53 protein-coding genes (2 of these 53 only partly in view) are annotated in these 55,240 nt (G+C 64.8%); 17 read left to right on the top strand and 36 right to left on the bottom strand.

The annotated features are described in order from the left end of the window. The 3 genes from rbbA to AABA84_RS26320 form a co-directional block, all read right to left on the bottom strand. Window positions 1-2,649, bottom strand: partial view of a ribosome-associated ATPase/putative transporter RbbA gene (gene rbbA, locus AABA84_RS26330; RefSeq protein ID WP_338313624.1) — the 5' portion only. It extends 123 nt beyond the left edge of the window; 2,649 of the gene's 2,772 nt are visible here — the first part of the coding sequence; it begins with the start codon at window positions 2,647-2,649; the stop codon falls past the left edge of the window. Continuing rightward, window positions 2,646-3,713: an HlyD family secretion protein gene (locus tag AABA84_RS26325; RefSeq protein ID WP_338313623.1), complete on the bottom strand. Its 1,068-nt coding sequence runs from the start codon at window positions 3,711-3,713 to the stop codon at window positions 2,646-2,648. The genes rbbA and AABA84_RS26325 overlap by 4 nt, the downstream gene beginning before the upstream one ends. 232 nt (window positions 3,714-3,945) lie before the next feature. Further along, window positions 3,946-5,151, bottom strand: a complete 1,206-nt coding sequence (locus AABA84_RS26320) for an ABC transporter substrate-binding protein (protein ID WP_212245729.1) — start codon at window positions 5,149-5,151, stop codon at window positions 3,946-3,948. 165 nt (window positions 5,152-5,316) lie between these two features. On the opposite strand from AABA84_RS26320, the gene AABA84_RS26315 reads away from it, so the two are divergent. From AABA84_RS26315 to AABA84_RS26305, 3 genes are all read left to right on the top strand, one after another. After that, window positions 5,317-6,084 carry a FadR/GntR family transcriptional regulator gene (locus AABA84_RS26315; protein WP_212245727.1) on the top strand — a complete coding sequence of 256 codons (768 nt, stop codon included), beginning with the start codon at window positions 5,317-5,319 and terminating at the stop codon, window positions 6,082-6,084. A gap of 66 nt (window positions 6,085-6,150) precedes the next feature. Next, window positions 6,151-7,764, top strand: a complete 1,614-nt coding sequence (locus tag AABA84_RS26310) for an acyl-CoA synthetase (RefSeq protein ID WP_338313622.1) — start codon at window positions 6,151-6,153, stop codon at window positions 7,762-7,764. A 15-nt stretch (window positions 7,765-7,779) separates the two neighbouring features. Further along, window positions 7,780-8,787, top strand: a complete 1,008-nt coding sequence (locus tag AABA84_RS26305) for a zinc-dependent alcohol dehydrogenase family protein (protein WP_338313621.1) — start codon at window positions 7,780-7,782, stop codon at window positions 8,785-8,787. On the opposite strand, the gene AABA84_RS26300 is transcribed toward AABA84_RS26305, so the two are convergent. Together AABA84_RS26300 and AABA84_RS26295 are read right to left on the bottom strand one after the other, a co-directional pair. Beyond that, window positions 8,784-9,965 (bottom strand): AraC family transcriptional regulator, encoded by a 1,182-nt coding sequence (locus AABA84_RS26300; protein ID WP_338305704.1) that lies wholly within the window; start codon window positions 9,963-9,965, stop codon window positions 8,784-8,786. The two genes, AABA84_RS26305 and AABA84_RS26300, sit on opposite strands and share 4 nt — an antisense overlap. After that, entirely contained in the window at window positions 9,929-11,131 is a 1,203-nt protein-coding gene (locus AABA84_RS26295) for an MFS transporter (protein ID WP_338305703.1), read from the bottom strand. Before AABA84_RS26295 ends, AABA84_RS26300 begins: the two co-directional genes overlap by 37 nt. Window positions 11,132-11,300: 169 nt before the next feature. Between AABA84_RS26295 and AABA84_RS26290 the strand changes: the two genes are divergently transcribed. From AABA84_RS26290 to AABA84_RS26280, 3 genes are all read left to right on the top strand, one after another. Further along, window positions 11,301-12,104: an MBL fold metallo-hydrolase gene (locus tag AABA84_RS26290; RefSeq protein ID WP_338313620.1), complete on the top strand. Its 804-nt coding sequence runs from the start codon at window positions 11,301-11,303 to the stop codon at window positions 12,102-12,104. A 158-nt stretch (window positions 12,105-12,262) separates the two neighbouring features. Beyond that, window positions 12,263-13,273 (top strand): alpha/beta fold hydrolase, encoded by a 1,011-nt coding sequence (locus AABA84_RS26285; protein ID WP_338313619.1) that lies wholly within the window; start codon window positions 12,263-12,265, stop codon window positions 13,271-13,273. Window positions 13,274-13,288: 15 nt separating this feature from the next. Then, window positions 13,289-14,236 carry a fatty acid desaturase gene (locus AABA84_RS26280; RefSeq protein ID WP_338313618.1) on the top strand — a complete coding sequence of 316 codons (948 nt, stop codon included), beginning with the start codon at window positions 13,289-13,291 and terminating at the stop codon, window positions 14,234-14,236. A 56-nt stretch (window positions 14,237-14,292) separates the two neighbouring features. On the opposite strand, the gene AABA84_RS26275 is transcribed toward AABA84_RS26280, so the two are convergent. Both AABA84_RS26275 and AABA84_RS26270 read right to left on the bottom strand, forming a co-directional pair. Continuing rightward, window positions 14,293-14,535 (bottom strand): hypothetical protein, encoded by a 243-nt coding sequence (locus AABA84_RS26275; protein ID WP_338313617.1) that lies wholly within the window; start codon window positions 14,533-14,535, stop codon window positions 14,293-14,295. 138 nt (window positions 14,536-14,673) lie between these two features. Next, window positions 14,674-15,654 carry a helix-turn-helix transcriptional regulator gene (locus tag AABA84_RS26270; protein WP_338313616.1) on the bottom strand — a complete coding sequence of 327 codons (981 nt, stop codon included), beginning with the start codon at window positions 15,652-15,654 and terminating at the stop codon, window positions 14,674-14,676. An 87-nt stretch (window positions 15,655-15,741) separates the two neighbouring features. Here AABA84_RS26270 and AABA84_RS26265 point away from each other — a divergent pair, with 87 nt between their 5' ends. Further along, a complete protein-coding gene (locus AABA84_RS26265; protein WP_338313615.1) occupies window positions 15,742-16,386 on the top strand; it encodes a glutathione S-transferase family protein in 645 nt (214 codons plus the stop codon). Between the two features lie 17 nt (window positions 16,387-16,403). Beyond that, complete coding sequence (locus AABA84_RS26260; RefSeq protein WP_212245708.1) at window positions 16,404-16,838, top strand: DUF6157 family protein; 435 nt, start codon at window positions 16,404-16,406, stop codon at window positions 16,836-16,838. Here the strand turns inward: AABA84_RS26260 and AABA84_RS26255 are convergent, their stop codons facing one another. The 4 genes from AABA84_RS26255 to AABA84_RS26240 all read right to left on the bottom strand — a co-directional run bounded on the left by AABA84_RS26255 (window position 16,839) and on the right by AABA84_RS26240 (window position 20,903). Beyond that, window positions 16,839-17,624: an enoyl-CoA hydratase/isomerase family protein gene (locus AABA84_RS26255; protein ID WP_338305696.1), complete on the bottom strand. Its 786-nt coding sequence runs from the start codon at window positions 17,622-17,624 to the stop codon at window positions 16,839-16,841. A gap of 11 nt (window positions 17,625-17,635) precedes the next feature. Then, window positions 17,636-18,742: a cyclic nucleotide-gated ion channel gene (locus tag AABA84_RS26250; RefSeq protein WP_212245705.1), complete on the bottom strand. Its 1,107-nt coding sequence runs from the start codon at window positions 18,740-18,742 to the stop codon at window positions 17,636-17,638. A 148-nt stretch (window positions 18,743-18,890) separates the two neighbouring features. Further along, window positions 18,891-19,109 (bottom strand): hypothetical protein, encoded by a 219-nt coding sequence (locus AABA84_RS26245; protein WP_338305695.1) that lies wholly within the window; start codon window positions 19,107-19,109, stop codon window positions 18,891-18,893. 348 nt (window positions 19,110-19,457) lie between these two features. Beyond that, on the bottom strand, window positions 19,458-20,903 hold the full coding sequence (locus AABA84_RS26240) for a TAXI family TRAP transporter solute-binding subunit (RefSeq protein ID WP_338305693.1): 1,446 nt from the start codon (window positions 20,901-20,903) through the stop codon (window positions 19,458-19,460). A gap of 417 nt (window positions 20,904-21,320) precedes the next feature. Here AABA84_RS26240 and AABA84_RS26235 point away from each other — a divergent pair, with 417 nt between their 5' ends. After that, complete coding sequence (locus tag AABA84_RS26235) at window positions 21,321-21,668, top strand: DUF3307 domain-containing protein (protein WP_049801962.1); 348 nt, start codon at window positions 21,321-21,323, stop codon at window positions 21,666-21,668. A gap of 273 nt (window positions 21,669-21,941) precedes the next feature. Next, window positions 21,942-22,340: a hypothetical protein gene (locus AABA84_RS26230; RefSeq protein ID WP_212245699.1), complete on the top strand. Its 399-nt coding sequence runs from the start codon at window positions 21,942-21,944 to the stop codon at window positions 22,338-22,340. Here the strand turns inward: AABA84_RS26230 and AABA84_RS26225 are convergent. Together AABA84_RS26225 and AABA84_RS26220 are read right to left on the bottom strand one after the other, a co-directional pair. Further along, window positions 22,337-22,660, bottom strand: a complete 324-nt coding sequence (locus AABA84_RS26225; RefSeq protein ID WP_212245697.1) for a YkgJ family cysteine cluster protein — start codon at window positions 22,658-22,660, stop codon at window positions 22,337-22,339. The genes AABA84_RS26230 and AABA84_RS26225 overlap by 4 nt on opposite strands. A gap of 16 nt (window positions 22,661-22,676) precedes the next feature. Then, window positions 22,677-23,375 carry a helix-turn-helix transcriptional regulator gene (locus AABA84_RS26220; RefSeq protein ID WP_094892883.1) on the bottom strand — a complete coding sequence of 233 codons (699 nt, stop codon included), beginning with the start codon at window positions 23,373-23,375 and terminating at the stop codon, window positions 22,677-22,679. A 112-nt stretch (window positions 23,376-23,487) separates the two neighbouring features. On the opposite strand from AABA84_RS26220, the gene AABA84_RS26215 reads away from it, so the two are divergent. Continuing rightward, complete coding sequence (locus AABA84_RS26215; protein ID WP_018321420.1) at window positions 23,488-23,748, top strand: hypothetical protein; 261 nt, start codon at window positions 23,488-23,490, stop codon at window positions 23,746-23,748. A gap of 38 nt (window positions 23,749-23,786) precedes the next feature. Continuing rightward, complete coding sequence (locus AABA84_RS26210; RefSeq protein WP_212245695.1) at window positions 23,787-24,515, top strand: glutathione S-transferase family protein; 729 nt, start codon at window positions 23,787-23,789, stop codon at window positions 24,513-24,515. Window positions 24,516-24,827: 312 nt separating this feature from the next. On the opposite strand, the gene AABA84_RS26205 is transcribed toward AABA84_RS26210, so the two are convergent. The 9 genes from AABA84_RS26205 to AABA84_RS26165 form a co-directional block, all read right to left on the bottom strand. Further along, complete coding sequence (locus tag AABA84_RS26205; RefSeq protein ID WP_212245693.1) at window positions 24,828-25,979, bottom strand: ABC transporter substrate-binding protein; 1,152 nt, start codon at window positions 25,977-25,979, stop codon at window positions 24,828-24,830. Between the two features lie 90 nt (window positions 25,980-26,069). Beyond that, entirely contained in the window at window positions 26,070-26,489 is a 420-nt protein-coding gene (locus tag AABA84_RS26200) for an acyl-CoA thioesterase (RefSeq protein ID WP_212245691.1), read from the bottom strand. Between the two features lie 12 nt (window positions 26,490-26,501). Further along, window positions 26,502-27,263 carry an SDR family NAD(P)-dependent oxidoreductase gene (locus AABA84_RS26195; protein ID WP_212245672.1) on the bottom strand — a complete coding sequence of 254 codons (762 nt, stop codon included), beginning with the start codon at window positions 27,261-27,263 and terminating at the stop codon, window positions 26,502-26,504. A gap of 27 nt (window positions 27,264-27,290) precedes the next feature. Continuing rightward, window positions 27,291-29,174: a feruloyl-CoA synthase gene (locus tag AABA84_RS26190; RefSeq protein ID WP_338313614.1), complete on the bottom strand. Its 1,884-nt coding sequence runs from the start codon at window positions 29,172-29,174 to the stop codon at window positions 27,291-27,293. Further along, complete coding sequence (locus AABA84_RS26185; RefSeq protein WP_028142148.1) at window positions 29,171-29,980, bottom strand: crotonase/enoyl-CoA hydratase family protein; 810 nt, start codon at window positions 29,978-29,980, stop codon at window positions 29,171-29,173. The genes AABA84_RS26190 and AABA84_RS26185 overlap by 4 nt, the downstream gene beginning before the upstream one ends. Before the next feature lie 239 nt (window positions 29,981-30,219). Further along, window positions 30,220-30,681 carry a DUF3237 domain-containing protein gene (locus tag AABA84_RS26180; protein WP_338313613.1) on the bottom strand — a complete coding sequence of 154 codons (462 nt, stop codon included), beginning with the start codon at window positions 30,679-30,681 and terminating at the stop codon, window positions 30,220-30,222. A gap of 12 nt (window positions 30,682-30,693) precedes the next feature. Continuing rightward, complete coding sequence (locus AABA84_RS26175) at window positions 30,694-32,013, bottom strand: TRAP transporter large permease (RefSeq protein WP_212245655.1); 1,320 nt, start codon at window positions 32,011-32,013, stop codon at window positions 30,694-30,696. Window positions 32,014-32,015: 2 nt separating this feature from the next. Next, on the bottom strand, window positions 32,016-32,525 hold the full coding sequence (locus AABA84_RS26170; protein WP_212245647.1) for a TRAP transporter small permease: 510 nt from the start codon (window positions 32,523-32,525) through the stop codon (window positions 32,016-32,018). A gap of 221 nt (window positions 32,526-32,746) precedes the next feature. Then, a complete protein-coding gene (locus tag AABA84_RS26165) occupies window positions 32,747-33,763 on the bottom strand; it encodes a TRAP transporter substrate-binding protein (protein ID WP_338305684.1) in 1,017 nt (338 codons plus the stop codon). A gap of 263 nt (window positions 33,764-34,026) precedes the next feature. On the opposite strand from AABA84_RS26165, the gene pobA reads away from it, so the two are divergent. Next, window positions 34,027-35,196, top strand: coding sequence for a 4-hydroxybenzoate 3-monooxygenase (gene pobA / locus AABA84_RS26160; RefSeq protein WP_338313612.1), 1,170 nt, complete (start codon window positions 34,027-34,029; stop codon window positions 35,194-35,196). Window positions 35,197-35,459: 263 nt separating this feature from the next. Continuing rightward, the gene (locus tag AABA84_RS26155) at window positions 35,460-35,879 is read left to right on the top strand and encodes a PaaI family thioesterase (protein WP_212245641.1); all 420 of its coding nucleotides are present in this window, start codon (window positions 35,460-35,462) and stop codon (window positions 35,877-35,879) included. A gap of 141 nt (window positions 35,880-36,020) precedes the next feature. Here AABA84_RS26155 and AABA84_RS26150 read toward each other — a convergent pair whose 3' ends face one another. After that, on the bottom strand, window positions 36,021-36,905 hold the full coding sequence (locus AABA84_RS26150) for a LysR family transcriptional regulator (protein ID WP_212245640.1): 885 nt from the start codon (window positions 36,903-36,905) through the stop codon (window positions 36,021-36,023). 118 nt (window positions 36,906-37,023) lie between these two features. Between AABA84_RS26150 and AABA84_RS26145 the strand changes: the two genes are divergently transcribed. Continuing rightward, a complete protein-coding gene (locus AABA84_RS26145) occupies window positions 37,024-37,650 on the top strand; it encodes a pyridoxamine 5'-phosphate oxidase family protein (RefSeq protein WP_338313611.1) in 627 nt (208 codons plus the stop codon). 181 nt (window positions 37,651-37,831) lie between these two features. On the opposite strand, the gene AABA84_RS26140 is transcribed toward AABA84_RS26145, so the two are convergent. Genes AABA84_RS26140 through AABA84_RS26130 form a run of 3 tightly spaced genes read right to left on the bottom strand, consistent with a single transcriptional unit; the run spans window position 37,832 to window position 41,377 of the window. After that, window positions 37,832-38,563, bottom strand: a complete 732-nt coding sequence (locus AABA84_RS26140; protein ID WP_212245633.1) for an ABC transporter ATP-binding protein — start codon at window positions 38,561-38,563, stop codon at window positions 37,832-37,834. Beyond that, on the bottom strand, window positions 38,560-40,329 hold the full coding sequence (locus AABA84_RS26135) for a branched-chain amino acid ABC transporter ATP-binding protein/permease (protein ID WP_338313610.1): 1,770 nt from the start codon (window positions 40,327-40,329) through the stop codon (window positions 38,560-38,562). Before AABA84_RS26135 ends, AABA84_RS26140 begins: the two co-directional genes overlap by 4 nt. A gap of 7 nt (window positions 40,330-40,336) precedes the next feature. Then, the gene (locus AABA84_RS26130; RefSeq protein ID WP_212245631.1) at window positions 40,337-41,377 is read right to left on the bottom strand and encodes a branched-chain amino acid ABC transporter permease; all 1,041 of its coding nucleotides are present in this window, start codon (window positions 41,375-41,377) and stop codon (window positions 40,337-40,339) included. 176 nt (window positions 41,378-41,553) lie between these two features. Here AABA84_RS26130 and AABA84_RS26125 point away from each other — a divergent pair, with 176 nt between their 5' ends. Continuing rightward, entirely contained in the window at window positions 41,554-42,087 is a 534-nt protein-coding gene (locus AABA84_RS26125) for a MarR family winged helix-turn-helix transcriptional regulator (RefSeq protein WP_212245630.1), read from the top strand. Window positions 42,088-42,106: 19 nt separating this feature from the next. Here the strand turns inward: AABA84_RS26125 and AABA84_RS26120 are convergent, their stop codons facing one another. The 10 genes from AABA84_RS26120 to AABA84_RS26075 form a co-directional block, all read right to left on the bottom strand. Further along, window positions 42,107-44,203 carry a putative bifunctional diguanylate cyclase/phosphodiesterase gene (locus AABA84_RS26120; protein WP_338313609.1) on the bottom strand — a complete coding sequence of 699 codons (2,097 nt, stop codon included), beginning with the start codon at window positions 44,201-44,203 and terminating at the stop codon, window positions 42,107-42,109. Between the two features lie 212 nt (window positions 44,204-44,415). Further along, window positions 44,416-45,699 carry a glycerate kinase type-2 family protein gene (locus tag AABA84_RS26115; protein ID WP_212245626.1) on the bottom strand — a complete coding sequence of 428 codons (1,284 nt, stop codon included), beginning with the start codon at window positions 45,697-45,699 and terminating at the stop codon, window positions 44,416-44,418. A gap of 198 nt (window positions 45,700-45,897) precedes the next feature. Continuing rightward, window positions 45,898-47,127 (bottom strand): ABC transporter substrate-binding protein, encoded by a 1,230-nt coding sequence (locus AABA84_RS26110; protein WP_212245625.1) that lies wholly within the window; start codon window positions 47,125-47,127, stop codon window positions 45,898-45,900. Between the two features lie 237 nt (window positions 47,128-47,364). Continuing rightward, window positions 47,365-48,591, bottom strand: a complete 1,227-nt coding sequence (locus AABA84_RS26105; protein ID WP_338313608.1) for an ABC transporter substrate-binding protein — start codon at window positions 48,589-48,591, stop codon at window positions 47,365-47,367. Between the two features lie 120 nt (window positions 48,592-48,711). After that, on the bottom strand, window positions 48,712-49,947 hold the full coding sequence (locus AABA84_RS26100; protein ID WP_212245623.1) for an ABC transporter substrate-binding protein: 1,236 nt from the start codon (window positions 49,945-49,947) through the stop codon (window positions 48,712-48,714). A 30-nt stretch (window positions 49,948-49,977) separates the two neighbouring features. Then, window positions 49,978-50,997, bottom strand: coding sequence for a branched-chain amino acid ABC transporter permease (locus AABA84_RS26095; protein WP_212245621.1), 1,020 nt, complete (start codon window positions 50,995-50,997; stop codon window positions 49,978-49,980). 2 nt (window positions 50,998-50,999) lie between these two features. After that, complete coding sequence (locus AABA84_RS26090; RefSeq protein ID WP_212245619.1) at window positions 51,000-51,878, bottom strand: branched-chain amino acid ABC transporter permease; 879 nt, start codon at window positions 51,876-51,878, stop codon at window positions 51,000-51,002. A 13-nt stretch (window positions 51,879-51,891) separates the two neighbouring features. Continuing rightward, window positions 51,892-52,605: an ABC transporter ATP-binding protein gene (locus AABA84_RS26085; protein ID WP_018318824.1), complete on the bottom strand. Its 714-nt coding sequence runs from the start codon at window positions 52,603-52,605 to the stop codon at window positions 51,892-51,894. After that, window positions 52,602-53,399, bottom strand: a complete 798-nt coding sequence (locus AABA84_RS26080) for an ABC transporter ATP-binding protein (protein WP_212245616.1) — start codon at window positions 53,397-53,399, stop codon at window positions 52,602-52,604. The genes AABA84_RS26085 and AABA84_RS26080 overlap by 4 nt, the downstream gene beginning before the upstream one ends. Before the next feature lie 66 nt (window positions 53,400-53,465). Further along, window positions 53,466-54,332, bottom strand: a complete 867-nt coding sequence (locus AABA84_RS26075; RefSeq protein ID WP_212245614.1) for an IclR family transcriptional regulator — start codon at window positions 54,330-54,332, stop codon at window positions 53,466-53,468. 131 nt (window positions 54,333-54,463) lie between these two features. Here AABA84_RS26075 and AABA84_RS26070 point away from each other — a divergent pair, with 131 nt between their 5' ends. Beyond that, window positions 54,464-55,240 carry the 5' portion of a 3-hydroxyacyl-CoA dehydrogenase NAD-binding domain-containing protein gene (locus tag AABA84_RS26070; RefSeq protein WP_091955910.1) on the top strand. 1,320 nt of this gene lie beyond the right edge of the window, so only the first 777 of its 2,097 coding nucleotides appear in the window; the start codon lies at window positions 54,464-54,466; its stop codon lies off the right edge, out of view.

Below are 55,240 nucleotides of genomic sequence, written 5' to 3'. Positions count from 1 at the left end.
CGAGATCGTGACGAAATAGGTGGTGGGATAGAGCCGCCCGACCAGGGCACCAAGTCCCTGCAGCGAGGAGACCGGATCGATCAGCCCGGAATACTGGATGGCCGGAATCAGCGTGACCAGAACGGTGCCGAACAGGGCCGCGATCTGGCTGTTCATGAAGGCCGAGATCACCAGCCCCATGCCGGTCGTCGCCGTGACATAGAGCAGCGCGGCGAGCGCGTAGGTCGGAAAGCTCCCGGTGAAGGGGACACGGAAGACGACGAGGGCAAAGCCGACGAGAAGAAGGAAGTTTCCGAACGCCAGCACGACATAGGGCAGCTGCGTGCCGAGCAGGAATTCCAGCCGCGTCACCGGCGTCACGTAGAAATTGACGATCGAGCCGAGCTCCTTCTCGCGCACGACCGCGAGCGCGGCGAGCACGGCCGGAATCATGATCAGCAGCAGCGGAATGATGCCCGGCGCCATGGCGACGACGCTGATGACATCGGGATTGTAGCGGTAGCGCAGCTGGAGCTGATAGGAGCCGGCGATCGCCGCCTCGCCATAGAGCTCGCGGCCCTTTTGCGCGAGCCAGGTGGCGTGGATCGCCTGGGCGTAGGAGCGCAGCGTTTCGGCCCGCGTCGGATTGGCGCCGTCGACCCAGGCGCCGATCTCGACATGGCGGCCGCGGCTGACGTCGCGGCCGAAGCCCGGCGGCAGCTCGATGGCGAGCCCGATCTCGCCGGCGCGCATGCGACGGTCGAGATCGGCGTAATCGGTGATGGGGGATTTTTCGGTAAAGTAGCGCGAGCCCGCGATCTGGAGGCTGTAGTCGCGGCTGATCGCGCTGTCGTCGCGGTCGAGCACGGCGAAAGTCAGGTTCTCGACGTCCATGCTGATGCCGTAGCCGAGCACGAACAGCAGCAGCACGCTGCCGAGGATTGCGAGCGTGGCGCGGATCGGATCGCGCCGCAGCTCGAGCGCCTCGCGCCGGGAATAGGCGAGCATGCGGGTCGGATTGAACGTCGCGCCGCGCTTGCGTGGCGGCTGTGCTGTCGCGGCCGGGAGGGGCGATGCGATCGCAGGCTGGCCCGCCGGCTCTGGCGTATCCGCGATCGCCTCTTCCAGGCAGGCGATGAAGGCCTGCTCCAGCGTCGCGGTGCCGCGCGCGGCCACGATCGCCGCGGGTGTGTCCGACGTCAGCACCTTGCCCGCATGCATCAGCGAGATCCGGTCGCAGCGCTCGGCCTCGTTCATGAAATGGGTCGAGACGAAGATGGTGACGTCGTCCTTGCGGGAGAGCTCGGCGAGGATCTGCCAGAAGCGGTCGCGGGCGACCGGATCCACGCCGGAGGTCGGCTCGTCGAGGATGAGGATGTCGGGCGCATGGATCATGGCGACCGCCAGCGACAATCGCTGCCGCAGCCCGAGCGGCAGCGCATCGGGCAGGGCCTCGGTAACGTCGGCGAGGTCGAACCGGCTGATCATCTCGCTGATGCGCGGAGCGATGGTCTCCGCCGGCAGCTCGAACAGCCGCGCGTGCAGATCGAGATTTTGCGCGACCGTGAGCTCCGAATAGAGCGAGAAGCCCTGCGACATGTAGCCGATCCGCCGCCGCACCGACATGTCGCCGGCATCGATGGTCTTGCCGAACAGCCGCGCGGTGCCTTCGCTCACCGGCAGGAGGCCCGTGAGCATCTTCATGGTCGTGGTCTTGCCGCACCCGTTGGAGCCGAGGAAGCCGAAGATCTCACCCTTCCTGATACGGAAGCTGACGTCGTCGACGGCCACGAAGCCGTTGAACCGTCGGGTCAGGTGGTCGGCCTCGATCGCGATCTCGTCATGGTCCTCGGCGCGCGGCGGGATGACGACATTGGCATAGTTGCTGCGATCCGCTTCGGGCAAGAGACGAATGAACGCGTCATCGAGCGTATCCGTCCCGGTCTGCTGCTTGAGCTCGGCAGGCGTTCCGGTCGCCAGCACGCGGCCGGCATTCATCGCGATCAGGAAGTCGAACTGCGCGGCCTCTTCCATGTAGGCGGTCGAGACGATCACGCTCATGCCGGGCCGGCTATCGCGGATCGAGGTGATCAATTCCCAGAACTGGCGGCGCGACAGCGGATCAACGCCGGTGGTCGGCTCGTCCAGGATCAAGAGTTCGGGATCGTGGATCAGGGCGCAGCACAGGCCGACCTTCTGCTTCATGCCGCCGGAGAGTTTTGCCGCCGGCCGGTCGGCGAAGGGCGTGAGCCCGGTGTCGCGCAGCAGGCCGGCGATCCGCCTGTGTCGCTCGGCCTTGTCGTGTCCGAACAGACGGCCGAAGAAGTCGATGTTTTCGAACACCGACAGTGTCGGATACAGATTCTTGCCGAGCCCCTGCGGCATATAGGCGATGTCGGGGCACACGTTGCGGCGATGGCGCGAGCTTGCCATATCGCCGCCGAGCACGTGAATGCGTCCGTCCTGGATCGCGCGGGCTCCGGCGATCAGCGACAGCAGGCTCGATTTGCCGACGCCGTCGGGGCCGATCAGTCCGACCATGCAGCCGGACGGCAGGTCGAGCGTGATGGCATCGAGAGCCCGGGCCTTGCCATAGCTCAGGCCCACGCCTTCCAGATGCACCACGTTGCCGGCGGCAGCCGATGCATCGGCTGTGGCAGCCGCGCTCATCGCGTCAGCTTGATCTTGAGATTGCCCGGCCATTGCGCGGCCGGATCGAGCTGCACATAGGCCATGCCTGGCAGGCCGGTCTTCACGTGCTCGATGTGCTGGCGCAGCAGCTCGGGTGCGATATGTGCCTTGATGCGGAACATCAGCTTCTGACGCTCCTCCTCGGTCTCGACGGTCTTGGGCGTGAATTGCGCGACGTCGGCGACGAAGGTGGCCTTGGCGGGAATCACATATTGCGGGATGGCGTCGAGCACGAGGCGAACCTCGGCGCCCATTGCGACGCGGCCGGCATCCGCCGTCGGCAGGAAGAACGTCATGTAGACGTCGCCGAGATCGACCATGTTGAGGACGCGGCCGCCGGCGGCGAGCACCTCACCGGGCTGCGACACGCGATACTGCACGCGGCCATCGCGCGGCGCCTTCAGCACGCTGTCATTGAGGTCGGCATTGATGCTTTCGATCGCGGCCTTCGCGGCGTCGACCGAAGCACCGGCGTCGATCACCATGGCGCGTGAGGAGCTGATCGCGGCCTCGGATGCCGCGACCTGAGCGTGGGACGCGGCGAGCGCCGCCTTGGCCGTGGCGTTGGCGGAGCGGTCGTCGTCCAGCACCTGCTGCGATACCGCACTGGTTCTGATCAATTGTTCGGAGCGATCGAGCTTGCGGCTCGTGCTGTCGAGCTGGGCGATGCGTTGGTCGACCACGGCCTCGGCGGCCTTGCGTTCGGCTTCGCGCTGGTTCACCAGGCTCTTGGCGGTCTCGACGTTGATGGACGCGCGCTGCAGCTGTGCTTCGGCCTGGCGGCGCTGCGCCTGCAATTGCTCGGTGTCCATGCGCGCCAGAATCTGGCCCGCGCGCACGAAGTCGCCTTCGTTGACCAGGATCTCGCGAATCCGGCCCGGCGTCTTGGTCGCGATGTCGATCTCGACTGCCTCGATGCGGCCGTTGCCGCGGGCGAAGCCTGCCGGCAGCGTGTTGGTATCGCGGTGCTGCCAATAGTAATAGCCGCCGCCAGCAACGAGGACGGCGATCGCGGCGATGACGCGACCCGGAGTGAAGTTCATTTTGATCAAAACGCCGTGAGGCGGCGCCCACTGTTGAGACACGAACGCCCGGCCGCTGATGGTGCGGAAAGGCAGCCTCAACATTGCAGTGAATTTTGCATCGCAACTTGATGCAGATCAGACGGCGGCGCGAGGCGTACCTGCCGCTATTTTGGGCTCCGCGTCGTCGCTCGTCCGCCGTGATGGGTCAAGCGGACGAGCGAGGCTTGCTGAACGGATTGCGGGGCGCGCCCTATTTCACCAGCGGGCAGCCGCCATCCTTCAGGGGCCGAAATGCCTGGTCGGCAGGCACCTCGGCGAGCAGCTTGTAGTAATCCCACGGCCCCTTGGATTCCTCCGGCTTCTTCACCTGGAACAGGTACATGCTGTGCACCATGCGGCCGTCCGCGCGCAGCACGCCGTTGTCGGTGAAGGCGTCTTTCACCGGCAGCTCGCGCATCTTCGCCATCACCGTCTTGGTGTCCCTGGTGCCGGCGGCCTGCACGGCCTTGAGGTAATGCAGCGTCGCGCTGTAGGTCGCCGCCTGGTTCATCGTCGGCATGCGCTTGACGCGCTCGAGGAAGCGCTTGCCGAAGGCGCGGGTCTTGTCGTTGAGATCCCAGTAATAGGCCTCGGTGATGATCAGGCCTTGCGCGAGCTTCAAGCCCAGGCTGTGCACGTCGGAGATGAACATCACGATCGCGGCCAGGTTCTGGCCGCCGGCGACGATGCCGAACTCGCCGGCCTGCTTGATCGCGTTGATGGTGTCGCCGCCGCCGTTGGCGAGGCCGATGATCTTGGCCTTGGAGGCCTGGGCCTGAAGCAGGAACGAGGAGAAATCGGCCGTATTGAGCGGATGCTTGACGCTGCCGAGCACCTTGCCGCCCGCGGCCTTCACGACATCGCCGGTATCGCGCTCGACCGAATGGCCGAACACGTAGTCGGCGGTGAGGAAGAACCAGGTGTCGCCGCCGTTCTTGACGATGGCGCTGCCGACGGTGTGGGCGTTGGCGTAGGTGTCGTAGGTCCAGTGCGCGGTGTAGGGCGAGCAGGATTTTCCGGTGATGTCGGAACTGGCCGCATCCGTCACGATCATGATCTTCTCGTACTGCTTCGACAGCTCCATTACCGCAAGCGCGGTCGCCGAGGTCGGCAGGTCGATGATCATGTCGACGCCCTCGGTCTCCCACCATTTGCGGGCGATGGTGGAGGCGACGTCGGGCTTGTTGAGGACGTCGGCCGAGACCATGTCGATCGGCTTGCCGAACATCTGCCCGCCGAAATCCTCGATCGCCATTTTGGTCGCCTCGACATTCCCCATGCCGCCAATGTCGGAATAGACGGAGGAGAAGTCGGAGAGCACGCCGATCTTGAGCGGCGCCTGCTGGGCCGAGGCGGGGGTGATCAGAGCAGCCGACAGCAAGCCGGCCGCAGACACGAGTGCTGCGATAGATCTCATGGATACGTTTCCTCTTGAGCGGGACTATTCTGTCCCTTTGTCCGACAAAGTTAGGACCCGGTTCCGGCAGAGTCAATTTGTTGCATCTCTCGCATCAATGACGCAGTTTGACGCATACGGCGGCGACGTCTATACTTTGTCCGACAATCACCATTGGAGGCCGATTTGCCTGTCGCGCCGCTGTTCCGACCGATCGATGTCGCGCCGGCCTATCAGAAGGTCGCCGACGCCATCGAGCGCGAGATCGTCAATGGCCGCATCAAGCCCGGCGATCCCATCGGCACCGAGCACGATCTGGTCCGCCAGTTCGGCGTCAATCGCTCGACCATCCGCGAGGGCATCCGTGTGCTGGAGGAGGGCGGGCTGATCCGGCGCGATTCCTCGCGCCGCCTGCACGCCTGCCTGCCGCGCTACAGCAAGCTCGCAAGCCGTCTCAGCCGCGCGCTGGTGCTGCACGAGGTGACGTTCCGCGAGCTCTATGAGGCCTCGATGACGCTGGAGGTGGCGAGCATCGAGGGCGCGGTGGAGCGCGCGAGCGAGGAGAATCTCGCCGAGCTCGCCGGCAATCTCGCGCGCAGCGAGGCCGCTATTGGCAGTCCCGCCATGCTGGCCGAATGCGATGCCGAATTCCACGTGCTGGTCGCCAAGGCCTCGCAAAACCGCGTGCTCCAGCTCGCGCGCGAGCCCGCGGCGCAGCTGTTCTATCCGACCACCGAGATGATCGTGACCGGCGTCGCCGAAGGCGGCCCGCGTCTCGTCGCGGCGCATCGCCATCTCATCGAGGCGATCCGCCGCCGCGATCGCGAGGCCGGCGTGCTCTGGACCCGCCGGCATTTGCAGGACTGGCGCCGTGGCTTCGAGAAGATCGCCTCGCTCGATCGCTCGGTCGAGCACATGTACATGGAGCACGCGCAGGCGGCCCGGCGCCGGTAGCGCAAAACAAGACGCAAGATTTCAAGCAAGAAATTCAACAAATCAAGACATCACACGGAGGGACACATGACCGGCGACACCGCAGCCACCATCTCGAAAGCACGCGAGCATTCCATCGGCGATCTCCTGCGCCGCTCGGCGGGGCGTGGGCCGAACAAGCTTGCGGTGAGCTGCGGTGGTGTGAGCTGGACCTTTGCCGAGATGGATGCGATCTGCAACCGGCTCGGCCGCGGCCTGCTCGGTCTCGGCGTGAGGAAGGGCGATCGCGTCGCGGTGCTCTCCCGCAATTCGCACGCCTTTGCCGCGCTGCGCTTCGCGGTGGCGCGGATCGGGGCGGTTTTGGTGCCGATCAACTTCATGCTCAACCCCGACGAGATCAATTTCATCCTGAAGAGTTCCGGCGCGAAGCTGCTTGCGGCCGGCCCCGATTTCGTCGAGCCGGCTCAGGCCGCAAGCGCGAAAGAGTGTGCGGTCGAGAAGATGATCTGGCTGCCGGGCGAGGATCCCGCGTCGGCGCCCGCGGGCCTGACCACCTTCGACGATCTGCTCGATGCCGACGGTTCGTTCCTGGAGGCCTCGGTCGACAGCCGCGATCTCGCGCAGATCGTCTACACCAGCGGCACGGAATCCCTGCCCAAGGGTGCGATGCTGACCCATGAAGCGGTGATGTGGCAGTATGTCAGCTGCATCATCGATGGCGGAATGAGCGTGGACGACAAGTTCCTGCACGCGCTGCCGCTCTATCACTGCGCCCAGCTCGACGTCTTTCTGGGGCCGCAAGTGTATCTCGGCGCCTCCGGGGTGATCACGGGCAAGCCGACCGCCGACAACATCCTGGCGCTGATCCAGGCGCACAAGATCACTTCGTTCTTCGCGCCGCCGACGATCTGGATCGCGATGCTGCGCTCGCCGTCTTTCGACAAGACCGACCTTTCGACCCTGCAGAAGGGCTATTACGGCGCCTCGATCATGCCGGTGGAAGTTCTGCTCGAGCTGCAGCGCCGCCTGCCCGCCGTAAAATTCTGGAATTTCTACGGCCAGACCGAGATCGCGCCGCTCGCGACCGTGCTGCGGCCGGAGGACCAGCTGCGCAAGGCCGGTTCGGCCGGCAAGCCGGTGCTCAATGTCGAGACGCGCGTGGTCAACACGGCGATGGAAGACGTCGAAGTCGGCGAGGTCGGCGAGATCGTGCACCGCTCGCCGCATCTATTGTCTGGCTATTACAACGATCCCGTGAAGACCGCGGCAGCGTTTACCGGCGGCTGGTTTCATTCCGGCGATCTCGCTACCGTCGACGACGAGGGCCACATCACCGTGGTCGACCGCGTCAAGGACATGATCAAGACCGGTGGCGAGAACGTCGCCAGCCGCGAGGTCGAGGAGATGGTGTACCGTATCCCGGGGGTTTCCGAGGTCGCCGTGGTCGGCCTGCCCGACCCGCGCTGGATCGAGGCGGTCACCGCCATCGTCGTGGTCAAGAGCGGCGAGAAGCTCGACGAAGAATCCGTCATCAAGCACTGCGCCGGCCAGATGGCACATTTCAAGGTGCCCAAGCGCGTCATCTTCGTGGATGCCTTGCCGAAGAACCCGAGCGGCAAGCTGCTCAAGCGCGAGCTGCGTCAGCGCTTCGTCGGGGCTGATACCCTCGACAAGGCGGTGCAGAAGAGCTTTGGCACCTGAGAGGGAGTGCTTCCCATGAAAGCCTGGCAGGTCGCGCGCGACTGGTCGATTGAGGGAATGGAGCTGGCCGATCTGCCGGAGCCTACGCCCGGACCGGGTCAGGTCACGGTGCGGATGAACGCGGCATCGCTCAACTATCGGGATCTGCTCACCGTGCAGGGCAAGGGCGGCGTCACGAGATTGCCGCTGATCCCGTTCTCGGACGGTGCGGGCGAGGTGGTCTCCATCGGCGAGGGCGTCACGCGCTTGGCGACCGGTGATCGCGTCTGTCCGATGTTCTTCCAGTCCTGGATCGACGGAAAGGTCTCGGCGGCCAGCCGCCGCTACGCGCTCGGCGGCACGCGGCCCGGCGTGCTGCAGGAGGTCATGTTGCTCGACGCCGAGGGTGTCAGCCGCATGCCCTCGCATCTGTCGTTCCGAGAGGCTGCGACGCTACCCTGCGCTGGGCTTACCGCCTGGCGTGCGCTGTTCGAAGAGGCAAAAGTGAAGCCCGGCGATACCGTGCTGGTGCAGGGCACCGGCGGCGTCTCGATCTTCGCGCTGCAATTCGCAAAGCTTGCCGGTGCCAGCGTGATCGTGACCTCGTCGAGCGACGAGAAGCTTGAACGCGCTAGCGCGCTCGGCGCTGACCACACCATCAACTATCGTTCAGTGCCGGAATGGGGCAAGGCCGCAGCGGAGTGGAGCGGCGGAGGCATCGACCACATCGTCGAAGTCGGCGGCAAAGATACTTTTGCGCAATCGCTCGAGGCTGCGCACGTCGGTGGCACCATCCTGGTGATCGGCGTGCTCACGGGCTTCTCGCAGCAGATCGCGATCCCGAGCCTGTTCGCCAAGAACCTGCACGTCATCGGCCTCTCCGTCGGCAGCCGCCGCATGTTCGAGGGCATGACGGCCGCGATCGAACGCAATGGCATGAAGCCGGTGATTGATCGCGTATTCAGCTTCGATGCCGTGCCGGACGCGTTGCGCCTGATGCAGCAGGGCGGCCATTTCGGCAAGATCGTGGTCGAGTTTCGCTAGCCGGCGTCGCCGGCCAGCTTCCTGACATCGTCCGGCGTTTGTCCGAAGCGGCGGCGAAACGCGCGATGGAAGTAGGAGACGTCGTGGAAACCGGCGAGATGCGCGATCTCGATGATCTTGCGCGTGCGCAGGCTCGGATTTCGAAGCAGGCGTTCGGCACGCAGCAGGCGCTGCTCCAGCACGAAGCCGCTATAGGTGATGCCCGCCTGCTCGAACAGCAGCTGGATCGTGCGCGGGCTGACCCGGTGCGCGGCTGAAAGGAGGGTGAGCGACAGCGCAGGGCTGTCGAGCTGCGCCAGGATGTCGGACTTGAGGGTTTCGAGACGCGCTGCCGCCAGGCCGCGCATCCGGGCTTGTTCGGCGACATCGCCGCGCGCTCCGATCATCAGCACCGAAAGGTCGAACAGGTGCTGCGAGACCGCGTCCAACTCCGCGGGACCGAGCTTGTCGGCATACTCATGTGCGAGATCATAATAGCGCAGGAACATCGACGTGACCGGATTGGCGCCGGGGATCGAGCGTGCAATCAGGTCCTCGGCATTCGGGCACGCCCGCAGCAGCGCCTTGCGCGGCAGCAGCGCAGTCTGGAAATTGCCAAACCCTGTCTGAGTGATGTGGGCGCCCCTGATCGAGGGATCGCCGATCGTGACGTCGCCCGCGGCGATCTCCAGCGGGCGTTTTCCCATGGCCCCGCTGAGCGCCGAATTGGGCGACATCGTAATCACCAATTCGTCGTTCGTCCCCAACGATACGAAAGACATCGGCGAGCCGAACGAGGCCGAGAGCCTGATACGGGGAAGAATCGCCGGCGCAATGGTTCGATGGACGCGCCCTTCTCCGACCGGCACGAAATCGACGTTGGCCACCTGACGGCAAAACTGCTCGCGCCATCTTTCATAGGCCGGGCCATTCGGGTCGCCGTCGAATGAGAGTTGAGGCTGGATCATCGATCGGGAAGGGCAGGCTTGTTGGCGGTTTACGGCAGGTTGTATCGTCAGGCTGGTGCGCCGCAATGGCAAAAGCGCCGGATTGCGCGATAAGCCACTCGCAACGGCGCGCAGAGACCGCGACCAGGTGCCGCAGTCCCCGTGTGTGCGGATTGCAACGGCAATTCGCCCCGTGGCGCTGGGGGTGGTGGACCTCAGTATTTCTTCACAGCCGTGCCGAATGTCAGCCACAGCGCCATCGATGCGAGCCCGAAGCCACCGAGCAGCAGGAAAGTCGGCCCGTAGCCGATCCATTGCGCGATCCAGCCTCCGAGCGCGGGACTGAGGCTGGCGCCGATGCCCTGCACCGTGATCACGGCGCCCTGGCCGAGATTGATGCGGCCGGTGCCGTTGAGCGAGCGCGCCACCATACCGGGGACGGCAACCGTCTGCAGTCCGGTGCCGATGCCGTCGAGAACCTGCATCGGCACGACGCCCCACCATCCCGTGACGAAGAAGGCGAGCACGCCGCGGATGGGCAGGAACATGAAGGACACCAGGATCACCGGCCAGTAATTGCGCTTGCTCGCCGCCTTCATCGCGATCAGCGACGTCACGACCATGACGCCTTGCGCGATCACCACGGTGGTCGCGACGAAGCTGGGGCCGTTGGCCTGTCCCTCGGCCACCGCCGCAAGTCCGTAGAGCGGTACGATGGCGGCATTGCCGAGGTGGAACAGCGCGAGCGCGAGTGCCAGCACGAGCAGCGCCTTGTGCTTGAGCAGCATCGTCATCGCATCCGGCGGAGCCTTGGAGTCGTCCTCCTTGCTGCCGCGTGAGGCGAGATCGTCGATCGCCTTGGCGGGGATCATCAGCACGCAGGCGATCGCGATGGCGCCGAACACGGCCGCCAGCACGAACACGGCGACATAGCCGAATCTGTAGCCGAGATAGCCAGACAATGCCGCGCCCACCATGTTGCCGGCGTGGTTGAAGGCCTGGTTGCGGCCGTTGAGTGCATTGAAGCCCTTCTGCTTGGCGATGCCGAGCGTGATGCCGGTGACCGCCGGCACGATGGCGGCGCTCGCCAGCGATTGCGCGACTTGCGAGAACGTCACCGCCCAGAAGTCTTGCGAGATCAGGATGATCGCGGAGGCGAGAACCACACAGATGCCGGGAATGACGACCCATAGCCGCTTGTTGCGGCTGGAATCGATGAAGCCGCCGATCGGCGTCGTGACCAGCATGCCCGCGACATTGCCGATCGTCATTGCGGTGCCGATCAGCCCGGTTGCCCAGCCGCGCTCCTGGAGGAAGACCCCGACGAACGGCCCGATGCCCGACTGCATGTCGGCCATGAAGAAGTTGAGCGCAAATAGAGGCCAGATACGGGACGAGGAGGGAAGCCGCGATGTCATCGATACCCAAGCATGCTGTTCGTGCGTCGCGATCCCTTTGGCCAACCGTTCTGGCGTTGATCTGAACGTAACGGGCGCTCGTCACGTTGGTTCCAGTCACCCCGCTCATCGACCTTGCTGAAAGCTCGCTCGCGATGTCATCCTGCGATCTTCTCACGGAGCTCTGGTCATGCCTTTCTGGACCTGCGAAACCTGCGGCGCGCAATTTCCGAACGGCGGAAATCCACCCGCCTCCTGCGTGATCTGCGAGGACGAGCGGCAGTTCGTGAACTGGAAAGGGCAGACGTTTCTCACGCGCGAGCAGCTCATGCAGGGGCACCGACTGGTGGGACGCGACGATCTTGGCCTCACTGGGATCAGCCTGGAGCCGAGCTTCGCCATCGGGCAGCGCGCGCTGCTGGTGCCTCAGGGCGACGGCTGCGTGATGTGGGATTGCATCCCGCTCGCAACCGACGACGCCATCCAATACGTCGCAGCGCTCGGCGGACTGAAGGCGATCGCGATCTCGCATCCGCACTACTACGGCGCGGCCGCCGACTGGAGCGATACCTTTGGCGGCGTGCCGGTCTATCTGCATGCCGACGATCGCGCCTTCGTCACGCGGCCGCATCCTTCGATCGTGCACTGGACCGGTGAAAGCCACCGCATCTCCGACGATGTGCTGCTGCTCCGCACCGGCGGTCATTTCGCCGGCGCCACCATGCTGCACTCGGCGCGCAGTGCGGACGGCAGGGGCGCGCTGCTCACCGGCGACATCGCCCAGGTGACGATGGACCGCCGCTTCGTCAGCTTCATGTACTCCTACCCGAACTACATGCCGCTCAATGCAGCCGCGGTACGGCGGATCGCGGCTGCCGTCGAGCCGCTCGCGTTCGATCGCATCTATGGCGCCTGGTGGGGCCGCAACATTGCTAGCGGCGCCAAGGCCGCCTTCGCGGCGTCGGTGGAGCGATACGTCGCCGCCATCGCCTGAGCCGGCGAGCTGATCTGATTTATCTTGCCGGCGTCAAATAACTGTACTAAAAGTACAGTTAATTGCTGTGGCGCAACGGCGCGTCCGCGGGGCCCGGCATGATCGATGCATCGCCGCGTCCGCGGCGTAGTCTGTGGCTGCGAGCGGGAGTTCGGTTCATGACGGCGCACTACGAGATCTTCGAGGCCGGCGACGTCACCCTCCAGTCCGGGACCGTATTCCCTTCGCTGAAGCTCGCCTACAAGACCTATGGCACGCTGAGCCCGGCCAAGGACAACGTCGTCCTCTATCCGACCTCGTTCAGCGCGCAGCATTTTGACACCGAGTGGCTGATCGGCCCGGACGGCGTGCTCGACCCCACGCGCTACTTCATCGTCATCCCGAACCTGTTCGGCAACGGCCTGTCGTCCTCGCCGTCGAATACCGCAGCGCCGTTTCCCGAGGTGACCTATCACGATGCGATCGCGGTCCAGCATCGCCTTCTCACCGAACGTTTCGGCGTTTCGAGGCTGGCCCTCGTCTATGGCTGGTCGATGGGCGGCATGCAGGCCTATCACTGGGCGGCGCTGCACCCTGACATGGTCGAGCGTGCAGCCGTAGTCTGCGGCAGCGCTCGCTGCGCACCCTACAACCACGTCTTCCTGGAGAGCGTGAGGGCCGCGCTGACCGCCGATCCTGCCTTCCGCGACGGCCGCTTCGCCGACAAGCCCGTCGCCGGCTATCGCGCCATGGGGCGCGTCTATGCCGGCTGGGCGATGTCGCACGGCTTCTATCGCGAAGAGCTCTGGCGCGAGGCCGGCTTCACCTCGCTGGAGGATTATCTCGTCCGCGTCTGGGACGCGACCTTTGCCCGGCGCGACGCCAATGATCTCCTGGCGCAGATCGGCATCTGGCAGAATGGCGACATCAGCCGCTGCGCGACCTTCGCAGGCGATTTCGATCGCGCGCTGGCGGCGATCAAGGCCCACATGCTGCTGATGCCCGGCGCGACCGACCGTTATTTCGATGTCCGCGACAACGAGGACGAGCTCGGCCGGCTGGTGAACGCGAAATCGGCGGTGCTGCATCCGATCCCGTCGCTGCACGGCCATCGCGCCGGCAACCCCGTCGGCAATCCGCGCGACCAGGCCTTCATCAGGGCCGAGATCGCAGCCCTTCTCGGCAAGTGACACAGGCATCCGATCATGACTGACGCAACTGTTTCAGAGTCCGGCCACCGCCTGAAGCCGTTGACGCCGGCCATGCTGCGCGAATTGTCGGTCCGCTCCAATCTCAGAGGCGCAGCGCAGAGCCTTGGCCATTATGGCGTGATCGTGCTGGTGGGCGCGCTGATCTGGAAGATCTCGTCGATTTGGGGCGTGCTCTGGGCGCTGCCGCTGATGGCGGTGCAGGGCTATGTCGTCGCCTTCCTGTTCATGGCGGTGCACGAGACCGCGCACAAGACCGCGTTCAGGAGCCGCAGCCTCAATCTCGTCGTCGGTTATCTCTCGGCCTTCCTGATCGGATTGCCTTACGAATATTACTGCCTGTTTCACTGGGACCACCACCGCTACACCCAGGATCCGGACAAGGATCCCGAGCTGATCGTCGGCGTGAAGCCGACATCCGACACGCAGCTCGCGATCGCCTATAGCGGCCTGCTCCAGGTCGCCGGCCGTCTTCGGCTGATGCTTGGCCATGCCATCACCGGAAAGGTCACCGTGGCCTGGATCCCCGAAAACAAGCGCGCCGTCATCGTGAGAGAGGCGCGTGTCTATGTCGCGGTCTATGCCCTGCTGCTCGCGCTCTCGCTGTGGTTTTCGTCAGCGCTGCTGCTTTGGGTCTGGCTCGTCCCGCTTGCCGTCGGGCAGTTGTTCCTGCGGCCCTATCTCTATGCCGAGCATACCGGCTGCGAGCGCACCCGCAGCGCTTTTCAGAACACCCGCACCACCTATACCGCTGCGGTGGTCAAATGGTTTGCGTGGAACATGCCCTACCACGTCGAGCACCACGCCTATCCCTCCATCCCGTTTCACGCGCTGCCGAAGCTGAACGAGATCGTCGACGGCGAGATCGTTTATCGCGGCCGTGGCTACATCCATACGACGCGCGAAACCTGGGCCTGGTTTCGCCGGAATCTGAGGAGCCGTTGACCAAACGCAAAGCTCCGGCCGCAGCGCGACCGGAGCTTTGTTTGGAAGGCGAGATATCAGTAGATCCCGTAGGCGCAGACATTCACGACGCGCACGCGCATGCCGTGACGGGTCCGAACGAGGCGCTCCTGGTAGCAATTGCCGACGCCGGTGTTGAGGTAGATGCCGCCGCCGTAGCCCCAACCGTGACCCCAGTGATGATGCGGATAGAAGCCGCCAGCCGAGGCGGCGGTGGGCGCGAGAGCGGCAACGCCGAGCGAACCGGCGGCGATCAGACCGAGAGCAAGCTTACGAAACATCTTCATTCTCCAGTGTGGCGCTAAGGCCGTTGTTGTGTCCCTGCATCTCGGTCGGGCCGAGACGCGAACGCGTTCACGGGGGATGAGGAGAATCGTGTTTCAGGAGTGTTTCGTGGGCTGCGGCGAAATATGCCGGCCTCATGTTTTCCGCGCCGCGCGATAGCGCGCGGCCATCGCCTGCGTCAGCTCCGCCATCTTGTCGCGGAGGTCGGCGGGCTCCAGCACCTCGGCCTCGGGGCCGAGCCGCAACAATTCGGCCGCGGCGTGCCAGGATGTCTTGCCGACGGGCACGCGGGCAATGCGCCAGCCATCCGCATCAGCGGTCTCCTCAACCTGCGTGCGCGCCTTGACGTAGGGCTGGCTCAGCGCGTCGAGCAACTTGACGCCGAACGGCGACAACCGGACGATCGCGACATTGGGATGCATCTCGGCTTCGAGGCGCAGCGTCGCGGCCTGCCAATAGGCGGCGAGATCGAAATCGGCGGGACGATCGAAGCCGTCGTCGAGCGCTGTGCAGTCGAGCACGCGCGCGACGCGATAGGTGCGCACGCTGGCGTCGACCTGGCCGGCGAAATACCAGCTCCCGCCCTTCAGCACGAGGCCGAGCGGCGCGAGGCGACGCTGCTTCTCCGCGCGCCAGCTCTGGTAGCGGATCTTGATCAGCGTCCCGCGCAGCACCGCGCCGGCAATCATGCGCAGATGCTTCGGCTCCTCGGCCTCGCCGAACCAGCCCGGCGCGTCCAGATGAAAGCGCTCCTGCATCCGGCTGGCATCCTGGCGCAGATGGACGGGCAGCGCCGCCATCAGCTTGTTCTGCGCGGCGATCATTGCTGCGTCCAGCCCGAGCGCCGCCGCCGGGCCCGGCAAGCCCGCCAGGAACAGCGTCTCGGCCTCGCTCTGCGACAGGCCGTTTAGCCGCACGCGATAGCCGTCGAGCAGCCGATAGCCGCCCTCCGCGCCGCGGTCGGCGTAAACGGGAACGCCGGACGCCGCGAGTGCGTCAATGTCGCGATAGATCGTGCGCACCGAGACCTCGCAGGCCTCCGCGAGCTCCGGCGCGGAGACCTGCCCCCTGGCCTGGAGGGTGGTGAGGATCGACAACATTCGACTCGCGCGCATGATTGCTTAAACCATACCTGACACAGGATGTCAGGTATGACCCGCTACAAGCTGCGCCACCGCCCGCTGGCCAGATGGAGACCTGCCATGACCGATCCGAACCGCATCACGCTGTATTACTCGCCGCAAAGCCGCGCCACCGGCACGCGGGTGCTGCTGGAGGAGCTGGGCGCGCCCTATGATCTCCATGTCCTCAACATGAAGGCCGGCGAGCAGCGCCAGCCCGCTTATCTCGCCATCAATCCGCTCGGCAAGGTCCCGGCGATCAGCCACGGCGGTGCCCTGGTGACCGAGCAGGTCGCGATCACTATCTATCTTGCCGATCTCTTCCCGCAGGCCGGTCTGACGCCCGCGCTGAACGATCCGCTGCGCGGACCTTACCTGCGCTGGATCGCCTATTACGGCTCGTCGTTCGAGCCGGCGCTGATCGACAAGTTCATGCAGCGCGAGCCGGCGCCGATCACGCAGTCACCCTATGCCGACTACGACACCATGCTCGGCGCGCTGGAAGCGCAGCTGTCGAGGGGGCCGTATCTGCTCGGCGAGCGGATGACGGCCGCGGATGTGCTGTGGGGGGTGGCGTTCAACTGGACCATGATGTTCGGCATCGTGCCGAAGAAGGACGTGTTCGTCCGCTATGCCGAGCGCATGACCGCGCGGCCGGCATTCCAGCGCATCAATTCGGCGGACGAGGAGATGGCGGCGCAGCATGCCGCGGCTATTGGTGGTTGAATGATCCGGGGCTGCAGATGACGAAGCCGATGCACACGACCAACTGCTTCCATACCTTCATCCGGGTTGCCGAAGACTGTCCCGCGCGGGTTGGGGAGCAGCCGCCGCTGCGCGCGGGAAAGCCGACGGTCGCGTGCCTGCAATATGCTATGATCGCGAAGTCGCCCTACAAATACACCTCCGATGACGTGATCTTCGCGACGTCTGCGCCGGGACGCGAGCTCGATGCGAAGGCGACGAAGGCGGAGAAGCATGCGGCGCGTGAAGCGTTCTTCTCCCGGGGGCAGGCGTGCATGAGGGCGTCAAGCCTCGGCAAGCGCTTCGGCTGGGGCGTTCATGCCGATGGCGAGGGACGGATCGCGATCTACGCCGTCGAAAGCAAGCGTTACCAGGCGTTCGTGCGCGATCCCAAGCTCACGCAGGTGCGCGCGATGCGGTCGAAGCGGGGGTGATCAAAACCGCGGCGCTCGCTTCTCCGCGAACGCCTTGATGCCTTCCTTGATCTCGTCGCCGCGCATGCTGTCGCGGTGGCGCTGGTCGGCGGCGTGGTCATCGAGCTCGCCGCGGGCGAATTCGTTGATCGCTCGCTTCATGCCGCGCATCGCCTGCGGCGCGTTGCCGGCGAGGATGTTGGCGAGCTGGTCGACCTCCTCGTCCAGAAATTCCACCGCCACCATGGCGGTGAGGTAGCCGATGCGCAGCATCTCCGGCGCACTGATCTTCTGCGCCGTCAGGAACAGTTTTTTCGCATTGTCGACGCCGAGCCGGGTGACGTAGCGTTTGATGCCGCTCCTGTAATAATGCAGCCCGAGCCGCGCCGCCGGCATGAACATCTCGGCGGTGTCGACGCCGATGCGGAAATCGCAGGCGAGCGCGAGGTCGGTCGAGCCGCCATAGACGCCGCCGTTGAGCCGGCAGATCGTCGGCACGCCGAGATCCTCCAGCCGGTTGACGACCACCTCGAACGCAGAGCCCGCGCTCTGCTGCTCGCTGGCGCTGACGGCGCGCTCGGCAACCGAGTTGAGGTCGTAGCCGGCGGAGAAGGCGCGTCCGGTGCCGGTCAGCACCAGCACGCGGATCTCGGGATTTGCCTCGACCAGGTCGAACAGTCTGACGAGTTCGTCGAGGTCCTCGGCCTGGAGCCGGTTGAGGTGCTTCGGCCGGTTGAGGCGGATGGTGGCGCGGGCGCCGTCGCGGTCGAGCACGGGGCCGGTGGCTGCGTCGGTGATGTCCGACATTCTTGTCTCCTTTATCTGTTTTCGAGCGCGCGCCGTTTCGCCTCGGCGTCGATGGTCTCGGCGAGATCGGGATGCCGTGCCATCAGCACGCGGAAGTCGACGAGGTCGAGCACCAGAAGCCGCGACACTTTCGTGGTCGAGACATTGGCCCCGCGCATGTTGTTGCCGAGCAGCGCCATCTCGCCGAAGAAGGCGCCTTCGCCGAGCTGCACCTTCTTGCCGGGCAGGTCGACCTCGACCTCGCCGGCGGCGATGAAATACATGCAGTCGCCCTGCGCCCCCTTGCGGATGACCAGGGTGCGCGCCGGCAGCTCCATGGTCCGCAGCATGTGGGTGACGTCGGCAATCGCAGAGGGCCCGAGGGCCGCGAAGAACGGCACCTTGCTGACGGACTCCCAGGTCTTGAGGAAATTGTCGCGCCGCGTCTCGGCGGCAAATCCGGTCGCCAGAATACCGGTCCAGAGGCCGAACACGCCGAGGCCGGAGATCATCACCGCGGCCGCCACGATGCGGCCGAGCGGGGTGACCGGCACGACGTCGCCGTAGCCGGTGGTCGTGAGTGTGACGACGGCCCACCACAGCGCCGCAGGCACGCTGCCGAAGGTCTGCGGCTGCACGTCCCGCTCCAGGAAATATTCGGCGACGGAGGCGAGGAAGACCACCATCAGAAAGATCACGAGCACGCTGAGCAGCGGGCCCGATTCCAGCACCAGCACGCGGCGAAGCTGCCTCAGGCCGGGGATGCCCGGCACCACCTTCAGCACCCAGAGCACGCTGAGCAGCCAGGCCGTCTTCGGCTCGGCGCCAAGGAGAAGCGCGACCGGCACGGCCAGCGCCCCGATCGCATCGACCAGCCCGGCGGAGGAGGACATGTAGAGCGACAGCCGCCCCTGCCGCGCCATGTGGCGCAGCCGGACCAGCCATTCGAACACGAAATAGGCGAGACAGGTCCAGAGCAGGCCGCTGACCCAATTGTGCGCCTCGTGGGCCCGCTTGTCGGTCAGCAGGACCATGCTGAGCACGCCGGCGGTCACCGCGACATAGGCCACCTTGGTCATGTTGCGGCCGGCCGTGGCGGCCGCAAACTGGGCCAAAGCGGTAATCAGCGGCTTGGACATGCGAGAAGGTGGCTCGGTCTTGAGATCGGTCGGCGCCAAGGTGCCTGCCCGAACGGAGGCCGTCAACGACGGGCGACGGCAGCAGGCAGCGTCAACGGCGCCGCTGCACCGAGTCCGCGGATCGGCACGGCCGTTGCCGGCGGGGAGGCTACCTGAAATGCGGCGGCTCATCGTAGCCGCGGCGGCTGCTGAAGAACAGCAGCACCATCAGCCCGACGCCGACAATGATGGAAAACCCCGCGCCCAGTGCCAGCGCCACATAGCCTTCCGTCGGGATCGGCTCACCTTCGACCGCCATTGCGGAATAGGCGAAGTAGCCGGCCGCCGCCAGCATTCCCAGTAGGAGGATGATGAGGAGTGCACGCATGCTGCGGTCTCCGGTTGTAGTTGCGAACCAACGGTTGCAGATCGCGGCAGTTCCAGACGGCCGACCGTCATTGATCGGGCGGGAGGGACTGTCGCGGATCCCAGCCTTGCGGCAGGGCCTGTTGCCTATGCATTTCGGCGGCGGTCGCGCGCGTCTCCTCTTTGAGACGACGTCACGACCTCACTCTCGTGTCCCGGACGCAGCGCAACACGTAGTGATGCGCTGCAGAGCCGGGGCCCATTCAGCAGCGCATGCTCATCTCCCGGGTCCCGGCTCTGCGCTGCAACGCCTTTTGGCGTTGCAGCTTGTCTGGGACACGAGAGTGGTGCCGGCCCAACCGGCGCTCGCTCAGGCACTCTGGGCGGTCTTCACCACCACGACGTTGGTGTCGTCGTGCTGGGCAGGGCCGCCGCCCTGCACCGTCTTCTCGGTTTCGCCGGCATGGCGTTTCAGATAGTCGCGGCGCATGCCGATCTCGTCGCGGACGAATTCGTAGCCGAGCTTGAAGGTGTCGAGCCCGTCGGTACTGATCGTACCGTCCCTGAGGCCGATGACGGCGCCGCGCAGGATGCCCTCCAGCTCGTCCTGGAGACATTCGAGCTGGTCCAGAGAGTGGGCGTGCTCGATCCGCTCGCCGATGTCGAGGATCGCCGTGGAGAGCTCGCTGGCCTTCTCCGGCGCGATGCGGGTGATCTTGGCGTAGATCGCCGCGAAGATCGAGCCGATGACGCTGAGCGCGGCGGCGCCCAGATACATCAGGTCGCTGTACTTATCCATGAACGATTTGGTGTCGTCGTTGATGTAGTCGGCCGCCCCCTGGTGCGCCATCACGAAGGCGTCCTTCTCGGTCGAGGCCGGCTCAATTCTGCTGGCAAAGCCGTTGTCGAGCCCGAGCGCGGATTTGTTCTCGTAGATGGTGCGTGCCAGCTCGCCCGCCGCGGATGCCGACATCCTGGATTGCGCGACCAGCAGCCATTCGAGCCCGATCGTGTCGAGGTCATCGTCGGGAATTTGCGGCGAGGTCGACAGCGTGCCTGCCGTCAGCGTCTCGCTGGAAATGCCCGGGAGTTTGCGCGCCAGCGCCTTGGCCTCGTCGATCGCGTTGAGCGTGAAGCCGCCGCGCTTGGCGACCTGCTCATAGGCCTTGTCGCGTACCGCCCTGGAGGCATGAACGATGGCGATCACTGCGCCAAAGCCGTTTGACGGCCCAAACAGCTTGTCGAGCGTCGTGCCCTGCGGCGCCATCTGGATCTTCGCGGCGTCCGGACCGTCGGGGATGTCGAGGATGTTGCGGACGAAGGCGAGGGAGGATTCGTTCTCGGCGACGACCGCGACCTTCTTTTTCTTCAGCTCGGCGATCGACTTGATCTTCTTGTTGCCGGGACCGAGCAGAAGCACGAGATCGTGCTCGAGGATCGCGAGCGTGCGCGCCCGCAGCGGCACCCTGGCGTCGGTGCGCAGCACGGCAAGGTCCGCCTGCTTGCGGTCGAATTGCGCGACCGCCTTCGCGTTGTCCGCGTTGTTGACGATCTTGATCCGGAAGCGCGAGGCGTTGCTCTTCAGCAGGGTGGCGAGCTTGGCGGCGAACAACGCCTCGTCGCTGTTGGGAGCGCCGACGGCAAAGATCAGCGTCTCCGAATTGTGCAGCATGGCGCGGCCACCCCAGACGGTGGCGAGCGACAGCAGCAGGGTCAGCACGACGTAGAGGAAGACCTGCTGCTGATTGGTCTTGATCACCTTGGGGCGCCGCGGCGGCGGCTCAATCGGGGATGCGGTGGGGCCTTCAGTACTCATATCAGTACTCATGGCAGCACTCTGGCCTTATTTCTCGGGTGACGGACGGCTCGCGGACGTGATCGCGGCGGGCGCCCTGCAATTCCTAAACGTCTGAAAAAAGAACGATATTTTGGGCCGGCAATGATAGCGCGCCGGGACCGGAATGCAAATTTCGAGCCGAGGGTAACCTTACTCCACGCGACCGCGGCGAAAGTTCATCCTATCACCGGTTAGCCACAGTTGGCGATTTTCCGGTTCCTCCCGGCTGCATTCCGCCGCGGGAGGTGTCATAAATCAGAGGTCCCGGCGATTTGACCGGTCCAAGAAGAAGTTGCGCTGAACGCTCCAGTTTTTCTTGTCACCTCAACGAGGGCGTCGGCTTTGTCGTTTCCACCCATGTCATCGGCGGTTCCGGTCGAAGCGCTCATTGGCTGGATGTTGCTGCTCACCTTCAAGCACATCATCGCCGATTTCGTCCTTCAGACCGCCTGGATGGCGCATGGCAAGGACCAGAAGCACGGCTGGGCCCTGCCGCTTCTGGTGCATTGCCTGATTCACCTTGCGGTTGCGCTGCCGCTGATCCTGATCGTGGCGCCGAAATTCTGGTTCGTGGCCTTCATCGACTTCGTGATCCACATCACGATCGACCGCGCCAAGGGGCTGGTCTCGGCCAATTTCGGCGTCGACCTCGCGCATCCCTGGTTCTGGACCCTGATCGGCGTCGACCAGGCGCTGCATCATCTCACCGGCTTCGGCCTCTCCATCTTCATGGCGGCGAACTGAGGGTAGCCACGGCTGGCTGCTCGGCCTGCATGGTTCGAGATGCGCCGTAAGGCGGCACTCCTCACCATGAGGGTCTGGCATTTCGCCGCAAACCAAAGCCTCATCCTGGGGACCCGCCAAAGGCGGGCGCCTCGAAGGATGGCCAGAGAAAGTTGCCCGCCGGCGCCTCCGATTCGCGGCGAGGGCGCAAGCACCCCGGGTGACTACCGGGCAGCGTGGTTAACCTTTCATTAGAGAATTGCGCTGCATCTTCCCACACGAGGGAGAACTGCAATGTTTTCAAGCCGCGACACTTTTGAGAGCGATTTCTGCCCGGTTCGCGACGAGCTCCTCGGCGAGATGTATCGCGCCAGCGAGAGTGGCCTGCCGAGGCTGGTTGAGAGTGTTTCCCCTGACGCGCGCGCCAGGTTGGCGCTGTTCTGCTATCGCCGCAGCCATCTGCACTCGCTGGCGGTCGCGATCGCAGGGAGCTGCAAGGAGCGTGACCTGATCGAGAACGGCGGCCGAGTCGGCTCGACGCTCTACGCGCTGTCGCGCGCGGGCACGGCGAAATCCTCGCCGTCGCTGTCGGGCGGTCGCAAGCCGATCACGCTGTCGACCAAGCCGTTGTCGGTGCTCGCACCGCTGGACGACGAGATCGACGACGAAATCAGCGAAGCCGTTCCCGCCTAAACGCTGGCGATCACGGGTAACCCGAACTTCCGCCGCGCCATCGCGCATTCGGCATCGCCCGGCATGCAGGTGCGGCACACCTCCGGCCGCACCGCATAGATGCCGCATGCGGTCGCTTTTCCGATCTCGCCCTGCAAGGCCGAGCAGCGATCGCCCTCGCAACGCATGCCGGATTGACGGTCGTTGACCAGCGCCTCCGGAATCGCGGCAAGCTCTTCGTCGCTCTCGATCGAGAAGCGCGGCCAGTTGGCCGAATAGCCGCAGCAGGCGCCGCAACTCTGGCAACAGCTCGACGGATCGATGGGGGAGTTCTCTTCCATCCTCGTCACGTATCCCTCAGGTGTCCTTCGGCGGGCCCCAGACCAGGCTCTGCCGCCATTTCGCGCGCAGCACGTCGCGCCGCTCCGGATATCTCTCGTCGAGATAATTGGCATCGACCACGCGGTCGGTGCGGAAGCTGCGGAAGTCGCCGCGCAGCTCGCACCAGGCCGCCAGCAGGCGCACGGCTTCGAGATAGCCGACCGAGATCGGCCAGATCATGCGCTCGCTGGCGCGGCCCTGCTCGTCGCGATAGCGCAGCATGATCTTCTTGCCTTCGTGGATCTGGGTGCGCGTGCGGACCATGTCCAGGCGGTCCGGCTCCCTGTTCCAGCTCGGCCGTGCCCGGCTCGCCGGCTCCAGCACGAAGGGACGCAGGCGCTCAGGCACGGTGTCGGCGATCTTGGCCATCAGATCCTCGGCCGCGCGTGCCAGTGCCGAATCGGCATGGCCGGCGACCCATTGTGCGCCCAGCACCGCCGCCTCGATCTCGTCGGGCGTGAGCATCAAGGGCGGGAGATCAAATCCCTTTTCCAGGATGTAGCCCATGCCGGCTTCACCGCGGATCGGCACGCGCTGGCCGATTAGCGTCGCGATGTCGCGATAGATCGTTCGCTTCGAGGTCTCGAGCTCGGCCGCGATGGCGTCCGCCGTCAGCGGCTTACGCGTGCGCCTCAGCACCTGGATGATTTGAAACAGCCGGTCGGCGCGTCTCATGCTGGTCCCTTGTCGGTGATCTTTTCAGAAAGCGGCGCGCTGCTGCTGACAGGATGTTGGCAGCAGGGAGGTTCTATACCGGGACAACACATCGACTGAAGAGGATTTGTCCATGATCATTCCGACCCATTTCGGCCCGGCTATTCCGATGTTGCGGGCACAGGCGTGGTCCGCATCGGCGTTCGGCCGCCTCGTTTCGCTCGATCTCATGGCCGTCGACCTCCGGTTTGCCCTTGCGAGCGTGGTGGCACGCCCGCTGATCCAGGCTGCGGACGCGCTGGTCCGCCATGTGATGGGCCGTGCCTGGCGGGGGGCCCGTTTCGCAGAAGATATCACGGCTGCTGCCACCATGGTGGCAGCAGCCCGGCACTAGGTTCCGTCAACTCTTTCGGTGGTTCAGGAGAAGCTTTCATGATCACGCTCTACGGATTTGGCACCGGTTTCGGCCTGCCGGAAATCAGCCCCTTCGTCACCAAGACGGAGGTGCAGCTCAAGATGGCGGGATTGCCCTACCGGAAGGAGCGGGCGATGCCGCCGGCCTCGCCGAAGGGGCAGCTGCCCTTCATCGACGACGGCGGAGAGGCGGTGGCCGATTCCACCTTCATCCGCGCCCATATCGAGCGCCGCTACGGCTTCGATTTCGATGCCGGGCTGTCGCTGACCGACCGCGCGCAGGCCTGGGCGTTCGAACGGATGATCGAGCACCATGTCTATTGGGGGCTGGTCGGTGCGCGCTGGGTCGATCCGGTCAATTTCGCCAAGGGGCCTGCGCATTTCTTCGACGGCGCACCGGAGCACAACCGCGAGAAACTGCGCGAGGATGCGCAATTCCGCGTCGCCGAGAACTATCTGCTCTCGGGCCTCGGCCGACATGGGCCCGATGACGATGTCGAGCTTGCCGTGCGCTCGCTGTTTGCGCTCTCGGTGCAGCTCGGCGACAAGTCCTATCTGATGGGCAACAGGCCCTGCGGCGTCGACGCCACCGCCTTCGGTATGCTCGCCGGCATTCTCTCGCCGTTCTTCGAATCGGCCCTGCGCGAGCGCGCCGAGGGCTTTCCGAACCTCACCGCCTATGTCGATCGGATGATGGACAATTACTACCCGGAATTCGCCTGGACCCCGCTGCGGCAGGCGGCGTGAGGCCTGGTGAATGAGACCCGTCCAGCGCCCCGACCAAGGTGCGTTCCCTCCCCCCTTGTGGGGGAGGGCTAGGGAGGGGGGTAGCCCAGGAAAAGGTGCTGGTTGTTGATGATGCGGCGAGGTAGGCGCGCGACGGAAAGAATCCCCGTGTGGCACCCCTCTCCCTGCCCCTCCCCCGCAAGGGGGGAGGGAACGGAGAGAGCGCCGTAGCTGGCCAAACTCGATTCGAGTTTGCGCTCGCTAATCTCAAAGCCAAAACAAAAGAGCCGGCCCATTGGGCCGGCTCTCGTCGTCTCAAGACTGTCGCCGCGCTTACTTCACCAGCATGTACTTGCCGTTCTTCACCGTCAGCAGGATGCGCGAGCGGTCGTCGAGGCCGTAGCGGTCCTTTTCGGTGAAGTTGTAGACGCCCTGGCTCGCCGCCAGCTCCTTCTCCGACAGCAGCGCCTGGCGGATCGCTTCGCGGAATTCCGGCGTGCCGGGTTTTGCGGTTTTCAGTGCCGCGGGAATGATGCGCTTGAGGATCTCGAACGCGTCGTAGGAATGGCCGGCGAACTGGCTGCGGCTGTTCGGGCCGTATTTGGCTTCATAGGCCGAGTTGAGCGCCAGGCCCGGCTTCTTGGTCAGCGCGCTGTCCGGCTGGTCCTCGGGATCCATGACGGGACCGGAGGCCATCAGCACGCCCTCCGCTGCCTTGCCGGCGATGCGGATGAAATCCATGCTGGCGGCGCCATGGGTCTGGTAGATCAGGCCCTGATAGCCGCGCTCGCGCAGCTCGGTCTGCGGCAGCGCGGCCGCGGTGCCGGACGCGCCGACCAGGATCGCGTCGGGATTGGCGGCAACCAGCTTCAGAACCTGTCCGGTCACCGAGGTATCGGGACGGGCGAAGCGCTCCTCGTCGGCGATGGTCATGCCCATCGGCACCGCCTGGGCCTTCAAATCGTTGAACCAGAGGTCGCCATAGGAGTCGGAATAGCCGATATAGCCGAGCGTCTTCACGCCCTTCGCCTTCATGTGCTCGTACAGCACCTTGCCCACGATCGGGATCGGCTGGGGCATCGCCACCGACCACTTCATGCGCTCGGGCGTGATCGGAAACGGTGCCAGGCCGAAATGGGGAATGCCGGCTTCGTTGGCGACGTTGGAGACCGCGATCGTCGGCGGCGTCAGCGCCGAGCCCATGATGATGTCGGCCTTGGATTCGGTCACGAAGCGGCGGGCGTTGGTGGTCGCGGTGGTGGGATCGCCGCCGTCGTCGAGCACGATCACCTTCAGCGGCACGCCGCCGATCTCCTTCGGCACGAATTCCAGTGCGTTGCGCTCGGGAATGCCGAGCGCGGCGCCGGGGCCGGTGGTGGTGGTGGTGATGCCGATGGTGATTTCGCTGGTCTGGGCCAATGCGGGCAGCGCCGGCAGGGCAAGCGCCGCCGCGGTGATGGCGGCGGTCAGGTAAAAGCGTTTCATTGTTTCCTCCCTTACGTGTTTTCTTTGAAAGCAGAAATCGGGGGGTAATTCAGCCCCCTCTTTTGGTGATGCGGCGATTTAGCTCCGGACTTAACTCCCCGTGAATTTGGCTACCATTTCCGCCGGGAACGGTGCCGATTTCAGCTTGTCGGGGTTAACGGGATCGCGACCGACCAGGACGCGGGTCTCAAAACCCTCGATCGCCAGCGCCTCACCCTTGTAGACGTTGTGCTTCACCTCGAAGCTCGATCGCTTGATGCTCTCGATCTTCGTTTCGATGGTGATCCAGTCGCCGTAGGTCGAGGGGATGTAGAACTTGGACCGCGTGTCGACCATGGGGATGCCCACCAGGCCGTATTTGCGGACCAGGTCCTGCTTGGAGAACCCGGCGACCTCGAACAGGGTCGAGGTCGAATCGTCGAACATCGCGAAATAGCGCGGGTAGTAGACGATGTTGGCGGGGTCGCAATCACCCCACTGGATCTGTACGTCGCGCCGGTTCACGAACATGTGTCGCGCGCCCTATTTCGGCGCCATGCGCAGCGAGCCGTCGAGGCGCACCACCTCGCCGTTCAGGTAGGAATTCTCGACCATGTGCAGCGCGAGCGCGGCGAACTCGTCGGCGTGGCCGAGCCGGCGGGGGAAGGGGATTGCGGCGGCCAGCGAGTCCTGGGCTTCCTGCGGCAGGTTCGCGAGCAGCGGGGTCAGGAACAGGCCGGGCGCGATGGTCAGCACGCGAACGCCGAATTGTGCCAGTTCGCGCGCGATCGGCAGCGTCATGCCGACGATGCCGCCCTTGGAAGCCGAATAGGCGGATTGCCCGATCTGGCCGTCATAGGCGGCAACGGACGCCGTGTTGATGATGACGCCACGCTCGCCGGTCGCCTGCGGCTCCAGCTTGGACATCTCGGTGGCGGCAAGACGCAGCATGTTGAAGGTGCCGATCAGATTGACCTTGATCACCTTGTCGAAATCGGCAAGAGCCATCGGGCCATCGCGGCCGACCACGCGCTTGGCAACGCCGATGCCGGCGCAATTGACCAGCACGCGGGCCGGGCCGTGGGCCTTCGCAGCCTGCGCGACCGCGGCTTCGGCGGAGGCGGCATCGGAGACGTCGCAGGTGATTGCCACACCCTTGATCTCGGCGGCGACGGTTTCCGCCAGCTTGGCATTGAGATCGCAGACCGCGACCTTGGCGCCCTGTGCCGCCAGTTTTCGCGCAGTGGCCGCGCCCAGTCCCGATGCGCCGCCGGTGACGATGACTGCCTGATCTTTCAACAACATGGCGTTCTCCTGTAGCTTATGTCCGGGTTAGCCGACCGATATCACACGGTCCGACGGATTGGCAGCGTAGAGCTCCTCGATCAATTCGGTGCGATGCTCGAGCACCGCGCGCTGGTTGATCGAGCCCTTGTCGGTGACCTCGCCCTTGTCGATCGAGAGCGGCGCGTCCATCAGGATCGCGCGCGTGATCCGGGTCGAGGATCCGGTGGCTTGGCTGAGGAAACGGGTCAGGCGTTCGCGAAAAGCCTCGCGCACCAGCCGGTCGCGCGTCGCGACGACGAGATCGTCGGTCGGCAGTGTCGGGTTGATCAGCCGGCAGCCGTCGAGGTCGAGCACGACCAGCGCGGAGACCTCGTCACGGTTGATGCCGGCGATGACGACGTCACGCACCAGCGGTGCGCAGGCCGCTGTGAGGCGCGCGCGCAGCGGGCCGACGCTGACCCAGGTGCCGCTGGCGAGCTTGAAGTCCTCACCGACACGGCCGTCGAAATCGAAGCCTGCGTTGAGATCATCGGGGTCGGCGGGCTTGAGCGCATCACCCATCTTGTAAAATCCTTCCTCGTCGAAGGATTTCGCGCTGATGTCGGGCTGACGCCAGTAGCCGGGCATGACATTCGGCCCCTTGGCGCGCACTTCCAGCTTGCCGTTGTTCGGCACCAGCTTGGCGTCATTGCCTGATACCGGCAATCCGACATGGCCGGAGCGGCTGGTGCGCGGATTGACCGACATGAAGAACGGCGCGGTCTCGGTCGCCCCCAGGCCGGTCAGCATCGGCACCCGATAGCCTTTTTCCTTCACCGCGAGCTCGTCGAGGCTGTCCCAGATGAAGGGCGACAGCGCGGCGCCCGAGAAGAACATCGCGTGCAGGCGGTCGAAGAACTTTGCGCGCAGGCCCTGATCATCGCGCAAATAGGGCAGCAGCGATTCATAGCCCTTCGGCACGTTGAAATAGACTGTCGGCGAAATCTCCTGGAGATTGCGCACGGTCTCCTCGATGCCGCCGGGCATCGGCTTGCCGGCGTCCAGATACATCGAGCCGCCATTGTAGAGCGTCAGCCCGATATTGTGGTTGCCGCCAAAAGTGTGATTCCAGGGCAGCCAGTCGATGATGACGGGCGGCTCGTCCTTGAGGAAGGCGAGCGTCTCGCGCAGCATCACCTGGTTGGCGCAGATCATGCGCTGGGTGTTGATGACGGCCTTGGGATTGCCGGTCGAGCCCGAGGTCAGCAGGAATTTTGCGATCGTGTCGGGGCCGATCCTACCGTGGACCTCGTCGAGATCGCTGCGGATCGGCGTCGCCATGAGGTCGGCGAGCAGGGTGACGTCGCGGCCCGGCACGTGGCCGTAGGACGCCGCGATCTCGGTGCCGAGCGAGACGTTGGCGGCGAGCGCATCGGCGAACTTGTCGGCATCCTCGGCGAAGACCAGGCCGGGCGTCAGCAGCTTCATCAGATAGGACAGCTTGCCGTAATCCTTCGACACCAGCGAATAGGCCGGCGACACCGGGCAGAACGGAATGCCGGCATAGAACGCGCCGAAGGCGAGCAGGGCGTGGTCGATCGAGTTGCCGGAGAGGATGACGACCGGCCGCTCCGCCGACAGGCCGCGCGCGATCAGGCTGGATGCGATGTGACGGCTCGCGACCAGCAGCTCGGCGTAAGTGATCTTGCGCCAGCCGCGGCCGCCTTCGCGCTCTGCCATGAAGACGCGGTCCGGCGTGGTGTTGGCCCAGTGATGCAGGCGGTCGGTGAGGCGAACCGGATAATCGCCGAGCGGCTGCTTCGGCCGCAGGTAGATCGTGCCGTCGTCGCGGCGTTCGATGTCGACGACGGGGTCGCCGAACGAGATGGGCCGCAGCGGGAAAGTGCTCGCGCCGCGCTCCATGCTGGAAGAGGACGGCTGCGCGCTCATGACTTGGGCTTTACCTTTGCGGTCTTGTGTTCGAGGAACTCACGGATCCGGCGCTTTGCCTCCTTGTCGCTCTGGGCGACGGTCGCCATCAGCGATTCCATCAAGAGACCCGTTTGAGGATTGGCCTCCGCGATCATCGGCAGCGCCTGGAGCACGGCGAAATTCGTCAGCGGCGCGTTGGAGGCGACCTTGGTCGCGAGCTCCATTGCCTTGCCCAGCCCGTTGCCGGCCTCGGTGACATATTGCGCAAAGCCGTAGGAGGCGCCTTCGGTCGCGCTATAGACGCGGCCCGTCAGCATCATGTCCATCATCCGGGCGACGCCGATCAATCGCGGCAGCCGCACCGAGCCGCCGCCGCCGACGAAGATGCCGCGCTGTCCCTCCGGCAGCGCGAAATAGGTCGAGGGCTCGGCGACGCGGATATGCGCCGAGCACGCAAGCTCCAGCCCGCCGCCGATCACGGCGCCCTTCAGCGCCGCGATCACGGGGACGCGGCTGTACTGGATGCGGTCGAACACCCGGTGCCACATCTGGGAATGGAGCAGGCCGCCGGTCGCGTCATGCTCGGTCAGCTCGGACAGGTCGAGGCCGCTGGAGAAATGGTCGCCGATGCCGTGGATGACGACCGCGCCGATATCCTCGGGCAGGGACGCAAAACACTCGCCGATTTCCAGGATGATGCCGTCGTTGAGCGCATTGCGCTTGGCCGGCCGGTTCAGACCCACGGTCAGAACCCGGTCCGCCCTCTCGATCCTCAATAGCCCGGAGGCGCCCGCGTCAGCGGTCTCGGCGTTTCCCTGTGTCATTTGCGTCCTTATAAGAATAGTTATGTTGTATAACGAATTCGGCGGGAGTCAATATAGAGCCGGGCGGCGATCCTCACATTCGGTTCGTCCCGGCGAAAGCCGGGACCCATACTCCCGGAGGGGAATTTGGCGAAGATTGGTCGTTTGGTACCCCGACCGCCGGAATCGACAGATCACGCGGTATGGGTCCCGGCTTTCGCCGGGACGACGAGCGGGGAGCGTTGAGAGGCCGCCGCCCTTCACATCACCTGATGCACGTCGATCACGACGCGATCCGCATGGCGCGCGGCTGAGCCGACGAAGATGTGCTGCATCAGCCAGCGATAGTTCTCGTGCCCGGTCTCGAACCGCGGCACGGTGCGGAAATAGATCAGCTTGGGATCGACTGGCTCGCCGCGCTTGAGCTTCTGCAGCAGTTCGACCGACCCGAATCGCATGCCCTTGTTCTCGACATAGACAATGGCGCCGTCGTCGGTCTCGAAGGCGTACTTCGCCTCCAGGTCGATCAGTTCGTTGGGGCGGATGGTCTGGAAGTCGGCCCCGAACGGCAGCACCTTGCCATTGATCGCGCCTTTCACCTCGCCGCCGATGATCGGGATGATGCGGCGAACGCCGATGCCGGTCTCGCCGGCGGTGACGACCTCGCCGATGCGCGCGGTGATGGTGAAAGCGTATTTTGTCTCGAGCGTCGGTGTCGTCATCGCTTCACCCTGTCAATTCGCCATCATCCGCGTCGGCAGCCAGGTCGCCAGCAGCGGGAAGGCGATCAGGATCACGAGGCGGATCAGGTCGGTGACCACGAACGGAATCACGCCCTTGAAGATCGTGGAGAAGGACACGTCCTTCACCACGCTCTTGATGACGAAGACGTTCATTCCCACAGGCGGGTGGATCAGGCCGAGCTCGACGGTCATGACGATGATGACGCCGAACCAGATCGGGTCGAAGCCGAGATGCGTGATCACGGGGAAGATGATCGGCACGGTGAGGATGATCATCGCCATGGCGTCCATCAGGCAACCGAGCACGAGGTACATCACCATGATCAGCGCCAGCACGCCGTAGCTGCCGAGACCGAGGCCGGTGAGGAATTCGGTCACCTTCTGCGGCGTCTGCGTCACCGTCAGGAAATAGCCGAAGATCAGCGCGCCGATCAGCACGGTGAAGACGGCGGCCGCGGTGCGCGTCGCCTGCAGCAGCGAGGCCAGGATCTTCTCGCGGTCGAGCCGGCCCGTCAGCACGCCGATGATGAACGCGCCGGCGGCGCCGACGCCGCCCGCCTCCGTCGGCGTGAAGCGCGGCAAATAGGGCAGGCCGTAGAGGCCGCCGATCACGAAGATGAACAGCAGCACCGGCGCCCAGATCTCCTTCAGGCCGGCAAAGCGCTCGCGCCACGGCGTCACCTTGCCCTTGGGCAGGAAGTCGGGCCGGAAATAACCGATCAGGAAGATCGTGATCATGTACATGCTCATCGCGAGCAGACCCGGGATGATGCCGGCGATGAAGAGCTTTCCGATGTCCTGCTCGGTGATGATGCCGTAGACCGCGAGTACGGTCGAGGGCGGCAGCATCGCGCCCAGCGTGCCGCCGGCGGCGATCACGCCGGTGGCGAACGATTGCGGATAGCCGAAGCGGCGCATCTCCGGGTAGGCGACGGCGGAGAACGTCGCGGCGGTCGCGACCGACGAGCCGCAGATCGCGGCAAAGCCGCCGCAGGCCCCGACGGTGGCGATGCCGAGCCCGCCGCGCAAATGTCCGACGAAACCGTTGGCGGCGCGGAACAGCTCGCGGCTCATGCCGGAGTTGGACACGAACGAGCCCATCAGCAGGAACATCGGGATGACGCCGAAGGTGTAATCGGTCACCGTGCGCATCGAGGTCTGGCCGACCAGCTTCAGGGCGGCCGTGCCGTTGACGAGATAGGCGAAACCGGACACGCCGACGAGGCCCATGGCCATGCCGACGGGCACGCGCAGCAGCATCAGGACAAACAGGGAAACGAAGCCGAGAACGGCGACGGCATCGGTGCTCATGATTACTCCGTCGCCTTCAATTTGGGATCGTGCATGTCTTCGGGATGGAAGATCAGGCGGTAGGTGCGGATCGCGATCAGCAGCACGGCGCAGACGTCGCCGACCCAGGCGATCGCGAAGAACGGCCAGGTCGGCATGTGCATGTCGAAGGTCAGGACATTGTCGTTGTAGGTGCCGCGCACCTTGTCGAACAGCGTCCAGGTCTGCACGGTCACGACGAACAGCAGCACCAGGGTCGCGAACACGTCGATCCAGCGCTGATGGCGCGGCCCGACATTGCCCCAGACCAGGTCCACCGTGATATGGGTGCCGCGATAGGAGGTCGCGGCGATGCCCCAGAAGATGAGGATGCCGAGCAGCATGCGGCCAATGTCGAACGAATCGGGGATCGAATAATTCAGCGTGTTGCGCAAGAGCACCGACAGGAAGATGTCGAGCGCGACGATGCCGACGAAGCCGGCCGCGATCCATTCGATCGTGTCGATGACGCGGTCCATCCAGGAGCGCTTCATGGGGAAAAGGGTCCTTCCGACGAGTTCGAGGTGTGCCCGCGATGGAGCTGCGCTCCCTCCCCCGCTTGCGGGGGAGGGGTGGGGAGAGGGTGCTTCCACGATCGAGAACCCCCCAAGGAGGGAGCCCTCACCCGGCGCGCGGGACGATGCTTCGCATCGCCCGGATGCGCCGACCTCTCCCGCAAGCGGGAGAGGTGCCGCGAGTGTGCCGCAGCCCGCCGTTACTCCGCCAGCGCGTTGTACTTCTTCAGCGAAGCCTTCAGCTCCGTCAGCGCGGCGTCCGGATCGGCTCCGGCCTTCTTGGCGCCGTCACTCCAGGTCTTCACCAGCGGCTCGGACGCCTTCTTCCAGGCGGCGGTCTGTTCGGGTGTCAGCTTGTAGACCTCGTGGCCGGATTCCGCCTTCACCTTGTCGATGCCGGCATCCTCGAACTTGCCCCAGTGCTCGCCGACCACGCCCGCCATCTCGACCGAGCAGTTCTTGTCGATCGCGGCCTTCTGCTTGTCGGACATCGCGTTGTACTTGTCCTTGTTGATCACGAACACGAAGGTCGTGGTGTAGAGCGGCGCCTCCATGTCGTATTTGGTCACCTTGTCGATGCCAAACAGCACGAGGGAGCCCCAGGGGAAGGTGACACCGTCGGCGACGCCGCGCTCGATGATGTCGCGCACCTCGGGCGCCGAGGACTGCACGTTGGTGCCGCCGAGCGATGTCACGAAGTTCGCCATGGTGGCGTGCGCCGGGCGGATCTTCAAGCCCTTGACGTCCTCAGGCAGCACGATCTTCTTGCTCTTGGAATGGAAGGAGGAGGGCGAGTGGACGAAGGCGAGACAGTATTTGACGTCCTTCATCTCCTTCTCGGCATATTTGCGATACCAGGCGTCCAGCCCCATCGAGCCGCCCTTGGCGTCCGAGATCAGGAACGGCAGCTCGCCGGCGCCGACGATCGGGAAGCGGCCGGGCTGGTAGCCGGGATTGACATAGGTGACGTCGGCGATGCCGTCGCGCGCCATGTCGTAATGGTCGAACGCCTTGCCGAGCTGCTGGGCCGGAAACACCTTGCCCTTGATGGTGCCGCCGGAATCCTTCTCGACCGCGGCGGCCCAGTCTTCCAGCGATTTCTGCAGCGGATGCGAAGCCGGCACCCAGTGCGAGATCTTCAAATCGAAGGTCTTGTCCTGCGCGAAAGCGGGCGTCACGCTTGCGGCCAGCAGCAAAGCCAGACAGGCTTTCCTCATCACACGTCTCTCCCTGTTGTCGACGGCGGGCTTCGTTGGCCCGGTCTCGTTAATTAACATGTTATCTAAATGGCGGACGCGTTCAAGCCGGAACTGGCGCGCACTTCGCCGCGCCGTCTGCGTCAGCCATGCTGCATGGATTTGTCGCTGCCCGGCGACGGCCCTCCCCTTTTGCCCAACCGTTATATGATATAATTATCGTGCGCGGAGCAATGCGACAAGCGAGCCGCGAGGAAAGCCTACCGGATCGGAAGGAGCAAGTATTGCGGACAAAAGTCGCAATCATCGGGGCCGGACCGGCCGGATTGTTGCTTGGGCAACTGCTGCACGCCTACGGCATCGACAATGTCATTCTGGAGCGGCAGAGCCCGGATTACGTGCTCGGCCGCATCCGCGCCGGTCTGCTGGAGGAGGGAACCGTCGCGCTGCTCGACCAGATCGGCGCCGGTGCGCGGGCACATGCCGAAGGCCTGGTGCATGAAGGCATCGAGCTCGCCTTTTCCGGCCGCCGTCACCGCATCGACATGAAGGCGGCGACCGGCAAGACGGTCATGATCTACGGCCAGACCGAGGTCACGCTCGACCTGATGAACGCGCGTAAAGCGGCCGGTCTCGTCTCGGTCTACGAGGCCAGGGACGTGCAGCCGCATGATTTCGACGGCAGTCACCCGCGCGTGACCTGGGTCAAGGACGGCGTCACCCACGAGATCGACTGCGATTTCATCGCCGGCTGCGACGGCTTCCACGGCGTCAGCCGCGCCAGCGTCCCGGCCGGGGCGATCGAGGAGTTCGAGCGGGTCTATCCGTTCGGCTGGCTCGGCATTTTGTCGGATACGCCGCCGGTCAGCGATGAGCTGATCTACTCCAACCACGCCCGCGGCTTTGCGCTTTGCACCATGCGCTCGACCAGGCGCAGCCGCTACTATGTGCAGTGTTCGCTCGACGACCATGTCGACCAATGGCCGGACGACCGCTTCTGGGACGAATTGAAGCGCCGGCTCGACCAGGAGGCGGCCGACAGCCTCGTCACGGGCCCGTCGATCGAGAAGAGCATTGCGCCCCTGCGCAGCTTCGTCGCCGAGCCGATGCGCTTCGGCAAGCTGTTCCTGTGCGGCGACGCCGCCCACATCGTGCCGCCGACCGGCGCCAAGGGCCTGAACCTTGCTGCCAGCGATGCCCATTATCTGTCGAGCGGCTTACGCGAATTCTACGACGAGAAATCAAGCGCCGGGATCGACGCCTATTCCGCCACGGCGCTGGCGCGGGTCTGGAAGGCTGTGCGCTTCTCCTGGTGGATGACCTCGATGCTGCACAAATTCCCCGACACCGGCAGCATCGGCGCCCGCATCCAGCTCGCCGAGCTCGACTACGTCACGCAGTCGCAGGCGGCGATGACGTCGCTGTCGGAGAATTACGTGGGGTTGCCGTTCTAGGGCGGTGAAGTTGGTGCCGTAGGGTGGGTTAGCCCTGCGATTGCGCGAAGCGCAATCGCTTGGCGTAACCCACCTCTTCTGCTTCCGCGGATACAGACGGTGGTGGATTACGCCTTCGGCTAACCCACCCTACGGCCTTTGCTTGCGATAACGACACCGCCCATTTCAAACACCCGCGCAAATGCCGTTTAAAACTTTGTAGGCGGTGAAACCGTCATCCACATCGCGTTCAATGGCGGCAGCCACACACACGCGAGACCGCCATGACCTCCACCGACATCCCCGCCGGCTTCGAGCCGCTGTTCCGCAAGAGCCCTCTCACCGAGCCCTGGGAGCCGCTTTACTCGAAGAACACCGACAAAGCCGTCATCATCGGCCTGCGGCTGGCAAGACCCCATACCAACGGCCGCGGCCTGATCCACGGCGGCCTCATCACGGCGCTCGCCGACAACGCCATGGGCTATAGCTGCGCGCTGGTGACGAACTGGACCACGTCGTTCGTGACGGTCTCGCTCTCGGTCGATTTCGTCGGCTCCGCCGAGATCGGCCAGTGGTGTTCGATCGAGAGCGACGTGATCAAGACCGGCAAGACGATCTGTTTCGCGCAGTGCCTGATCAAGGCCGACGACGCCGTGATCGCAAGGGCGAGCGGCACGTTCCGCGTGGTGCCGAAGAAGGGGTGATCTCTCCGTGTCCCGGACGCGCTGCAGCGTGCAACGCTGCTGCGCAGAGCCGGGACCCATGTCTCGACATGGCACCCTGCCGCCTTCTGGGCCCCGGCTCAGCATCGCATCACTGCGTGCTGCGATGCGTCCGGGGCACGCCTACCCAAACCTCCACTCCGCCGTCTCCGCCACGAGATCGACGAACGCGCGCACCTTGGCCGAGAGCAGCCGCGAGGTCGGGTAGACGATGTGGATCGGCAGCGCTGGCTGCTCGTATGTCGCTAGCACGATTTTCAGCCGTCCGCGCTTCAGCCCCTCGGCGGCTTGATAGGCCAGCACGCGCGTCACCCCGCCGCCGGCCTCGGCGTATTGCAGGGCGGCGTCGGCGCTGTTGCTGATGAAGCGGGGCGATGGCGTGACCTCGATGTCGCGGCCGTCCTGGACGAAGTGCCAGCTGGCGAAGGGCCCGAACTGAATGGTCTGGTGTTCGAGCAACGCCTCCGGCGTCCTCGGCTCGCCGTGGCGTTTCAGATAGCCCGGCGTCGCCACCACGATCCGCCGCATCTCGCCGACCTGGCGCGCCACCAGCGAGGAATCGGCGAGATGACCGATCCGCACCGCGACATCGACGGCGTCCTCCACGAGATTGACGAGATGGTCGGACAAGCGCAATTCCCCGCCGACCTCGGGATAGCGCTTGAGATAGTCGGTCATGACCGGCCCGACATGCAGCCGGCCGAAGCCGACCGGCGCCGATACCACCAACCGTCCGCTCGGCCGGTGGCGTTCCTCCCGCGCCGAGCCGTCGGCCTCCTCGACATCGGCGAGGATGCGCCGCGCGCGCTCCAGATAGCGCGTGCCGACGTCGGTCAATCTCACCTGCCGGGTGGTCCGCTGCAGCAGCCGGGCGCCGAGATGCTCCTCGAGCGCCGCGATCAGCCGCGTTACCGCCGAGGGCGACAGGTGCAGCTTGCGCGCCGCCGGCGCAAAGCCGCGCAGATCGGCAACGGTGACGAAGACGTGCATGGCTTCGAGGCGGTCCATCTCATTATTGCATATATTGCAACGATGAAGTGTCAAGCGGGTAGATTGTTTTGACCGGCGAAAGGTCCATTTTAGCGGGCGAAGACGCAGCGATGCGCCGGAATTAGGAGACGTTCCGATGACGACAGCAGCCCACACCTATGCCAGCGACGTGGCTTTCACCCCCGCGGTGAAGGAAATCCAGGCGCGCAAGGGCTCGCGCGAGGCCTATGGCCGCGTCGAGCAGCGCGGCTGGCGCACCGAGGTCGATGAAAACCTCGAGGCGTTCCTGACGGAGGCCAACAGCTTTTACTTCGCCACCGCATCGGCGGACGGCCAGCCTTACATCCAGCACCGCGGCGGCCCGAAGGGCTTCCTCAAGATCCTCGACAAGCAGACGCTCGCCTTTGCCGACTATGCCGGCAACCAGCAGTTCATCACCCAGGGCAACCTCTCGGAGAATCCCAAGGCCTATATCTTCGTGATGGACTACGCCCATCGCCGCCGGGTGAAGATCTGGGGCGAGGCGCGCGCCGTCGAGGACGACGAAGCGCTGACCACGTCGCTGATGCCGAAGGGCTACCGCGCGCGGCCGGAGCAGGTGATCCTGTTCAAGATCGCAGCCTGGGACACCAACTGCCCGCAGCATATTCCGCAGAAGTTCGATGCGGGCGATGTGGCGGCGGCGCTGGCGGCGAGGGATGCGCGGATTGCGGAACTGGAGGCGGAGGTGGCGGCATTGAAGCGGGAGAAGGCGGCGGGGTGAGCGGCCCTCTTCGCCTCTCCCCGTACCCACTGGTGTCATGCCCCGCGAAGGCGGGGCATCCAGTACGCCGAGGCATCTCGGTTCGAGCACAGCCGCCTCTGGAATACTGGATCGTCGGCACCAGTGCGCAAGCGCGCACAAGGCGGACGATGACGGATGAATTCGCGGGAAGGTCTCGGACCTAAATCGCACTCGTGCCTTCATGCTGGAAGCCGAGATAGCTCGCCGCGACGCGCTCGTTCGCCGCGATGTCGCTCGCCTTGCCGGAGAGCACGAACTCGCCGAGCTCCATCACATAGGCCTGGTCCGCGATCTTCAGCGCGGCCTGCGCGTTCTGCTCGACCAGCAGCACGGAGACGCCGCTGGCGCGGAGCTCAGTGACGATGCGGAAGATGTCGGCGACGATGATCGGGGCAAGGCCGAGGCTCGGCTCGTCCAGCATCAGCAGTTTCGGCTCGCCCATCAACGCACGGCCCATCGCGAGCATCTGCTGCTCGCCGCCGGAGAGCGTGCCGGCGAACTGCTTGCGCCGTTCCTTCAGCCGCGGAAACAGCGTGTAGACCCGCTCCATCGAGGCCTTCGCCTTGCTCCGCTCGATGCGGAAGGCGCCGAGCTCGAGATTGTCCTCGACATTCATGGTCACGAACAATTCGCGGTGCTCCGGGACGAGGCCGAGCCCCATCGCGACGCGGTCCTCGATGTCGAGCCGGGCGAGATCCTGGCCGGCAAAAGTGACCCGGCCTTTCAGCGGCAGGATGCCCATGATGGCGGAGAGCAGCGTGGTCTTGCCGGCGCCGTTGGCGCCGACGATGGTGACGATCTCATTCGCGCCGACCTCGAGCGAGACCGAGCGCACCGCCTCGACCTTGCCATAGGCGACATGGGCGTCGGTGACCGACAACAGCGCGCTCATGCCGCCACTCCGAGATAGGCCTTGATCACTTCGGGATTGGTCTTGATCGTGGCGGGGGTGCCTTCGGCGATCTTGGTGCCGAAATCGAGCACCACGATGCGGTCGGCGAGGTTCATCACGAAGCCCATGTCGTGCTCGACCAGGAGGACGCTCATGCCGCCGTCGCGCAAGTCCCGCAGCAGCTTGGCGAGCTGCTGCTTTTCCATGTGGCGCAGGCCGGCGGCCGGTTCGTCGAGCAGCAGCAGCATCGGATCGACGCAGAGCGCGCGGGCGATCTCGACGATGCGCTGCTGGCCAAGCGAGAGGCTGCCTGCAAGCTGATGCATCTGGTCGGCAAGGCCGACACGCTCGATCTGGCGGGCGGCCTCCGCGAGCAGTTTGGCCTCGTCGGCGCGGTCGAGCCGCAGCATCGAGGCGATCGGCCCGGAATGGCCGCGCAGATGCGCGCCGATCGCGACGTTCTCCAGCACGGTCATGTCAGGGACCAGCTTCACGTGCTGGAAGGTCCTGCTGATGCCGAGCTTGACGATCTCCTGCGGCGGCGCCTTGTCGACCTTCTTGCCGAGCACCGAGACCGAGCCTGACGTGGCCGACAGCACGCCGGTGATCAGGTTGAAGGTCGTGCTCTTGCCGGCGCCGTTCGGGCCGATCAGCGCGACGATCTCGCGTGCCTGGACGTCGAAGGAGACGTTGTTGACGGCGACCACGCCGCCGAACTGCTTTCGCGCCTTGTCGACCTGGAGCAGGATGTTGGACTCGCCGGGCGCGCGCGGACGTTGCTCCAGCTTCAGCGAGGTGTCCGGCTTCTTGCCGCTGGTCCGCTCCGGCAGGAACGACATCAGCCAGGGCCAGAGGCCGCCGGGCGCAAGTTGCAACAGCGCCACCAGCATGATGCCGAACACGATGGTCTCGACCTGTCCGGAGCCGGGCAGGATCAGCGGCAAATAGCTCTGCAGCACCTCTTTCAGGACCACGACGATCGCCGCGCCCAGGACCCCGCCCCAGACATAGCCGGCGCCGCCGACCACCGCGATGAAGAGATATTCGATGCCGGCTTGTGCGCCGAACGGCGTCGGGTTCACCGCGCGCTGGAGATGCGCGTAGAGCCAACCCGAGAGGCCGGCGAGCACCGCGGCATGGATGAACACCAGCAATTTGGCACGCGGCGTGTGCACGCCGAACGCCTCGGCTGCGACATGGCCGCGGCGCAGCGCACGGATGGCGCGGCCGGTGCGGGAATCCAAGAGGTTCATCGTCAGGAGCGCCGAGAGGATCACGGCGACCCAGATCGCGTAATAGATCGAGCCGGGCGAGAGCATCTTGAACGTGCCGATCGACAGCGGCGGGATCGCCGAGATGCCGTCGTTACGACCGAGAAACTCCAGCTTGCTGAAGAGATAGAACAGTCCGAGCCCCCAGGCGAGCGTGCCGAGCGGCAGATAATGGCCGGAGAGGCGGACGGTGATCAGCCCGAGCAGCACCGCCAGCGATCCGCTGACCAATAGCGACAGCGGCAGCGTCAGCCAGGGCGACAGGCCGTAGGCCGTCGACAGCACCGCGGTGGTGTAGGCGCCGAAGCCGACGAAGGCTGCCTGTCCGAACGAGGTCAGGCCGCCGACGCCGGTCAGCAGCACGAGGCCCATCGCGACGAGGGCCGCGAGGCCGATATTGTCGAGCAGCACGATCCAGAACGGCGGCATGCCGGGGACAAACGGGATCGCGGCCATGACGGCTGCGAAGACGATGATGGGAAGGCGGCTCTGCATTTCAGCCTCAGTCCTTCTCTTCTTCGACGGCGGGCGCGGCGAGCGAGCGCAGCAGCAGCACGGGGATCAGCAGCATGAAAACGATCACCTCCTTGTAGTTGGAGGCATAGAAGGACGAGAACGCCTCGACGAGGCCGACGACCAGCGCCGCGACGGCGGTGAGGGGATAGCTGACGAGGCCGCCGATGATCGCGGCGACGAAGCCCTTCAGGCCGATCAGGAAGCCGCTGTCATAGTAGAGCGTCGTGATCGGCACGATCATGATGCCCGACAACGCGCCGATGACGGATGCCAGCAGAAAGGCGATCTGCCCCGACAGCGTGGTGCGGATGCCGGCGAGCCGCGCCCCTAACCGGTTCACGGCGGTTGCGCGCAGCGCCTTGCCGTAAAGTGTCAGGCCGAAGAACAGCCAGAGCCCAACGATGAAGGCGATGGTGATGCCGTAGACGGTGAGGCTCTGGCCGGTGAAGCGCAGTGCGCCGGCGGTGAAGGAACCGGACAGCACGGCAGGTCCGCGCTGGCCTTCGGCGCCGAAGAACAGCAGGCCCAGTCCCTGCAGCGCCAGGTGGACGCCCACGGATGCGATCAGCAACACCAGCACGGAGGTGTGGGCCAGCGGCTGGAATGCGACGCGGTAGAGATAGAGGCCGATCATCGCCACGATCACCAGCGACAGCGCGATTGAGACCGCGACCGGCGGCTTCTGGCCGGCGAAGTACACCGTCAGCGCCAGCACGATGGCCGGCAGCACGATATTGGTGAGGACGCTGCGCACGATCAGGCGGCCGTGCAGCGCCTTGCGTGCGACGAACAGGTCGAAGGCGAAGGCGCCGATGCCCAGCGCCAGCGCGAGCTTGGCCGTGCCCGGCATCTGGCCCGCGGCCAGCGAGGCATAGGTCAGCGCGCCGTAGGTGACGAATTCGCCCTGGGGAATGAGGATGACGCGGGTGACGGCGAACACCAGCACGAGCGCCAGGCCGAGCAGCGCATAGATCGCGCCATTGGTGATGCCGTCCTGCACCAGGAACAGCATGATGGTGGTATTCAAGACCGGACGCTCCCCCTAAAGATTACGGACCGGTCCCCGCGATTGTGGTGGACGGTCCGCTCACAGCCATTGAAAAACGCATGCGATATTTGATATGGTCCATAACAATTATCAAATATAACTTCAAGGGCGGGAACGATCCCTCCCGAATTTAGCGGGAATACGAGCACGAGGCGATGACCGTTTCCAAAGCCGCTGAAAAGTCCTCCGAAAAGCCTGCCGACACGGCCAAGGGCCGCAAGGACGCGGCCGAGGTGCAGAGTCAGGGGGCTGGCGAAGCGCTCCAGCTCGGCGAGCTCTCGGAGCAGCTCGGTTACGTGCTGAAGCGGGCGCAGCTCAAGGTGTTCGAGAACTTCCTGCGCTGCATGGCCTCGCTCCAGCTCACGCCGGCGCAGTTTTCCGTGCTGCTGTTGGTCGAGAAGAACCCGGGCCGTAACCAGACCGAGATCGCCTCCACCCTCGGCATCCTCAGGCCGAACTTCGTGGCCATGCTCGACAATCTCGAGAGCCGCGACCTATGCGCGCGGATCCGCTCCACCAACGACCGCCGCTCGCACATCCTGGTGCTGACCGACAAGGGCAAGGCGGTGCTGGCCCGCGCCAAGAAGCTCGTCGCCACCAAGCACGAGGCCCGGCTGAACGAGCTGCTCGGGCAGGCCAACCGCGAAGCCCTCATCGCGATGCTCGCGAAGGTCGCGAACGAGTTCTAGGGAATCAGGCAGGCGCCGGTTACGCCGCGGCGAACCGGTCGGGCAGGGCCGGCGCGTCCGCGCCTAGGAAACGGCGTTCGATCTCTGCAGCGGGCAGGGGGCGGCTGAACAGATAGCCCTGCATTTCCGTGCAGCCCTCCGCCGCGATCCGTTCCCGCTGTTCGTCGGTTTCGACGCCCTCGGCCGTGGTCGTCATGCCCATCCCGCGCGCCAGCGCCGCCACCGCCCGCACGATGCTGAGAGACCCCGCATCGTTTCCGACGCCGCTGACGAACGACCGGTCGATCTTGATCTTGTCGAAGGGGAAGCACTGCAGATAGGTCAGTGACGAATAGCCGGTTCCGAAATCGTCCATGGCGATCCTGATGCCGAGCGCGCGGAGCTGGTGCAGCGTCGCCAGCGTCGCGTTCCGGTCCTGCAGCAGAACGCTTTCCGTGATCTCGATCTCGAGCCGCCGCGGGTCGAGCCCGGAAGCCGCCAGCGCGCCCACGATCACATCGGTCAGGCCCGGCTGACGGAACTGCACCGCCGAGATGTTGACGGCGACGTGCAGATGACCCGGCCACCGGCTCGCGGTGGCGCAGGCCTGCCGGATCACCCATTCTCCGATCGGCACGATCAGGCCGATCTCTTCGGCAAGCGGGATGAAGCTGCTCGGCGCGACCAGTCCGCGCCGTGGATGTCGCCAGCGGATCAGGGCTTCGAACCCGCAGATCACGCGGCCGCAGGTCTTGACGATCGGCTGGTAGTGCAGCTCGAACTCGCCTGCCGCAAGGCCCTCGCGCAAATCCTGCTCCAGCGCACGGCGGCCCTGCGCCTCTGCGTCCATGGCCGGTTCGAAGAAGCGGTGCACGCCGCGGCCGTCGCTCTTGGCGCGATACAAGGCGAGGTCGGCATTGTGCAGGAGTTGCTCGGGCGTCGACCCGTCGCCCGGCGCAATGGCGATCCCGATGCTCGCGCTCGCAACCGCCTGGTGTCCGTCGAGCCCGAACGGTGCGCTCAGCTTGCTCACGACATCACGCGCCAGCAGGTCCGCCTCGTTCCGGTCGGAAATCGGCGTCTGGAGGATCACGAATTCATCGCCGCCCATGCGCGCGACGGTGTCGCTGCCTCGCACCAGCTGGCTGAGGCGGCGGGCGACGTCCTGCAGCAGGGTGTCGCCGGCCTGATGGCCCAGCGTGTCGTTGACCGCCTTGAACTTGTCGAGGTCGATGTGGTGGACCGCGAACATCCCGCCCTGTTCGAGCACCTGCTTGAGGCGCTGGCCGAACAGGACGCGATTGGCGAGGTCCGTCAGCGCGTCGTGATGCGCCATGTGCGCGATCTGCAATTCCGCCTTGCGTTGCTCGGTGATGTCTTCGTGGGTCGCGACCCAGCCGAGGTCGGGCATCGGCCGATGCCTGATCTTGAAGGTGCGCCCGTTGCGCATCTCGACGATGCTGTCGGTGGCTTCGGCCGAGGTTGCGACGCTCGTCCGCCATGTGGCGTATTCCTCCCGCGTCATCGCCGGCACGCTCTCGACCTCGAAGCGCAGGTCCAGGATCTCCTGGAGCGGCGTGCCCGGACGAACGCGGTCGGGCGGCAGGCCGTACATGTCGACATAGTGCGAATTGCAGACCAGCAGCCGATGGTCGGCGTCGAAGAAGCAGAGCCCGTGCGACATGTTATTGATCGCGATGTCGAACTGGAGATTGCGCTCCTTCAGCTGCGCACTGAGCTCCTCGCGCTCGGTAATGTCCTCATGGGTCGCCATGCCGCCGCCGCCGGGCAGGGGATGGATGGTGTAGGCGATGATCCTTCCGTCGGCGAATTGCTGGACGTTCTGCTCGCTGGCGACCGCGCCTTCCGTGCGGGCGCGGACATAGGCGCCGGCTTCGCCGCGGATGTTCAGGCCCAGTTTGAGCCGATGCTCGATCAGGTCCTTGATCGGTGTGCCCGGGCCCACCTGCTCGGGCGCGAGCGCGTACATCTCCCTGTAGCGCGGATTGCAGAAGATGACCTTGCGGTCGCTGCCGAAGAGGATGATCCCGAGCCACAGATTATTGGCGGCGCAGGTCAGCAGCTCGCCGAGCGCGAGCGGGTCAGTGCCTGCGACCTCCTGATCTCTATCCGCCATGCGTGTTGTCCCCGGACCAACGCGGATTAGAGCAGGCGGTGATGCATGAACCCAACGATTTGCCGGGCTCCGAGCCACATTCCTGAAACTGCGGCGAATGCGAGGTTAAGGGCGGGGCGGCGATCACGGAAATAGCGGCGCCGGGCTCAAGACACCGTTAACTATGCGGGCGCGAGAACGCCCGCCCAGCCTACGGCCATCGATGTCCGGCGTCAGTCGACGAGGATCACCCTGATGTCATTCACGTTGGTCAGTGTCGGGCCGGGCAGCAGCAGGTCGCCGGTCGCCTCGAAGAACGCAGTGGCGTCGTTGTTGTCCAGGTACGCTTGCGGCTGAAGTCCCTGCGCCTTCATCTTTGCGAACGTCGCCGCGTCGATCAGTGCCCCGGCGGGGTCGGTGGGGTTGCCGGCGCCGCCATCGGCGCCGTCGGTGTCGCCGGCCAGCGCCGAGATGTCGGGCGTGTCCTTCAATAACGACGCCAGCGCCAGCGCGTATTCCTGGTTCGGCCCGCCGCGCCCATTGCCGCGCACGGTCACCGTGAGCTCGCCGCCGGAGAGGATCGCAAGGCGCTTGCCTTGCGCGCGCGCTTGCAGAGCCAGCCTGGCGTGAGCGGCGGCCACCTCGCGCGCCTCGCCCTCGAGGTCGGCGCCGAGGTCGATGGTCTCGTAACCGGACTCGCGCGCGAGCTTCACCGCGGCGTCGAGCGACTGCTTGGGCCGCGCGATCAATTCGAAATGCGCGCGCGCGAAGGCGGCATCGCCGGGTTTGCAGCTTTCATTGGCGGGATCGTCGAGCGCGCGGCGCACGGCATCGTCGATGTCGAGCCTGTATTTCGCGACGATGGCGCGCGCATCGGCCAGCGTGGTCGGATCAGGCACGGTCGGGCCGGAGGCGATCGCGGAAGCGTCGTCATGCGGCACGTCCGAGATCGCGAGCGTCACGATCCCGGCGGCATTCTTGCCGGCGCGCGCCAGCCGGCCGCCCTTGATCCGCGACAGATGCTTCCTGACGACATTCATCTCGCCGATCGGCGCGCCCGAGCGCAGCAGCGCCTTGTTGACCGCCTGCTTCTGCGCGAAGCTGGTGCCGTCGCTGGGCGCGATCCAGTTCGCCGAGCCGCCGCCGGTGAGCAGCACCAGCAGCAGATCGTCCGGCCCGGCCTCGCCTGCGAGCGCGAGCGTGTCGGCCGCGCCCTTGAGGCCAGCCTCATCCGGCACGGGATGGCCGGCCTCGACCACGCGGATGCGGCGCGTCGGCACGCCGTAGCCGTGACGCGTGGTGGCGATGCCGACGAGCCGCTCCGGCGCCAGCTTGAGCGTGTCGAGATAATGCCGCTCGGCCGCCGCGGCCATGGCGCCCGCGCCCTTGCCGGCGGCGAGGCAGATCACGCGTCCTCTTGGCGCGGGCCCCAAATGCGGCGCCAGCACCACATTGGGATGGGCGGCGGCAACAGCGGCGTCGTAGAGCGCGCGGAGCAGGGGACGTCGGTCGGTCATGACGATGGCCTTCGGCAGACGGAACAAACTGGCGACACACGCCGCCGTTCACCTGCCTAGCGCATCGGCGGCCAAAGCGTAAGCCGGCTGTGTCATCATTCGAATATGCAATCGCGTGATCATAATCGCCGCGTAGCAAAAAGCCCTCCGCGATGATCTCGCGGAGGGCCCTTTTGAACATTGCGATCCGGCTGGAGGCTAGCCGCCGGCGTCAGCGCTGATGACGTCGCCGAACAGATCCCACTTCTCGCCCTTGAACTTCATGAGCTGAAGCGAGCTGATCGGTGCGAAGTCGTTCGCGCCGGTGTTGATCTTGATGCCGGGCAGCAGCACCTCGGTGCGGAAGTCCTTCAGGCTCGCCGCCTGCTTCATGACGTTCTCGCGCGTGAGATTGTCGCCGCACTTCTTCAGCGCTTCCACCAGCGTCTGCGCCACGCCGTAACCGACGATGGTGCCGCCGTCGAGCTTGTCACCTTCAGGGAAGTATTTCGTCATGAACTCCAGGAAACCCTTCATGCCGGGGTCGTCCTTCCACTGAGGATCCGACACGTCCTTCAGGTAGGCAGCCGAAATGATGTCCTGCGAATTCTCGAAGCCGGCGGGCTTGATCACGCTGCCGACCGAGGCCGAGACATTGTTGAGGAAGTGGGTCGGCTTCCAGCCGATTTCGGAGATCTTCTTGATCGCCTGCGCCGCGAACTTCGGCGTGGTGATGTTGATGAAGACGTCGGCGCCGGTCGCCTTCAGCTTCACGATGTGGTTGTCGATCGTCGGTTCGGAGGTCTCGTAGCTTTCCTCCAGCACGATCATGCTCGCGGCCTTGGCGCCGAGCCCGTCTTTCAGGCCTTTCAGGTAGTCCTTGCCGTAATCGTCGTTCTGGTAGAGCACGCCGATCTTGGCATTCGGCATCTCCTTCAGGATGTATTTCGCGTAGATCTGCGTCTCGCTCTGGTAATTGGGCTGCCAGCCCATGGTCCAGGGGAAGTTCTGCGGATCGTTCCATTTGGTGGCGCCGGTCGCGACGAACAGCTGCGGCACCTTCTTCGAGTTCATGTATTTCTGAATGGCCGAGTTCGGCGGCGTGCCGAGTGAATTGAAGATCAGCAGAACCTCGTCGCTCTCGACCAGCTTGCGTGCCTGCTCAACCGTCTTCGGCGGCGAATAGGCGTCGTCGTAGGAGACGAAATTGATCTTGCGGCCGTTGATGCCGCCCTCTTCGTTGATCTTCTTGAAATAGGCGGCTTCGGTCCGCCCGATGATGCCGTAGGCGGAGGCCGGTCCGCTGTAGGGCATGATGTTGCCGATCTTGATCTCGGTATCGGTCGCGCCGGTATCGTATTTCTTCTGGGCCAATGCGGTGGAGGCCGAGGCCGCAACGAGCGCAAGCGCCAGTGACGCGGCCGCAAGTTTGCCGGTGACAGCGGGCATTCCTATCTCCCTATTTTCTTGGTGTGTGCGCCCCTTTTCTTGTCTCGGTTTTCTTGGCGACGCTGCCGCAATTCAATACGATTTGGCCGATGCCTTCAACAGAAAGCCCCCGCGATGGCGTCGCAGGGGCTGCGTCTTTAGTAGTCAGGGGCGGCCGGCTCTCGTGTGCGACTGCGAGAAGGTCCGGCTGTCTTGAGTTGTTTAACCAATCCGGGAGCGATTTTGGGTTGCGTCGCTTCAGTGGCCCATCTCGCTCGAGATGATGTCGCCGAACGGCTCCCATTTCCGGCCCTTGAAGCGCATCATCTGCAGCTGCTCGATCGGGGCGAAATTGTCCGGCGCGGTGTTGATCCTGATGCCGGGCAGCAGCGTGTCGGGCTCGAAATCCTTCAAGGAGGCTGCCTGCTTCATCACGTTCTCGCGGGTGAGGTCGTCGCCGCACATCTGCAGCACCTTCACCATGGTCTGCGCGGCGGCATAGCCGAACACGACGCCGGCATCGAGCTTGTTGGCCTTGGGATCATATTGCGCGAGGAAGTTATAGAATTTCTTCATGCCGTCGTCGGCATTCCACTGCGGATCGGAGCCGTCCTTGGTGTAGCTCGCCGACAGCAGGCCTTGCGAGATCTCCAGGCCCGCCGGCTCGATCACGCCGCCGACGGAGGCCGAGACGTTGGAGACGATGTGGACCGGATGCCAGTTGATCTCCGCCGCCTTCTTAATCGCCTGCGCGGCGAATTTCGGCGTGGTGATGCTGATGAACACGTCGGCGCCCGAGGCCTTCAGCTTCACGACGCGCTCGTCGATCGCCGGCTCCGACGTGTCGTAGCTGTCTTCCAGCACGATCATCGAGGCCTTGGGCCCGAGGCCATCCTTCAGCCCCTTCAGATAGTCCTTGCCGAAATCGTCGTTCTGGTAGAGCACGCCGATCTTTCCGTCCGGCCTCTCCTTCATGATGTACTTGGCGTAGATGCGCGCTTCGCTCGCGTAGCTCGGCTGCCAGCCCATGGTCCAGGGATATTGCCGGGGATCGTTCCACTTCGAGGCGCCGCTCGCCACGAACAATTGCGGCACCTTCTTCTCGTTCATGTATTTGCGGATGGCGCCGTTGGTGGAGGTGCCGAGCGAGCCGAAGATCAGCAGCACCCCGTCGCTCTCGACCAGCTTGCGCGCCTGCTCCACCGTCTTCGGCGGCGAATAGGCGTCGTCATAGGAGATGAACTTGATCTTGCGCCCGTTGATGCCGCCCTCGGCATTGACCTTGCGGAAGTAGGCTTCCTCGGCCTTGCCGATCGCGGCGTAGGCCGAGGCCGGGCCGCTATAGGGCATGATGTTGCCTATTCTGATCTCGGTATCGGATGCGCCGGTGTCGTATGTCTTCTGTGCCAGTGCCTGGCTGCTCATCGCAGTGCACAAAGCGAGCGCGGTCCAGAGGGCCGCAACCTGAAAACGAACGGCGGACATTGTTCTCCTACCCCGAGTTGGATCGGCGCCGCATTGAACAAGATTGGCGCCTGCCGTCAACAAAAAGCCCCCGCGATCGTTCGCGGGGGCTCTTGAGGGCCGGACTATTGCGTCAGCACGTCACTCGGAGGCGACGTCGCCGCTGATGATCTCGCCGAACAGTTCCCACTTCTCACCCTTGAAGCGCTGCATCTGCAGCTGCGCAATCGGAGCGAAGTCGGTGGCGCTGGTGTTGATCTTGACGCCGGGCAGGAGCGTATCCGGCGCAAAATCCTTCAGCGAAGCCGCCTGCTTCATGAGATTGGCGCGGGTGAGATCGTCACCGCACATCTCCAGGACCTTGGCCAGCGTGGAGGCCGCGCCGTAGCCATAGACCATGCTGGTGTCGGACTTGTCGGCGCCCGGCATGTACTTGTCGACGAACTCGTTCCACCTCTTCATGCCGGGGTCGTTGGCCCACTGCGGATCGGTGGAGTCCTTGGCATAAGCGGCCGACAGCACGCCCTGTGCATTCTCGAAGCCGGCAGGCTTCATCACGCTGCCGACCGAGATCGAGACGTTGGTGAGGATCTGGAGCGGCTTCCAGCTGAGCTCTGCCGTCTTCTTGATGGTCTGGGCGGCGAACTTGGGCGTCGCATAGATCAGCAGCACGTCGGGATTGGCGGCCTTGATCTTGACGATATGGCCGTCGATCGACGGCTCGGACACCTCATAGCTCTCTTCCATGATGATCATGGACGCGCCCTTGGCGCCGAGACCGTCCTTGGTGCCCTTGAGGTAGTCTTTGCCGAAATCGTCGTTCTGATAGAGGATCGCGACCTTGGCGTCGGGCTTCTCCTTCATCAGCCATTTCGCGTAGATCTGGGCTTCGCTCTGGTAGGAAGGCTGCCAGCCGATGGTCCAGGGAAAGTTCTTCGGATCGTTCCACTTGGTGGCGCCGGTGGCGACGAACAGCTGCGGGATCTTCTTGGCGTTGAGGTACTTCTGGATCGCGCTGTTCGAGGGCGTGCCGAGCGGATTGAACACGGCCAGCACCTCGTCGCTCTCGACCAGCTTGCGGACCTGCTCGACGGCCTTCGGCGGCGAATAGCCGTCGTCATAGGTGACGAAGTTGATCTTGCGGCCGTTGATGCCGCCCTTGTCGTTGATCATCTTGAAGTAGGCTTCCTCGGTCTTGCCGATGATGCCGTAGGCCGATGCCGGACCGCTGTACGGCATGATGTTGCCGACCTTGATCTCGGTGTCACTCGCGCCGGTGTCGTATTTCTTTTGGGCGAGTGCTGCGCCGGAGGTGAGAGTGATGGCCGCCGTTGCCGTGACCAGCGCGGCGGCTCGCAGTGTTCTTCCAAAATGCAATTCGGTCTCCTTGCTTAATTTAACGGGACTTCAGTTCTTTTTGAGCTTGCCGACGAATTGCTGGCCCAGGATCGCGATCTGCCTTGCGCCGTGCGGCACGAGGTAGATGACGAGGAACAGCAGCACGCCGAACACGGCGCCGGAGAGGCCCTTGGAAATGCTCTCCGCCATGTTCGGTACGAAGATGATGAAGGCCGCACCGACGAACGAGCCGGGCAGCCAGCCGACGCCGCCGACGACCATGCCGAGGAACAGCGAGATCGCCAGCGTGATGGTGTAGCTGTCGGGCGCCACGAACTGCACGGCGATGGCGCCGAGCGAGCCCGCAACGCCGGTGATGCCGGCGGAGACGCCGAAAGCCAGCGTCTTGTACAGCGCGACGTTGACACCCATTGAGGAGGCCGCGATCTCGTTGTCGCGGATCGCCATGAAGGCGCGGCCCGAGCGGGACCGCAGCAGGTTCACCGCGAAGATGTAGATCGCGATCACGACCACGAGCGTGAAGTAGTACAGCCACATGTCCTGCGACATCGGCAGCCCGAACGGTGCGTCCGGCTTGGTGACGACGAGGCCCTGCACGCCGCCGGTCCAGTGCTCGAGGAAGTTCAACTTGAGCAATTGGGGCATCGCGGTCGCGAGGGCGAAGGTCGCGAGCGCGAGATAGACGCCGGAGAGTCGCAGCGCCGGCTGCCCGAACAGGAAGCCGAAGCCGAAGCAGACCACGCCGGCGACCGGCAGGGTCAGCGCGTAGTTGATGTTGAAGTGCTCCATCAGCACCGCGGTCGTATAGGCGCCGACGGCGTAGAAAGCGCTCTGGCCGAGCGAGAACTGGCCCGAGCCGCCGGTCAGGATGTTCAGCGCCAGCACCGCGAGCCCGTAGATCAGGAGCATCGTCATCTGGAAGATGATGAAGTTCTTGACGAAGAGGGGCATGATGAGCAGCGCCGCGAGCACCACCAGCGAGGTGCCGGTACCCAGCGTCATGGCCCGCTTCGGAACGGCCTCGACCGCCTGGTGGCCTTCTGCAACGACTTCTTCTGCAGCGCTCATGATCAAACTCGCTTGACGATATGCCGACCGAACAGGCCGGCGGGTTTGACGACCAGGACGGAGATGATCAGCGCGAGCGCGATCGGGAGTTTCAGCTCGTTGCCGACGCCGGGGATGTAGGTGCCGGCGAGGTTCTCGAAGATGCCGACCAGGAAGCCGCCGACCACGGCGCCGAACGGGCTGGTCAGTCCGCCGAGCACCGCCGCGGCAAAGCCGTAGATCAGCACGCCGCCCATCATGTTGGGCTCGAGGAACACGACCGGAGCGATCAGCATGCCGGCGATCGAGCCGATCGCGGCTGCCATGCCCCAGCCGAGCGCGATCATCCAGGAGGTGTTGATGCCGACCAGGCGGGCCGATTCAGGCACCGAGGCGGCGGCCCGCATGGCGAGGCCGATCCGCGTGTACTGGAAGAAGAAGTAGAGCCCGATCAGCAGCAGCACCGTGACGCCGATCATGCCGGCCTGGTGGGTCGAGATCAGCTGGCTCCCGAGGAACGGGGCGGAGCCGAACGGGGTCGGGTACTGCTTGATGGTGAAGTCCCAGATCAAGCCGGCCGAGGAGTTGATGATCGCGAACAGCGCGATGAAGCCGGCGACGTTGGTCAGCACCGGCGCCTTTGCCAGCGGCTTGAACAGGATCCGCTCGATCGCGATACCGGCGACGAAGGAGAAGGCCAGCGTGATCACGAAGGCAGCCCAATAGGGCACGCCCCATTGCATCAACTGCCAGGAGATGAAGGTCGAGAACATCGCCATCTCGCCCTGCGCGAAGTTGAGATGGTCGATGGCCTGGTAGATCATGACCACGGCGAGCGCCATGCAGGCGTAGATCGCGCCCGTGGCAATGCCGGCCAGGACCTGGTTGGTGAACAGCTCCATTGTCCCGGCTCCCTCAGTAACCCAGATAGGATTTGCGGATTTCTTCGTTGTTCGCGATGTCCTTGGCATTGCCCGACATCACGATGCGTCCGGTCTCGATCACATAGGCCTGGTCGGCGAGCTCCAGCGCGAGCTGGGCGTTCTGCTCGACCACCAGGATCGACACCTTGTCCTCGCGGTTGATCTTGCCGAGGATGCCGAACAGGTCGCGCACCACCAGCGGCGCGAGGCCGAAGGAGGGCTCGTCCAGCAGCATCAGCCGCGGCCGCAGCATCAGGGCGCGGGCGACCGCGAGCATCTGCTGCTCGCCGCCGGAGAGCGTGCCGGCCTGCTGGGTGTGCCGCTGCTTCAGCACCGGGAAATGCGCATACATGCGCTCGATGTCGGAGACGATGCCGGCGCTGTCCTTGCGGGTGATGGCGCCGAGCTGGAGATTCTCCTCCACCGTCATGGTGGTGAAGGTGCCGCGGCCCTGCGGCACGTGGGCGATGCCGAACCGCACGATGCTCTCGGTAGAGCGGTTGTTCAGCGGCTTGCCGTCGAACTCGATACCGCCGGTGGAGCGCACCATGTTGCAGATCGCGCGCAGCGTGGTGGTCTTGCCGGCGCCGTTGGCCCCGAGCAGCGTCACGAGCGAGCCCTCGTTGAGCGAGAAGGACAGGCCATGGAGCGCCTGGACCTGGCCGTAATAGGCGCGCAGGTCCTTGACGTTGAGCAATGTCGTCATTGGTCCTTGCTCCCGAGATAGGCCTTGATGACGTCGGGGTCCGCCTGCACCTGGGCCGGCGTGCCTTCCGCGAGCTTCTTGCCGAAATTCAGCGCAACGACATGGTCGGCGATCGACATCACGAGGCCCATGTGATGCTCGACCAGCAGCACGGTCATGTGCCGGTCGTCACGAATGCGGCGAATGAGGTCGCCGAGCACGTAGACTTCCTCGTGATTGAGGCCGCCAGCGGGCTCGTCGAGCAGCAGGATCTTCGGATCGGCCGCGAGTGCGCGCGCCAGCTCGACGCGCTTCTGCGTGCCGAAGGGCAGGCCGGAGACGACGGTGTGGGCGACGTCCTCGAGGTCGAGATAGGCGAGGATCTCGTGCACCTTCTTGTTGACGCTGGCTTCGCTGCGGCGAACCCAGGCCAGGCGGAGCGAGTCGCTGATGATGTCGCTCGAGGTCTTCGAATGCGCGCCGACGCGGACGTTGTCCATCACCGAGAGGTTCGGAAACAGCGCCACGTTCTGGAAGGTGCGGCCGATGCCGATCTCGGCGATCCGGTGCGGCGGCCGCGTCAGAATGCTCGCGCCTTCCATCAGGATGTCGCCGGACGACGGCTGGTACAGCCGGGACAGGCAATTGAAGAGCGTGGTCTTGCCGGCGCCGTTGGGGCCGATCAAGCCGAGGATCTGGCCCTTGTGCATGTCGAAGGACACGCCGTTGAGCGCGATGATGCCGCCGAACACGACGCTGACGTCGCGAACCGCGAGCAGGGGCGATGTCCCCTGCGCGAGCTGTGCCTGCGTCATCTCGTCTCGCTCACGTCATTCGGTGAGCGAGGGAGCGATGCGAACCGCTCCCGGTGATGACAAAGGCTATCTGAATCCCTCGGCCACACGCGCAACTTTCCCTCCTGATTTCAGCTTTTTGCTGACGTCTTTTTTGGAATGCGGCATCAGTCCCCCGAGCGCCGCTTCGATGTTCCTTACCATCGCTACGAGACGCGGTCCAATGTCGTTGATCAAACGCTCTTCCGTGAAGCGGAATGCGGGCGCGCCGCAATTGAATGCGTAGGGACCGGTTCCGTCGTTGAGCCTGAGCGCGACGCCGGCGGCGCCGATGTCGTCGTGCCAGTCGCCGACGGAGATCGCAAAACCGTATTTCGCGACGGTTTCGCCGGAGCGTTCCAGCCCGTCGCGCATCTTGGGCCAGCGGCTGCCGTAATGTTCGCGCAACAGGCGCGACAGTTCTGCGCGGTCCGCGTCGTCGAGCGCCCAGAAATAGGCGCGGCCCATCGCGCTGGTTGCAATCGGCACGCGAGAGCCGACGTCGAGTTGAACCCCGACGGTCTCGCTGCCGCGGCTTTGCCCGAAATAGATCATGCTGTGACGGTCACGGCCGCCGACGGCGACGGCGCCGCCGGTCGCGCGCATCACGTCCTCGCGGAACGGCTCGGACAAATGCCGAACGCCGAGATTGGCGAGCGCGGCGTAGCCGAGCGACATCGCGGCGGGTGTGAGCTGGTACTTCTCGAAGCGGGGAACCGGCGCAAGATAGCCCAGCTTGGTCAAGGTGTAGGTCAGCCGCGACACGGTCGGCTTCGGCAGGTTGGTGCGAGCCGCAATCTCCTGATTGCCGAGAAGGCCGTCATTGGGGTGGAATGCGCGCAATACGTCCAGTCCGCGGGAGAGCGCGACGACGAAATTCCGATCGGTCGCAGGCTTCTTTCCTGTACGCTTCATCCCTGATCTGCTTCTTGCGCGGAGTCGTTGACAAGCCACGTGCTTCAAAATAACCCTGCCGTCAAGATGCGGAATTAAATTCCGCACCGCGAAATCGAACAAAAGTACATCCCCACCAAGGAGGGAACACCGTGAGCGAAGTGGTCAAGCTTGAGCGTCATGACGAGGTCGGGATCGTCACGGTCGACAGCCCTCCGGTCAATGCTCTGAGTGCCGCAGTCCGCGGCGGCATCCTGGAGTGCATCAAGGCCGCAATTGCCGATCCCGCCATCAAGGGCATCGTGCTGACCTGTGCCGGCCGCACCTTCATTGCCGGCGCCGACATCACCGAATTCGGCAAGCCGCCGAAGGCGCCCGCCCTCAACGACGTGCTGTCCGAGATCGAGAACTCGCCGAAGCCGGTGGTCGCAGCGATTCACGGCACCGCGCTCGGCGGCGGCCTCGAAGTCGCGCTCGCCTGCCATTTCCGCGTCGCCGTCAAGGAAGCCAGGCTCGGTCTGCCCGAGGTGAAGCTCGGTCTTCTGCCGGGCGCCGGCGGCACCCAGCGCCTGCCGCGCGCGGTTGGGCCTGAGCTCGCGGTCAAGATGATCGTCGGCGGTGATCCCATCGGTGCGGCGGAAGCGCTCAAGAACGGCCTGATCGAGGAAATCATCGAGGGGCCGGCATCGGGCGGCGAGGCCTTCGTGCGCAAGCTGCTGGCCGAGAAGCGCCCGCTGCGGCGCCTGCGCGACGACGATTCCAAGATCGCGGCCGCCAAGGCCGACCGCTCGATCTTCACCAATGCTGTCGCCGCCATGACCAAGAAGTCGCGCGGGCTGGAAGCGCCGTTCGCTGCCGCCGACGCGGTGGGCTACGCCATTGACCTACCTTTCGACGAAGGCCTGAAGAAGGAGCGCGAGGGTTTTCTG

The sequence above is a fragment of the Bradyrhizobium sp. TM239 genome (genome assembly GCF_036247985.1).
GTDB lineage: Bacteria > Pseudomonadota > Alphaproteobacteria > Rhizobiales > Xanthobacteraceae > Bradyrhizobium > Bradyrhizobium ottawaense.
The sequence above is the reverse complement of the archived record's forward strand: the minus strand, read 5'-3'. Positions and strand labels throughout refer to the sequence as shown.

Bases quoted from the DNA above. Each gene is read 5' to 3' on its own strand.
- AABA84_RS26325 (WP_338313623.1), bottom strand. From the start codon at position 3,713: ATGAACTTCACTCCGGGTCGCGTCATCGCCGCGATCGCCGTCCTCGTT.
- AABA84_RS26320 (WP_212245729.1), bottom strand. From the start codon at position 5,151: ATGAGATCTATCGCAGCACTCGTGTCTGCGGCCGGCTTGCTGTCGGCT.
- AABA84_RS26310 (WP_338313622.1), top strand. From the start codon at position 6,151: ATGACCGGCGACACCGCAGCCACCATCTCGAAAGCACGCGAGCATTCC.
- AABA84_RS26305 (WP_338313621.1), top strand. From the start codon at position 7,780: ATGAAAGCCTGGCAGGTCGCGCGCGACTGGTCGATTGAGGGAATGGAG.
- AABA84_RS26295 (WP_338305703.1), bottom strand. From the start codon at position 11,131: ATGACATCGCGGCTTCCCTCCTCGTCCCGTATCTGGCCTCTATTTGCG.
- AABA84_RS26290 (WP_338313620.1), top strand. From the start codon at position 11,301: ATGCCTTTCTGGACCTGCGAAACCTGCGGCGCGCAATTTCCGAACGGC.
- AABA84_RS26285 (WP_338313619.1), top strand. From the start codon at position 12,263: ATGACGGCGCACTACGAGATCTTCGAGGCCGGCGACGTCACCCTCCAG.
- AABA84_RS26280 (WP_338313618.1), top strand. From the start codon at position 13,289: ATGACTGACGCAACTGTTTCAGAGTCCGGCCACCGCCTGAAGCCGTTG.
- AABA84_RS26275 (WP_338313617.1), bottom strand. From the start codon at position 14,535: ATGTTTCGTAAGCTTGCTCTCGGTCTGATCGCCGCCGGTTCGCTCGGC.
- AABA84_RS26270 (WP_338313616.1), bottom strand. From the start codon at position 15,654: ATGCGCGCGAGTCGAATGTTGTCGATCCTCACCACCCTCCAGGCCAGG.
- AABA84_RS26265 (WP_338313615.1), top strand. From the start codon at position 15,742: ATGACCGATCCGAACCGCATCACGCTGTATTACTCGCCGCAAAGCCGC.
- AABA84_RS26260 (WP_212245708.1), top strand. From the start codon at position 16,404: ATGACGAAGCCGATGCACACGACCAACTGCTTCCATACCTTCATCCGG.
- AABA84_RS26255 (WP_338305696.1), bottom strand. From the start codon at position 17,624: ATGTCGGACATCACCGACGCAGCCACCGGCCCCGTGCTCGACCGCGAC.
- AABA84_RS26250 (WP_212245705.1), bottom strand. From the start codon at position 18,742: ATGTCCAAGCCGCTGATTACCGCTTTGGCCCAGTTTGCGGCCGCCACG.
- AABA84_RS26245 (WP_338305695.1), bottom strand. From the start codon at position 19,109: ATGCGTGCACTCCTCATCATCCTCCTACTGGGAATGCTGGCGGCGGCC.
- AABA84_RS26240 (WP_338305693.1), bottom strand. From the start codon at position 20,903: ATGAGTACTGAAGGCCCCACCGCATCCCCGATTGAGCCGCCGCCGCGG.
- AABA84_RS26235 (WP_049801962.1), top strand. From the start codon at position 21,321: ATGTTGCTGCTCACCTTCAAGCACATCATCGCCGATTTCGTCCTTCAG.
- AABA84_RS26230 (WP_212245699.1), top strand. From the start codon at position 21,942: ATGTTTTCAAGCCGCGACACTTTTGAGAGCGATTTCTGCCCGGTTCGC.
- AABA84_RS26225 (WP_212245697.1), bottom strand. From the start codon at position 22,660: ATGGAAGAGAACTCCCCCATCGATCCGTCGAGCTGTTGCCAGAGTTGC.
- AABA84_RS26220 (WP_094892883.1), bottom strand. From the start codon at position 23,375: ATGAGACGCGCCGACCGGCTGTTTCAAATCATCCAGGTGCTGAGGCGC.
- AABA84_RS26215 (WP_018321420.1), top strand. From the start codon at position 23,488: ATGATCATTCCGACCCATTTCGGCCCGGCTATTCCGATGTTGCGGGCA.
- AABA84_RS26210 (WP_212245695.1), top strand. From the start codon at position 23,787: ATGATCACGCTCTACGGATTTGGCACCGGTTTCGGCCTGCCGGAAATC.
- AABA84_RS26205 (WP_212245693.1), bottom strand. From the start codon at position 25,979: ATGAAACGCTTTTACCTGACCGCCGCCATCACCGCGGCGGCGCTTGCC.
- AABA84_RS26200 (WP_212245691.1), bottom strand. From the start codon at position 26,489: ATGTTCGTGAACCGGCGCGACGTACAGATCCAGTGGGGTGATTGCGAC.
- AABA84_RS26195 (WP_212245672.1), bottom strand. From the start codon at position 27,263: ATGTTGTTGAAAGATCAGGCAGTCATCGTCACCGGCGGCGCATCGGGA.
- AABA84_RS26190 (WP_338313614.1), bottom strand. From the start codon at position 29,174: ATGAGCGCGCAGCCGTCCTCTTCCAGCATGGAGCGCGGCGCGAGCACT.
- AABA84_RS26185 (WP_028142148.1), bottom strand. From the start codon at position 29,980: ATGACACAGGGAAACGCCGAGACCGCTGACGCGGGCGCCTCCGGGCTA.
- AABA84_RS26180 (WP_338313613.1), bottom strand. From the start codon at position 30,681: ATGACGACACCGACGCTCGAGACAAAATACGCTTTCACCATCACCGCG.
- AABA84_RS26175 (WP_212245655.1), bottom strand. From the start codon at position 32,013: ATGAGCACCGATGCCGTCGCCGTTCTCGGCTTCGTTTCCCTGTTTGTC.
- AABA84_RS26170 (WP_212245647.1), bottom strand. From the start codon at position 32,525: ATGAAGCGCTCCTGGATGGACCGCGTCATCGACACGATCGAATGGATC.
- AABA84_RS26165 (WP_338305684.1), bottom strand. From the start codon at position 33,763: ATGAGGAAAGCCTGTCTGGCTTTGCTGCTGGCCGCAAGCGTGACGCCC.
- AABA84_RS26155 (WP_212245641.1), top strand. From the start codon at position 35,460: ATGACCTCCACCGACATCCCCGCCGGCTTCGAGCCGCTGTTCCGCAAG.
- AABA84_RS26150 (WP_212245640.1), bottom strand. From the start codon at position 36,905: ATGGACCGCCTCGAAGCCATGCACGTCTTCGTCACCGTTGCCGATCTG.
- AABA84_RS26145 (WP_338313611.1), top strand. From the start codon at position 37,024: ATGACGACAGCAGCCCACACCTATGCCAGCGACGTGGCTTTCACCCCC.
- AABA84_RS26140 (WP_212245633.1), bottom strand. From the start codon at position 38,563: ATGAGCGCGCTGTTGTCGGTCACCGACGCCCATGTCGCCTATGGCAAG.
- AABA84_RS26135 (WP_338313610.1), bottom strand. From the start codon at position 40,329: ATGCAGAGCCGCCTTCCCATCATCGTCTTCGCAGCCGTCATGGCCGCG.
- AABA84_RS26125 (WP_212245630.1), top strand. From the start codon at position 41,554: ATGACCGTTTCCAAAGCCGCTGAAAAGTCCTCCGAAAAGCCTGCCGAC.
- AABA84_RS26120 (WP_338313609.1), bottom strand. From the start codon at position 44,203: ATGGCGGATAGAGATCAGGAGGTCGCAGGCACTGACCCGCTCGCGCTC.
- AABA84_RS26115 (WP_212245626.1), bottom strand. From the start codon at position 45,699: ATGACCGACCGACGTCCCCTGCTCCGCGCGCTCTACGACGCCGCTGTT.
- AABA84_RS26110 (WP_212245625.1), bottom strand. From the start codon at position 47,127: ATGCCCGCTGTCACCGGCAAACTTGCGGCCGCGTCACTGGCGCTTGCG.
- AABA84_RS26105 (WP_338313608.1), bottom strand. From the start codon at position 48,591: ATGTCCGCCGTTCGTTTTCAGGTTGCGGCCCTCTGGACCGCGCTCGCT.
- AABA84_RS26095 (WP_212245621.1), bottom strand. From the start codon at position 50,997: ATGAGCGCTGCAGAAGAAGTCGTTGCAGAAGGCCACCAGGCGGTCGAG.
- AABA84_RS26090 (WP_212245619.1), bottom strand. From the start codon at position 51,878: ATGGAGCTGTTCACCAACCAGGTCCTGGCCGGCATTGCCACGGGCGCG.
- AABA84_RS26085 (WP_018318824.1), bottom strand. From the start codon at position 52,605: ATGACGACATTGCTCAACGTCAAGGACCTGCGCGCCTATTACGGCCAG.
- AABA84_RS26080 (WP_212245616.1), bottom strand. From the start codon at position 53,399: ATGACGCAGGCACAGCTCGCGCAGGGGACATCGCCCCTGCTCGCGGTT.
- AABA84_RS26075 (WP_212245614.1), bottom strand. From the start codon at position 54,332: ATGAAGCGTACAGGAAAGAAGCCTGCGACCGATCGGAATTTCGTCGTC.